This is a genomic window from Mesorhizobium sp. PUT5 (genome assembly GCF_052216645.1).
Taxonomy (GTDB): Bacteria; Pseudomonadota; Alphaproteobacteria; order Rhizobiales; family Rhizobiaceae; genus Mesorhizobium.
This window is the reverse complement of record NZ_JBQOSO010000003.1, coordinates 2,737,534-2,793,878: the sequence shown is the minus strand read 5'-3', so window position 1 is coordinate 2,793,878 and position 56,345 is coordinate 2,737,534. Positions and strand designations below refer to the sequence as shown.

The window sequence follows — 56,345 nt, the reverse complement described above, 5'->3', positions numbered from 1 at the left end:
GGGTGATCTGGGTGCGGCTCGGCATGGCGATGAGCTGGTCGCGAGTAAGCGAAAGCGGCTTTTCCACCAGGCCCGTCACCTCCAGCCGCCAGTTTGCGAAACCATCGGCCAGCAGGCTCTTGTAATGGTCGTCGTCCGGCGCGGTGACGCCGTTCGGCCGCATCGGCTGGCGAATGTCGGCCTCGGTGAATTCGGGCGCCAGCGCATTCGGTCCGGCAAGCAGGCGCTGAACGCGCCAGGTCAGGCCGTTGGCGTTTTCGAGGAAGGAGCGCAGGCCGTCGCCCATGCCAAGATGGCCGTCGAAGGCATCGCAGCCCGACAGCATGACGCCGGAGGCGCCGAGACCGGCGGCGGTCAGGAACTTTCTTCGGTCGATGCGGAATTTCTGTGCCATGTCAGGCATCTTCCCTGCCCGGCGGGTCGGTGCGGTACCAGCCGGTGATGATGGAACGCAATTCGTTGATGGGGCCGGCTGCCAGGATCATCACCATATGGACGATGAAGAACAGCACAAGCAGGGTCATGACCGTGAAGTGGATCGTGCGTGCCGTCTGGCGCCCGCCGAGCACCTCGTTGAGGAAGGGCAGCACCGCATCCATGCTGGGCGACATGGCGAGCCCGGTGATGATCATCAGCGGCAGAAGCACGAACAGCACGCCGGCATAGGCCAGCTTTTGCAGCGTGTTGTAGGCGCGGGCATGATGAAACCTCAGCCTGGCATGGTCGGCGACGTCGCGGGGCAACTGGCGGAAATCCCGCAGGCGCGGCCACAGATCGCGGCGGACGTGGCCGTTCAAAAGGCTGGCAGCCAGCCAGACCAGAAGGGTGGCACTCAAGATCCAGGCGAAAAAGAAATGCACCACCCGCGCCGTGCCGAGGTCGTAATAGGAGGGGATCGTTGCCCAGGAGGGGAAGGCACGTGCGGTTTCCCCGCCGGGCGGTCCTGACCAGCCGAGCACGCCGGTGGTGTCGAAGCGATGGCCGAGGATTTCCGTGAAGCCGCGCGGCCCGTTGTCGGTGTCTTCCGCGCCGATCTGAAAGACGGTGTTGTCGAAGCCGAAGCCGGATTGCTTGCCGATGTAGAGCTGCGGGCGGGCATTGAAGATCTGCAGGCCGGAAAGCAGCATGAAGAACAGGCATGCGGCCCAGAGCCAGTGCGTGGCCCGGGTCCACAGCGATTGGCGATAGACCAGCGGCCCCTTCGTGGGCGGGACGGTCGTGTCGGCGTCAGCAGCGACATCCATGGTTGCGGCCCCTCGTTCCGGCGGCCTCTCATCGGGCGCCAGCGCCCGCGATCATAGTCGATGTGAGCGCGGCAGAGGCGATTTTAGAGCATTCTCACGAAATATTGCGGGCGGCGTGTTCGCAGACCGATGCGGGTTCAGCCCGCGAGGTTCACTGCCACATTGACGGCCGCGGCCACGATGACGGTATTGAAGAAGAACGCGACAATCGAGTGCACCAGCACCACACGCCGCATCTCGGTGGTGGTCACCGACGTGTCCGAAGTCTGCGCGGTCATGCCGATGACGGCTGAGAAATACAGGAAATCCCACCCCTGCGGCTTTTCGGTATTCGGGAAGCCGAAGCCCCCGACGGGCAGCTTCTTCTTGCTGGCCGAGACGGGATCGTCCATCCAGTAGACATGGGCGTAGTGCAGCGCCGCCATCGAATGGATCGTGAACCAGCCCAGCGGGATCACGGCGAGCGCGAAGGCCAGGCTCCACGGGTCCAGATGCTGCTTGTCGTTGATGAGCTGGAACATCGATACCACGGCCGCGCCGACGACCAGCAGCGTGACGGCGAAGATGACGAAGACCGGCTGATCGGCAGCCCGCGCGTTGCGGCTGAGATAGCTCGCGGAGAGCTTGCGCATCAGCAGCAGGATCAGCACGTCGTAGGCCAGGAAGAATGCATTGGCGCCGATCAGATAAGAAAGGCGCGCATGCAGGAAAAGCGAGACGACGAGCGCGGCGATGCCGATGCCGGCCGACAACAGGAACTGGGTGTGGCGACGCGCGAGTGGCTTGGCGGACGCGGTGTTCATGGTCCTGTCGTGGCCGATTTCAGGGCCCGCCGCAAGATGCGGTCGAGCTCGCCCAGGAAGCGCGAGCGATCCTGCGGCGAGAAGCCGGCATTATAGCCCTTGCTCTCGCCGGTTTCGCGCAGATGCTGCTTCAAGTCGCGCATGGCGACCGCCATGCCGATGGTTTCGGGCGTGAACGGGCGCCCGGTGGGGCCGAGAACATGCACGCCCAGCGGCACGAGGCGCGCGGCCAGCGGAATGTCGGCCGTCACCGCCACGTCATTGGGGCGCACATGCTCGACGATCCAGTCGTCGGCCGCATCCGCGCCCTTGGAGACGACGACATTGCGTACCATGGGATCGCGCGAGGGTCGCAGGCCGCCATTGGCCACGAAGGTGACGCCAACGCCGTGGCGCTCCGCCACCTTCAGCACCTCCGCCTTCACCGGGCAGGCGTCGGCATCGACGTAGATGGCGGGAGCCGGCACGGGCGTCGGCTCAGTAGACGACGACGCTGCGGATCGACTTGCCCTGGTTCATCAGGTCGAAGCCCTTGTTGATGTCTTCCAGCGGCATGGTGTGGGTGATCATCGGGTCGATCTGGATCTTGCCCTCCATGTACCAGTCGACGATCTTCGGCACGTCGGTGCGGCCGCGCGCGCCGCCGAAGGCGGTGCCCATCCAGGTGCGGCCGGTGACGAGCTGGAACGGCCGCGTCGAGATTTCCTGGCCGGCGCCGGCAACGCCGATGATGACCGACTTGCCCCAGCCGCGATGGGAGGCTTCCAGCGCCTGGCGCATGACCCTGGTATTGCCGGTGCAGTCGAAGGTGTAGTCGGCGCCGCCGATCTGGTCGGCGCCGCGCTTGGTCATGTTGACCAGCCAGGGCACGATATCGCCGTCGACTTCCTTCGGGTTGACGAAATGCGTCATGCCGAAGCGCTCGCCCCATTCCTTCTTGTCGTTGTTCAAATCGACGCCGATGATCATGTCGGCGCCGGCCAGCTTCAGCCCCTGGATGACGTTGAGGCCGATGCCGCCCAGGCCGAAGACGATGGCGGTGGCGCCGATCTCGACCTTGGCCGTGTTGATGACGGCGCCGATGCCGGTGGTCACCCCGCAGCCGATGTAGCAGATCTTGTCGAAGGGGGCGTCCGGGTTGACCTTGGCCAGCGCGATCTCGGGCAGCACGGTGAAGTTGGAGAAGGTCGAGCAGCCCATGTAGTGGAACAGCTTTTCGCCGCCGATGGAAAAGCGCGAGGTGCCGTCGGGCATCAGCCCCTGGCCCTGGGTGGCGCGGATGGCCGTGCACAGATTGGTCTTGCGCGACAGGCAGGACGGGCACGAGCGGCATTCGGGCGTGTAGAGCGGGATGACGTGGTCGCCCTTCTTCAGGCTGCTCACGCCCTTGCCGACGTCGACGACGACGCCGGCGCCCTCATGGCCGAGGATGGCGGGAAAAATGCCTTCCGGGTCGGCGCCCGAAAGCGTGAACTCGTCGGTGTGGCAGATGCCGGTGGCCTTCACCTCGACCAGCACCTCGCCCTCGCGCGGCCCTTCCAGGTCGACTTCCATGATCTCCAAGGGCTTGCCGGCTCCAACGGCTACGGCGGCACGGGTCTTCATCGAGCGATCCTCCTGGGAATTGCGAACGGGGTCTGGTGATCCTGCTAGCCCAGGCTTTCAGGATTTGAAAGCCGTGTCGGTCGTTGCGGACGAAAGCGGGGCGAAATGTCGTCCTGCGCCATGATAGTGGCATCATCGGCATCGAAAGTCTGCCGATGGCGGCGAATCTTTTCCTGGCCACGGCCCTCAACGTGGCGACGTTCCTGGTCCATGCGGCGGGGCTCATGGTGCTGAGTTTCGTGATCGCCTACCTTCTGGACCATCCGCTCATAGACGGACGTCAGGGCGAGAAGGTGCTGGCCATGGTGGCGCTGGCGCTCGGCCTGTTCGCCCTGGTGTGCTCCGAGACGGCCATGTGGGCGATCGGCATGGTGGCGGTGGGCGCCTTCCACGATTTCGCCACGGCCTTCTATTTCTCGACCTCGGCCTTCGCCACGATCGGCTTTACGGATGCCGAGCCGGAAAAGACCTGGCGGCTGCTCGGCTCGATGGAAGGCATCACCGGCCTGCTCATCATGGGCTGGACGGCGGCCTATCTCGTCACCTCCAGTATCCGCTTCGGCCCCTTCGAGCGAGACAAGCATTTCTGACGCCCTTGAGGCTTTGCCGGATAGCCCATAAAAAGATGGGCCTGCCGGAGGGATCGCGTCCGCATGTTCAAGAAGATTCTGATCGCCAACCGTGGCGAGATCGCCTGCCGCGTCATCAGGACGGCGCGCAAGATGGGGATCGCCACCGTCGCGGTCTATTCGGATGCCGACCGCGACGCGGTGCATGTCGCAATGGCCGATGAGGCCGTGCATATCGGCCCGGCGCCGGCCGCACAGAGCTATCTCGTGGCCGACAAGATCATCGAGGCTTGCAAGGCCACGGGGGCGCAGGCCGTGCATCCCGGCTACGGCTTCCTGTCGGAGCGCGCCTCCTTCTGCGCGGCCCTGGAAAAGCAGGGCATCGTCTTCATCGGCCCGAAGCCGAAGGCGATCGAAGCTATGGGCGACAAGATCGAATCGAAGAAATTCGCCAATGCCGCCAGGGTCTCGACCGTGCCCGGCTATATTGGCGTGATCGGGGACGCCGACCATGCCGAAAAGATCGCCGGCGAGATCGGCTATCCGGTGATGATCAAGGCGTCGGCCGGTGGTGGCGGCAAAGGCATGCGCATAGCCTGGTCGCAGAAGGACGTGCGCGACGGCTTCGAACGTGCGCGTTCGGAGGCGAAAAGCTCCTTCGGCGACGACCGCGTGTTCATCGAGAAGTTCGTGGTCGAGCCCCGCCATATCGAGATCCAGGTGCTGGCCGACGCACATGGCAATGCCGTCTATCTCGGCGAGCGCGAATGCTCGATCCAGCGCCGCAACCAGAAGGTGGTGGAAGAGGCGCCATCGCCCTTCCTGGACGAGAAGACACGGGTGGCGATGGGCGAGCAGGCGGTGGCCCTGGCGAAGGCCGTGGACTACCAGAGCGCTGGAACGGTGGAGTTCATCGTCGACAAGGACAAGAACTTCTATTTCCTTGAAATGAATACGAGATTGCAGGTCGAGCATCCGGTGACGGAGCTTGTCACCGGTATCGACCTGGTCGAGCAGATGATCCGTGTGGCTGCGGGCGAGAAGCTTCCCTTCAGCCAATCGGACGTGAAACTGGACGGCTGGGCGGTGGAAAGCCGGCTCTACGCAGAGGACCCGTACCGCAATTTCCTGCCCTCGATCGGCCGGCTCACCCGCTACCGGCCGCCGCAGGAAGGGCGCTTCGGCGACATCGTCGTCCGCAACGACACCGGGGTGACGGAAGGGGCGGAAATCTCGATGTATTACGACCCGATGATCGCCAAGCTGTGCACCTGGGCGCCGACCCGGGCGGCAGCCATCGAGGCCATGTCGGAGGCGCTGGACGAGTTCGTGGTCGACGGCATCGAGCACAACATCCCCTTCCTCGCCGCGCTCATGCGGCATCCGCGCTGGCGCGAGGGCAGACTTTCGACCGGCTTCATCGCCGAGGAATATCCGGACGGTTTTTCGCCGGTGGCGCCGGACGGCGAGGAGAAAGCGGTACTGGCGGCCGTCGCGCTGGCCGTCGAACTGTTGCGCCGTGACCGGCTGGACCGCCTTGCGGGACGGCTCGCGCCCCATTCGGGCGCGGTCAAGCCCGGCTGGGTTGTGAAGATCGGCGAGGACTATATGCCCGTCTCGATCCTGGAAGGCATGATCTCCATTCCGATGGAGATCGACATGTCGGTCGATGGAGGCAAGCCGCTGACGGTCTCCTCCGACTGGCGGCCGGGCGAGGCGGTATGGCGCGGCAGGGTGGGAGCGCGTCAGGTCGCTGCGCAACTGCGGCCGCTGCCGAACGGCCTGCGCATTGCCTGGCAGGGCATGGCCGTGGAGGCCTACGCCATGCTGCCGCGCATCGCCGAACTGGAAAGGCTGATGCCGGTCAAGCAGGCGCCGGACACATCCAGGCTGCTTCTGTGCCCGATGCCGGGGCTGGTGGTGTCCATCGCCGTTTCCGAAGGGCAGGAGGTCAAGGCGGGCGAGACGCTTGCGGTCGTCGAGGCCATGAAGATGGAGAACGTGCTGCGCGCCGAGCGCGACCTGACCGTGGCGAAGCTGAACGCCAGGCCCGGCGACAGCCTGGCGGTGGACGCGGTGATCATGGAGTTCGCATAGCGGGCGTGGTTTCAGTCCGGCCATTCGCCGGGCGGCCAGTCTCTGGATGTATGGATCACGCGCAGGATGACGATGGCTTCTCCTGCGGCCGCAGAAACGATTGCATAGGCGATGATGTAGGGGAGGCCGAGCACCGGTTTTTCATACGTGCTGACGACTCGTCCCGGTCTGCCGGTGGCCATATCGCCCAGTGATTTGCCCGTATGACGGATCCGGTCGGCTATCCTGCGTGCGGCCGCCGGATTGTCCATGGCGATGAAAGCGACTTGGTCTTTCAGATCGTTCAGCGCATCGCGTGACCACTGAACGGCGCGTTTCATTTCTTGGCGTTCTCCGCAGCCTCGATCGCTGCGTAGACCTCGGCCATTGCCTGGTCATGGGGGATAACACGCCCAGCCTCGACATCCTTGAGCCCGCGCTTTATGCCCTCGATGATGTCAAGTTCCCGCTTCACATAAGCGGAGACCGCCTCTCCTGCGAGGAAAGATTTGCTGCGGCGTGTATCGCTGGCCAGACGTTCCAATTTTTCCTTGGTCACTGCGTCAACGCGTATCGTGAGGGTGCTGCTTGCCATGATGGGTGCCGTGTGTTCGGATGTGCACATATTAGCACAGGAGCGACCTTCCGCAAATTGTGGTCGTAAGCCGTTTGCGTTGGACTGTCGGCGTCGGTTCGCCGAAAATAGCGTTCCACTCTCGAGTCCTTTGGCAAAGTGAATTCATGTCGGATGAAAGACCCCCACGCGATCCGTTGAAGCGCGAAGCGCAGCAGCAGCGGCCTTCCGAGCCGGTTGCGCCCATGCGCGCCTTCATCCATCTGCGGGTGCACTCGGCCTATTCGCTGCTGGAAGGCGCGCTGCAACTGGGCGCGATCGTCGGCCACGCGGCGAAGGACGGCACGCCGGCCATCGCCGTCACCGACACCAACAATCTGTTCGGCGCGCTGGAATTCGCGCAGAAGTCGGCGAAGGACGGCATCCAGCCGATAGTGGGGTGCCAGCTCGATCTCGCCTTTTCGGGAGAAGCGGGCGACGGACAGCGCGACCGGCGCCGCCACGGCCCGGCAATGTGGCCCGTGGTGCTGATCGCCGCCACCGAGGCGGGCTATGCCAATCTGGTGCGGCTGGTCAGCCGCGCCTATCTGGACACGCCGTCCGGCGAGCCGGTGCATGTCACCACGGAAATGGCGGCTGCGTTGGCAGAAGGCATCATCTGCCTTACCGGCGGGCCGCGCGGACCGGTGGGAGCCGCCCTCAAGGAGGAGCGGCGCGACCTCGCCGAGGCGCGCCTGCTGCAACTGAGGGAGATTTTCGGCGACCGGCTCTATGTCGAACTGGAGCGCATGTCCGGCTACGACCGCATGGTCGAGCAGGCGACTGTCGAACTCGCCTACCGCCACGAATTGCCGCTGGTGGCCACCAACGAAGCGTTTTTCCTGAAGCGGGAGGACTATGAGGCGCATGATGCGCTGATCGCCATAGCCGAGGGATCGGTCGTCGCCTCCGATAACCGCCGCCGGCTCTCGCCCGACAACCATCTCAAGAGCCAGGCCGAGATGTCGGCGCTGTTTTCCGACCTGCCCGAGGCGCTGGACAACACGGTCGAGATCGCGCGGCGCTGTTCCTACTACCCGAAGAACCGCAAGCCGATCCTGCCGCGCTTCGCCGGCGCCGACGTGGCCGACGCCGAGGCCGCCGAGAAGGCCGAGGCCGAAGAACTGGCGCGCCAGGCGCGCGAGGGGCTTGAAATGCGCTTCCGCACCCGCGGGATGCATGAGGGCTTCAGCGAAGAGCAATATCGGCAAAGGCTGGAGTTCGAGATCGGCATCATCCAGCGCATGAAGTTTCCCGGCTACTTCCTGATCGTGGCGGACTTCATCAAATGGGCCAAGGCGCACGACATTCCGGTCGGGCCGGGGCGCGGCTCGGGCGCGGGCTCGCTGGTCGCCTATGCGCTGACCATCACCGATGTCGACCCGCTGCGCTTTTCGCTGCTGTTCGAGCGCTTCCTCAATCCCGACCGCGTCTCGATGCCCGACTTCGACATCGACTTCTGCCAGGATCGGCGCGAGGAGGTGATCCGCTACGTGCAGGCCAAGTACGGCCGCGACCAGGTCGGCCAGATCATCACCTTCGGAACGCTCCAGGCGCGCGCGGTGCTGCGCGACGTCGGCCGGGTGCTGCAGATGCCCTATGGCCAGGTGGACCGCCTGTGCAAGATGGTGCCGCAGAACCCGGCCAATCCGGTCAAGCTGGCCGAGGCCATCGCCAACGAGCCGCGCTTCGCCGAGGAGGTCGAGAAGGAGCCGATCGTCCAGACCCTGCTCGACATGGCGCAGAAGCTGGAGGGGCTCTATCGCCACGCCTCCACGCACGCCGCCGGCATCGTCATCGGCGACCGGCCGCTGTCGGAACTGGTGCCGATGTACCGCGATCCGCGCTCGGACATGCCGGTCACGCAGTTCAACATGAAGAAGGTCGAGGATGCCGGGCTGGTGAAGTTCGACTTCCTCGGCCTCAAGACGCTGACGGTGCTGGAAACGGCGGTGAAGCTCATTCGCCGGCGCGGCGTCGAGATCGATCTCGCCACGATCCCGCTGGACGACAGGCCGACCTACGAGATGCTGTCGCGCGGCGAGGTGGTGGGCGTGTTCCAGGTGGAATCGGCCGGCATGCGCAAGGCGCTGATCGGCATGAAGCCCGACCGCATCGAGGACATCATCGCGCTGGTGGCGCTCTACCGCCCCGGTCCGATGGAAAATATTCCCACCTACAATGCCCGCAAGCACGGCGAGGAGGAGATCGCCTCCATCCATCCAAAGATCGACCATCTGGTGAAGGAGACCCAAGGGGTCATCGTCTACCAGGAGCAGGTCATGCAGATCGCGCAGGAACTGGCGGGCTACACGCTCGGCGAAGCCGACCTCCTGCGCCGCGCCATGGGCAAGAAGATCCGCGCCGAGATGGACAAGCAGCGCGAGCGTTTCGTCACCGGCGCGGTGGAGCGCGGCGTGGCCAAGCCGCAGGCCGATTTCATCTTCGACCTGCTGGCCAAGTTCGCCGACTACGGCTTCAACAAGTCGCATGCCGCCGCCTATGCCATCGTCTCCTACCAGACCGCCTACCTGAAGGCGCATTATCCGGTTGAGTTCCTGGCCGCCTCCATGACGCTCGACATGGGCAACACCGACAAGCTCGCCGATTTCCGCCAGGATGCCATGCGGCTGGGCATCGAGGTGGTGCCGCCTTCGGTGACGAGTTCGTTCCGCGCCTTCGAGGTGGGCGAGAGCCGGATCTTCTATTCGCTGGCGGCATTGAAGGGCGTGGGCGATGCGGCCGTCGAGCACATCGTGGAGAAGCGCAGGGACGGCCCGTTCAAGAGCCTTGCCGACTTCTGCGAGCGCGTGGACCCCAAGGTCGTCGGCAAGCGTGTGCTCGAAAGCCTCATCATGGCGGGCGCGCTGGACTGTTTCGGGCACGACCGCGCCGCGATGATGGCGGGCGTGGAGCGCATGATGGGGCTGGCGGCCCTTGCCCAGCAGAACGCGGTGTCCGGCCAGGCCGACATTTTCGGCGCTTCGCTGGGCGCACAGTCGCAGGCGCTCAACCTGCCGGCGACCGAGCCATGGCTGCCGGCCGACCGGCTGCACCGGGAGTTCCAGGTGGTCGGCTTCTATCTGTCCGCCCATCCGCTGGATGAATACAAGGCGGCGCTGGAGAAGATGCGGGTGCAGAACTGGGCCGAATTCTCGGCTGCGGTGAAGCGCGGCGCCAGCGCCGGGCGCCTGGCGGGCACGATCACGTCCAAGCAGGAGCGCAAGACCCGCACCGGCAACAAGATGGGCGTGGTGATGTTTTCCGACACCACCGGCCAGTACGAGGCGGTGATGTTTTCCGAGACGCTGGCGCAATATCGCGACATGCTGGAGGCGGGAAAATCGGTGGTCATCACCGTTGCGGCCGAGGACCGGCCCGAAGGCGTCAACCTGCGCATCCAGACGGTGCAGTCGCTGGACGACGAGGCAAGCCGCATTCAGAAGGCGCTGCGCATCTTCGTGCGCGACAGCGCCCCGCTCGACACGCTGGCGCGCCAATTGGCCGTGAGAGGCGAGGGGCAGGTCAGCCTGGTGGTCATCAAGGAAGACGGGCAGGGCGAGGTTGAGATCGCGCTGTCGGACCGCTACCGCATCGGCCCGCGCGAGGCCTCCGCCATGCGCGCGGTGCCCGGGGTGGTCGAGGTCGAGCTGGTATAGACGGTCCCGCTGCCGTTCGCCGCGGAGGGCGGATCAGATTCGCTCCCAGGGATGGCGCACTTCGGGTTCTTCGTCCTCTCCGGGCCGTGCCGGCCGGCCGCGGTGGCCCTTGCCGAAAGTGTAGCCGGTTTCCACCGCCTTGCGTCCGAACTTGTCGCGCAGCGCGTCCACCGCGCCTTCGGCCAGCGCACGCTTGTGCGCCCGGGCGTCGACGAGGTCGGGCGGGTCGGCCTTGCCGTCGTCCGTAAGGTCGCTGATGCCGATGCCGAGCAGCCGATATTTCGTGCCGTCCGCTTCCTTGCGCAGCAAGTCGAGCCCGGTGGAGAAGATGCGGTCGGCCAGCCGGGTGGGGTCGGCGAGTTGACGGTTGCGGGTGCGGATCCTGAAATCCTGCGACTTCAGCTTCAGCACCACGGTGCGTCCCGCGATGTTGGCCTTCTTGAGCCGCGCCGAGACCTTTTCCGACAAGGCGCGCAACACCGGCACGAGATCGTCCATGCCGGCAAGATCCGTATCGAAGGTGGTTTCGGCCGAGACGCTCTTCGTGTCGCGCGCGGCGTCGACACGGCGGTCGTCCTGGCCGCGCGCCAGGCGATAGAGCCGGTCGCCCATGGTGCCGTAGCGGCGCATCAGGTCGGCCCGCTCCATTTTCTGCAATTGGGCGATCGCGCGGATGCCGTCATGCTCCAGCGTGGCGGCGAAGGATTTGCCGACGCCCCAGATCAGCGTCACCGGTTGTTCGGCCAGGAAGGAGACGGCCTCGGCCTCGCCGATAACCGCAAAGCCCCGCGGCTTGCGCAGGTCGGACGCCACCTTGGCCAGGAACTTGCAGTAGGACAGGCCGACGGAAACGGTGATGCCGATCTCCTTCTCCACAGCCAGGGCGAAACGCGCCAGCACCAGCGCCGGCGGCAGGCCGTGCAGCTTCTGCGTTCCGGCAAGGTCGAGGAACGCCTCGTCGATGGAAAGCGGCTCGACCAGCGGGGTGAGCGCCTGCATCATGGCGCGCACCTCCCGTCCGACGCGGACATATTTTTCCATGTCCGGCTTGATGACCACCGCCTCGGGGCAGGCCTCGAGCGCCTTGAACATCGGCATGGCCGAGTGCACGCCATGGATGCGGGCAATGTAGCAGGCGGTGGAAACCACGCCGCGCTTGCCGCCGCCGACGATGACCGGCCGGTCCTTCAGCGCGGGGTTGTCGCGCTTCTCGACCGCCGCATAGAAGGCATCGCAATCGATATGGGCCAGGGCGAGCCGGTAAAGTTCGGCATGACGCGTCAGGCGCGGGCTGCCGCAGCGCCTGCATCGCGACGTGGCGTCGCCCTGCAGGGTCAGGCAGTCGCGGCAGAAGCCATGTGCGGGATCGTTGACGGCGAGGCCCATTTGTGCGAACATAAAGAGAACAAATGTTATGGTACGTCAGGACGACGGTGGCGGCAAGGCGGGGGCCGGAGTGAGGCATGGATACGACCATCACGCCGGTTACGGCAGAGCTGTGGCCGGATTTCGAGGATTTGTTCGGCAAGCAGGGGGCCTGCTATGGCTGCTGGTGCACGCATTTCCGCCAGGCGCCGGCGGTGCGGCGGCAGAACGACCGCGAGCGTAACAAGGATCACATCCGCGCGCGTATCGAGGCGGGGCCACCGCCGGGGCTGCTGGCCTTCGAGGAGGGCAGGGCAGTCGGGTGGATGCAGGTCGGCCCCCGGGCCGACGTGCCGGAGTGGAACAACGCCGGCCGCGGCTCGGCACCCGTGGACCCGGCCGATGCCGCCGATCCGGGAGTATGGGCCATATCCTGCTTCTTCATCCGCACCAAGGCCCGCGGCAAGGGGCTGACCCACGGGCTGGTGGCTGCGGGAATCGATTTCGCGCGGCAGAGCGGCGCGCGCCTGCTGGAGGCATGTCCCATGGACCTGTCGCGCGATTCGCGTTCGATCGGCCTGTTCGTCGGTTCCTCGCGCGTGTTCGAGAAGGCGGGCTTCGAGCGGCTGGTGGAGCGCAAGGCGGGCCGTCCGTTGATGCGGCTGGTGCTGTGACCCGCACAGGCGGCAACGAAGCCGGCTTCGGGACTACTGGTGCCCGGAGAGGCGAGGGGCCGCCTATTCCAGGGTGAGCCGGTAGCCCACGCCCGTTTCGGTCAATATGTGCCGCGGCCGTTCGGGATCGGCCTCGATCTTCTGCCTGAGCTGGCGCACGTAGATGCGCAGGTACTGCACATCGGTTTCGCCGCCCCACACCTCGTTCATCAGCATGCGATGGGTCAGCACCTTGCCGGCATGGGCCACCAGCATGCGCAAGATGTCGTACTCCTTGGGCGACAGCTTCGCCTCGGCCCCGCGCACGCGCACGATGCGCCGCACCAGGTCCACGGAAAGGTCGCCCGAGACGAAGACCGGCTTCTCGCCCTGTTGCTGGAGGCCGTGCCGCAGGGCCGCGCGGATGCGGGCGAACAACTCGTCGGCGCCGAACGGCTTGGTGACGTAGTCGTCGGCGCCGAGATCGAGGGCGTTGACCTTGCCCTTCTCGTCCGTCCGGCTCGACAGGACCAGGATCGGCACGGGGGAGCCGCCGTCCCGCAATGCGCGGATCACCTCCAGCCCCTGCATGTCGGGCAGGCCGAGATCGAGGATGACGAGATCGGGTTGCGCCCGTTCCACTTCGGCAAGCGCCGCGCGCCCGTCGGCTGCCTCCAGCACGTGGAAGCCCTGCGAGGCGAGGCTCGTGCGCAGCAGGCGCCGGATCGGCGGCTCGTCGTCCACCACGAGGATGCTGGTGCTGCGCGCGTTCATACGGCCTTCTCCGATTGGCCCGCTGCTGGAACCGGCAACGTGACGGTGAAGACGGCACCGCCGTCCTCGCGGTTGCCGGCCTCGATCGTTCCGCCCATGGCCTCCACGAAGCCGCGGCAGATGGCGAGACCGAGCCCGGTGCCGGCGCGCTGGGTGTCGGACCGGCTGGCCCGGTAGAACTTGTCGAATATGCGCTGCAGATCCTCGCGCGGAATGCCGGCGCCTTCGTCCAGAACCTGCAGGTGCACCCAGGCGCCGTCGCGCCAGCTCCGCACCCCGATCGTCGAGCCGGCCGGCGCGTATTTGGCGGCATTGTCGAGGAGGTTGAACAGGACCTGCTCTGTGATTTTTCGTGGAATGAGGACCCTGTTTGAGGGGTAATTTTCGTCCAAACGGGACCCCTTAACGTGGGGTCATCAAAGTGCCTCCGGTTTGATCGGAGGCATTTGTGTTTTGGATGTTGGTTGTGGAGACGATTGCAAAGATACGCCGGCTGTCGCTGGTGCAGGGGAAGTCGATCAAGGCGATCTGCCGGGAGCTGAAGATCTCGCGGAAAGTGGTCCGCAAGGTGCTGCGCTCGGACGAGACGGAGTTCCGGTACGAGCGCAAGCATCAGTCCTATCCTCGCATGGGGGCCTGGCGCGAGAAGCTGGACGGGCTCCTGTCGGCGAATGCAGCGAAGCCGCAGCGGGAACGGCTGACGCTGATCCGGATCTTCGAGGAGCTTCGCGGCCTCGGCTATGACGGCAGCTACAGCTCAGTGTGGCGGCATGCGCAGGATTGGGAAGAGCAACGCGGCAGCGCCGCGGCCGAGGCCTATATCCCGCTGAGCTTTGCGCCCGGCGAAGCCTATCAGTTCGACTGGAGTCACGAGGTCGTCCTGCTGGACGGCGTGACGGTTACGGTGAAGGTGGCGCACATGCGGCTCTGTCATAGCCGCATGTTCTTTGTTCGGGCGTATCCGCGCGAGACGCAGGAGATGGTGTTCGACGCCCATGATCGGGCCTTCGCCTTCTTCCGCGGAACCTGCACGCGCGGCATCTACGACAACATGAAGACGGCGGTGGACGCGATCTTCATCGGCAAGGATCGCCGCTACAACCGCCGCTTCGCGCAGATGTGCGGACATTACCTTGTCGAACCGGAAGCTTGCACGCCGGCGTCGGGTTGGGAGAAGGGCCAGGTCGAGAACCAGGTCGGGCTGGTGCGCGAGCGCTTCTTCACGCCGCGGCTGCGCTTCAAGACGCTGGAGGACCTGAACGGCTGGCTGGCCGACAAATGCGTCTCCTACGCCAAGGCGCACCGGCACCCCGAACAGGACGGCCGCACGATCTGGGAGGTGTTCGAGGAGGAGCGCGGCAGCTTCATCCCCTATGCCGGGCGCTTCGACGGCTTCCACTGCATTCCCGCCTCGGTGTCGAAGACCTGCACGGTGCGCTTCGACAACAACAAATACTCGGTGCTGTCGAGCGCCGTCGGCCGGCCGGTCGAGATCCATGCCTATGCCGATCGGATCGTCATCCGCCAGGACGGCGTGGTCGTGGGCGAACATGCCCGCTGCTTCGGCCGCAACGAGGTGATCTACGACCCTTGGCATTACGTCCCGGTGCTGGCCCGCAAGCCCGGTGGACTGCGCAACGGCGCACCGTTCAAGAATTGGGTTCTGCCGTCGGCCATGGAGAAGGTGCGCCGCAAGCTCAAGGCCGCCGATGACGGCGACCGGCAGATGGTGTCGATCCTCACCTGTGTGCTGAGCGACGGATTGAACGCGGTCGAGGCGGCCTGTCAGGAGGCGCTCGATCACGGCGTCTCGTCGGCGGCGGTGATCCTCAACATCCTGGCCCGCCGCCGCGACCCGGCGCCGGGCACGATCCTTTCCATTCCCCAGGCGCTGAAGCTGGCTCACGAGCCGATCGCCGACTGCGCCCGCTATGACCGTCTAAGGAGAGCAGATAATCATGGAACGCACCGAGGTTCTGGAACTGATGGGCACGCTGAAGCTCTACGGGATGCGATCAGCCTATGACGAGATCATGGGCGTCGCCATCAAGCGGCAGCACGAACCTCCGAAGATCGTCGGCGATCTGCTGCAGGCCGAGATATCGGAGAAGCAGGCCCGCTCCATCAAATACCAGCTCACCGTCGCCAAGCTGCCATTGGCCAAGGACGTCGATGACTTCGACTTCACCGGCACGCCCGTCAACGAGAGCCTGATCCGCGATCTTGCCGGCGGAGCCTTTGTCGCCGATCAGCGTAACGTCGTCCTGGTCGGCGGCACCGGCACGGGCAAATCCCATCTAGCCATCGCCATTGCCCGGGCGCTTATCCGCAACGGCGCGCGCGGCCGCTTCTTCAATGTCGTCGACCTGGTCAACAGGCTGGAGACCGAGACCCGTGCCGGCCGCCAGGGGCGCATTGCCGATCACCTGACCCGGCTCGACTTCGTCGTGCTCGATGAACTGGGCTATCTGCCCTTCGCCCAGGCCGGCGGGCAGTTGCTCTTCCATCTCGTCTCGAAACTCTACGAGCGCACCAGCGTCATCATCACCACCAATCTGGCGTTCGGCGAATGGCCCACCGTCTTCGGCGACGCCAAGATGACCACTGCGCTGCTCGATCGCCTGACGCATCACTGCGAGATCGTCGAGACCGGAAACGAATCCTGGCGCTTCAAGAGCCGCTCTCAAAGCTAAAGCCAAAAACCAACGAACCGCACCCGATCAGGCTGTGCAACCCCGACCAGCTTCGCCTGATCGGGCGCTAACCGCCGTGCCCTTCATCAACCCCAAAACCGGGGTCCCTTTTGCACGAAAATACAGGGTCCCGATTCCACGGTCATTGACACGCCCGTCGCGGCTGGCACCCGACGCCTTTTCCGCGCGGATAATGGCGCAGCCTTCGCCCTTCAATCTAGCGATCTGCGTGTCAAGGTCCTGGTCGAGCGTACTGACGCGGGCGTAACCGATGCGGGCCATATGTCACCTCAGGTTTTTAGGCCCGAGGCTACCTTGTCACAAATAGTCGCTGTCAACCCAGAAGTTACATGGCGCCCGCGCTGCCCTGTGCCGTCGCAGCAGGGTATACCCTGACGTGACCAGCCGTCGGCACCAACCGCGATATGATATAAACGTATGAACTGGTTGGCTACGATTTTGCCAGACTGCTATCCAGCACTTCAATAAGTCGATCCACTTCCTCGATTGTGTTGTAGTGCACGAGCGAAGCGCGCATGACGTGAGCCGCTGGCAATTCCAATGCTTCCACCAACCGCCGCGAATGAAAGTCGCCGTGGCCTGACCCCATAAGGTGGTCCGGTTTCAGTCTTAGTGCATGATCGGCTTTTCGGCTATTGCCTGGGCAGATGGTGGTGCCGATCCGCGCGGCGGCGCAGGCCAGATAATAGCCTCCGGTGCCGGGGGTCTATATCCAAGCGATGAGTGCGGCCGCTCAGTGTTGTAGTAGCGTCTCCATGCCTCGATGATGACCTTTGCCTCAGCGAGGCTGTAGAATATCTCCCCGTTGAGCAGTTCGTCACGCAGCTTCGAGTTGAAGCTCTCGCAATAGCCGTTCTCCCATGGGCTACCCGGCTCGATGAACGCGGTCTTTGCGCCGACGGCCACGATCCACTCTCGCACCGCCTTGGCAATGAACTCCGGGCCGTTGTCAGAACGAACATAGCCGGGCACACCCCGCAGGATGAACAGGTCCGACAGGGCGTCGATGACGTCGGTCGAGTTGAGCTTGCGATCGATGCGGATCGCCAGGCACTCCCGGGTGAACTCGTCGATGATATTGAGCATGCGGAACTTCCTGCCATTGTGGATCCGGCCCTCGACGAAGTCATAGGACCAGACATGATTTGGGTGCTCGGGCCGAAGCCGGATGCACGATCCGTCAGTCAGCCAGAGCCTGCCTTTCTTCGGTTGTTTCTGGGGAACCTTCAGCCCCTCCCGTCGCCAGATGCGCTCGACGCGTTTGGCATTCACCGTCCAGCCCTCGGACCGCAGCATCGCCGTGATCCGGCGATAGCCATAGCGGCCGTAGCGCGAGGCCAGTCGGACGATGTCGGCGATCAACGCCTCTTCATCAGGCCGGCCATGTGGCTTTTTGCGATGGGTCGAACGGTGCTGGCCGAGAACCTTGCAGGCAAAGCGTTCCGAGACGGACAGCTTCGCCACGACATGATCGACACAGCGCCGACGGCGGGCGGGGCTCAGAAGTTTCCCGCTGCAGCCTCTTTCAGGATCAGCTTTTCCAGCGTCAGATCCGACACCGCCTTGCGCAGCCGGTCGTTCTCTTTCTCGAGCTCTTTCAGGCGCTTCACCTGGTCGCCCTTCAGGCCACCAAACTCCTTGCGCCAGCGGTAATACGTAAACTGCGTCACGCCGATTGTACGAACCGCTTCTCCGACCGAGCGGCCTTGTGACAACAGAATATCGACCTGGCGTAGCTTTGCGACGATCTCTTCGGGCTTGTGCTTCTGGCCTGACCCCATAAGGTGGTCCGGTTTCAGTCTTAGTGCATGATCGGCTTTTCGGCTATTGCCTGGGCAGATGGTGGTGCCGATCCGCGCGGCGGCGCAGGCCAGATAATAGCCTCCGGTGCCGGGGGTCTATATCCAAGCGATGAGTGCGGCCGCTCAGTGTTGTAGTAGCGTCTCCATGCCTCGATGATGACCTTTGCCTCAGCGAGGCTGTAGAATATCTCCCCGTTGAGCAGTTCGTCACGCAGCTTCGAGTTGAAGCTCTCGCAATAGCCGTTCTCCCATGGGCTACCCGGCTCGATGAACGCGGTCTTTGCGCCGACGGCCACGATCCACTCTCGCACCGCCTTGGCAATGAACTCCGGGCCGTTGTCAGAACGAACATAGCCGGGCACACCCCGCAGGATGAACAGGTCCGACAGGGCGTCGATGACGTCGGTCGAGTTGAGCTTGCGATCGATGCGGATCGCCAGGCACTCCCGGGTGAACTCGTCGATGATATTGAGCATGCGGAACTTCCTGCCATTGTGGATCCGGCCCTCGACGAAGTCATAGGACCAGACATGATTTGGGTGCTCGGGCCGAAGCCGGATGCACGATCCGTCAGTCAGCCAGAGCCTGCCTTTCTTCGGTTGTTTCTGGGGAACCTTCAGCCCCTCCCGTCGCCAGATGCGCTCGACGCGTTTGGCATTCACCGTCCAGCCCTCGGACCGCAGCATCGCCGTGATCCGGCGATAGCCATAGCGGCCGTAGCGCGAGGCCAGTCGGACGATGTCGGCGATCAACGCCTCTTCATCAGGCCGGCCATGTGGCTTTTTGCGATGGGTCGAACGGTGCTGGCCGAGAACCTTGCAGGCAAAGCGTTCCGAGACGGACAGCTTCGCCACGACATGATCGACACAGCGCCGACGGCGGGCGGGGCTCAGAAGTTTCCCGCTGCAGCCTCTTTCAGGATCAGCTTTTCCAGCGTCAGATCCGACACCGCCTTGCGCAGCCGGTCGTTCTCTTTCTCGAGCTCTTTCAGGCGCTTCACCTGGTCGCCCTTCAGGCCACCAAACTCCTTGCGCCAGCGGTAATACGTAAACTGCGTCACGCCGATTGTACGAACCGCTTCTCCGACCGAGCGGCCTTGTGACAACAGAATATCGACCTGGCGTAGCTTTGCGACGATCTCTTCGGGCTTGTGCTTCTTCTGGGGCATTCCAACGTCCTCTCTCAGGCTCAATAGCCTACTTCAAAGAGGACCACTTTTCAGGGGGCAGACCACTTCTTCTGGGGCATTCCAACGTCCTCTCTCAGGCTCAATAGCCTACTTCAAAGAGGACCACTTTTCAGGGGGCAGACCAGTGAGGCAATTCCTGGATGCCGATCATATTGCGCAGCTTTTCTAGGTCCTTCGTCGTGGGCGCGGCATTCATGGTGCGCTCCAGGAGCGTTGCGAATAGGACGTCCTCCGGATTTGGCGTGGTTGCCTCGGAAACGACGGTCGAAAAAATCTTCGTCATTGGATGTTCTCCTTCGAGTTGGGGTTGTTGCCGCGCCTGTTGTGGGCATGGCACTGACCTTTACAGGCGCCTCTTTTGGGTCTCGCAGATTGGATCAGGGTTCGCACCGATGCCGGTTCTGCTGGAGCCATCATCGCGCGTCTGAGGGCGGGTTTCGGAAGGGGCTGTTCCCGTCGACCGAAATGGGCCGCCATATGGAATTGGCATTGCGCCACAGGCCCTTTACCGGCGCTTCCGCCAAAAAAATCGGCGTCTTGAGATTGACCGGGAAACGGATCAATATTTTCGGGGAAACCGACAAAAATGGAGGAATTGATGCCCGGGAAACCGACAACATTGCTGGATCAGATGTCTGGAAAAGTGCCAGCTGGCCCGCAGCGCAAATCCATGGGTGCGCGTGTCGAGCGGCCCACTGCAGAAATGAAGGAAAGCGCGGCGACAATCGGCCTCAGAAAGCCAAAGCAGCCCCTTCGGATGACAAAGACGGAGGCGCAGACCAGCAAGCCGAGCCGGGCCGAATATCTTGGCCTCATCGCGGAGGCCTATGCGGGGGCAATCCTCCGCTGGGATGAGCTGGGAGCCGGGACAAAGGCCCCAAACAAGCGCGCTGGCGACGCGATCAATGCCGAATTGGAAAGCCGGATCAGCTACGGCGACAGACGGAACAAGAGCCGCGATAAGCAAGCCATCATGTATCTTTGGTCCGAAAAGATACTGCCGGGAGACGTGGAAGCGCTCAGCCGTAATGCTGGCCATGGTTTGGACACCTGGGCAAGAGCGGGAGCCGTCCAACGGCCTTTCATAAAGGATCTCGGCAAATCTCCCATACCCACCCCGAGCGTGACGGGACATATTATTGAAATTCGCCCTCAACTCGGGGGCAGAGGGCAGCAGTGGATTATTCGTCACGGGCCTTGGGTGGACGATTTGATCCGAGAACTGACACGACGGGCGAAAAACCATCCGACACTCGTTTCCAAGTGGGACGATCGGACAGCGTCAACAGGTTGGCGTTGAATTGGAGCCCAGAGCGGAAAACACCCGGCCGGATGACGTCCCAGGGGGTGGTGTAGCTGGCGGGGTGGCCATCAGTGTTTTTCCGGTAGGGTCGGGTTGTTCAAGACCAACCTGAGGGGAAGACCACCGATGACCGACGAGATGATGAACCTGCGCTCGCTTGTTGAGAAGAGTGCGGACACGGATTTGCTGCGGGAGATGATCGGCTTTGCCGCCGAGAAGCTGATGGAGTTGGAGGTCGGCGCGAAGACGGGCGCGGCCTATGGCGCGAAGGACACCCTTCGGCTTGCCCAGCGCAATGGCTACCGCGAACGCGACTGGGAGACGCGGGCCGGAACGGTGGAACTGCGTATTCCGAAGCTGCGCACCGGCAGCTATTTCCCGAGCTTTCTCGAACCGCGCCGCATGGCCGAGAAGGCCCTGACGGCCGTCATCCAGGAAGCCTACATCCAGGGCGTCTCGACCCGCTCGGTCGACGATCTGGTCAAGGCGATGGGCATGAGCGGCATTTCCAAGAGCCAGGTCAGCCGCCTGTGCGAGGAGATCGACGACAGGGTGAAGGCCTTCCTCGCCCGGCCCATCGAGGGCGACTGGCCGTATCTTTGGATCGACGCCACCTATCTGAAGGTTCGTCGCGGCGGCCGCATCGTCTCGGTCGCCGTCATCATCGCCGTCGGCGTCAACACAGACGGCCGCCGCGAGGTGCTGGGCATGGAGATCGGCACCTCCGAGGCCGAACCGATCTGGACGGAGTTCCTGCGCAAGCTGACGCGGCGCGGCCTGCGCGGCGTCAAGCTCGTCGTTTCCGATGCCCATGAAGGCATCAAGGCCGCGGTCGCCAAGGTTCTTTCCGCCACCTGGCAGAGGTGCCGGGTCCACTTCATGCGCAATGCGTTGGCCCATGCCGGCAAGAGTGGCAGGCGGGTCGTCTCCGCCTTCATCGCCACGGCGTTCGCCCAAGACACACCGGAGGCCGCAAGCACCCAGTGGCGCAACGTCGCCGACCAGATCAGGCCGAAGGTGCCGAAGCTCGCCCAACTCATGGACACCGCCGAAGAAGACGTGCTCGCCTACATGACCTTTCCCAGGCAGCACTGGACCAAGCTGCACTCGACCAATCCGATCGAGCGCCTGAACGGCGAGATCAAGCGGCGCACCGAGGTCGTCGGCATCTTCCCCAACGACGATGCCCTCGTCCGCCTCGTCGGCGCACTGCTGCTCGAACAGAACGACGAGTGGGCCGTCCAGCGCTCCCGCTACATGACCCTTGAGACCATCGCCGCAATGTGTGATTTTTCGTGGAATGAGGACCCTGTTTGAGGGGTAATTTTCGTCCAAACGGGACCCCTTAACGTGGGGTCATCAAAGTGCCTCCGGTTTGATCGGAGGCATTTGTGTTTTGGATGTTGGTTGTGGAGACGATTGCAAAGATACGCCGGCTGTCGCTGGTGCAGGGGAAGTCGATCAAGGCGATCTGCCGGGAGCTGAAGATCTCGCGGAAAGTGGTCCGCAAGGTGCTGCGCTCGGACGAGACGGAGTTCCGGTACGAGCGCAAGCATCAGTCCTATCCTCGCATGGGGGCCTGGCGCGAGAAGCTGGACGGGCTCCTGTCGGCGAATGCAGCGAAGCCGCAGCGGGAACGGCTGACGCTGATCCGGATCTTCGAGGAGCTTCGCGGCCTCGGCTATGACGGCAGCTACAGCTCAGTGTGGCGGCATGCGCAGGATTGGGAAGAGCAACGCGGCAGCGCCGCGGCCGAGGCCTATATCCCGCTGAGCTTTGCGCCCGGCGAAGCCTATCAGTTCGACTGGAGTCACGAGGTCGTCCTGCTGGACGGCGTGACGGTTACGGTGAAGGTGGCGCACATGCGGCTCTGTCATAGCCGCATGTTCTTTGTTCGGGCGTATCCGCGCGAGACGCAGGAGATGGTGTTCGACGCCCATGATCGGGCCTTCGCCTTCTTCCGCGGAACCTGCACGCGCGGCATCTACGACAACATGAAGACGGCGGTGGACGCGATCTTCATCGGCAAGGATCGCCGCTACAACCGCCGCTTCGCGCAGATGTGCGGACATTACCTTGTCGAACCGGAAGCTTGCACGCCGGCGTCGGGTTGGGAGAAGGGCCAGGTCGAGAACCAGGTCGGGCTGGTGCGCGAGCGCTTCTTCACGCCGCGGCTGCGCTTCAAGACGCTGGAGGACCTGAACGGCTGGCTGGCCGACAAATGCGTCTCCTACGCCAAGGCGCACCGGCACCCCGAACAGGACGGCCGCACGATCTGGGAGGTGTTCGAGGAGGAGCGCGGCAGCTTCATCCCCTATGCCGGGCGCTTCGACGGCTTCCACTGCATTCCCGCCTCGGTGTCGAAGACCTGCACGGTGCGCTTCGACAACAACAAATACTCGGTGCTGTCGAGCGCCGTCGGCCGGCCGGTCGAGATCCATGCCTATGCCGATCGGATCGTCATCCGCCAGGACGGCGTGGTCGTGGGCGAACATGCCCGCTGCTTCGGCCGCAACGAGGTGATCTACGACCCTTGGCATTACGTCCCGGTGCTGGCCCGCAAGCCCGGTGGACTGCGCAACGGCGCACCGTTCAAGAATTGGGTTCTGCCGTCGGCCATGGAGAAGGTGCGCCGCAAGCTCAAGGCCGCCGATGACGGCGACCGGCAGATGGTGTCGATCCTCACCTGTGTGCTGAGCGACGGATTGAACGCGGTCGAGGCGGCCTGTCAGGAGGCGCTCGATCACGGCGTCTCGTCGGCGGCGGTGATCCTCAACATCCTGGCCCGCCGCCGCGACCCGGCGCCGGGCACGATCCTTTCCATTCCCCAGGCGCTGAAGCTGGCTCACGAGCCGATCGCCGACTGCGCCCGCTATGACCGTCTAAGGAGAGCAGATAATCATGGAACGCACCGAGGTTCTGGAACTGATGGGCACGCTGAAGCTCTACGGGATGCGATCAGCCTATGACGAGATCATGGGCGTCGCCATCAAGCGGCAGCACGAACCTCCGAAGATCGTCGGCGATCTGCTGCAGGCCGAGATATCGGAGAAGCAGGCCCGCTCCATCAAATACCAGCTCACCGTCGCCAAGCTGCCATTGGCCAAGGACGTCGATGACTTCGACTTCACCGGCACGCCCGTCAACGAGAGCCTGATCCGCGATCTTGCCGGCGGAGCCTTTGTCGCCGATCAGCGTAACGTCGTCCTGGTCGGCGGCACCGGCACGGGCAAATCCCATCTAGCCATCGCCATTGCCCGGGCGCTTATCCGCAACGGCGCGCGCGGCCGCTTCTTCAATGTCGTCGACCTGGTCAACAGGCTGGAGACCGAGACCCGTGCCGGCCGCCAGGGGCGCATTGCCGATCACCTGACCCGGCTCGACTTCGTCGTGCTCGATGAACTGGGCTATCTGCCCTTCGCCCAGGCCGGCGGGCAGTTGCTCTTCCATCTCGTCTCGAAACTCTACGAGCGCACCAGCGTCATCATCACCACCAATCTGGCGTTCGGCGAATGGCCCACCGTCTTCGGCGACGCCAAGATGACCACTGCGCTGCTCGATCGCCTGACGCATCACTGCGAGATCGTCGAGACCGGAAACGAATCCTGGCGCTTCAAGAGCCGCTCTCAAAGCTAAAGCCAAAAACCAACGAACCGCACCCGATCAGGCTGTGCAACCCCGACCAGCTTCGCCTGATCGGGCGCTAACCGCCGTGCCCTTCATCAACCCCAAAACCGGGGTCCCTTTTGCACGAAAATACAGGGTCCCGATTCCACGGTCATTGACACCGCAATGAGTGATGATCCGCTCATCAGCCTGCCCGCTGCGGCACGCTGATCCGTTCCCGGCTCAGCCAGGAAGGCACGGCGATTGCCGAAGCTACACCACTCCCTGGGACGTCATCCCCGGCCGCTAGTCACGTTGGCAGAAGGGGGACGGCGGCTGGGCTGCTGCAAGTTGCACCATCGCAGCGGAGAAATCCTAACTACTTCATGGGGCGCGGGCAATCTTTCAAAGCCCATTGTACCCCGCCGCCAGCTAGAGGGGCGTGGGTGAAGGCGACCGGCGGCTTCGTCGATGCCCAGCCAGCGCAAGCGCTCACCACCGCCATTCGCAACACAGCGAAGGCCCGGTCACCGGTCTGGAATGATAGAGGGGGACGACCGGCGACCGGGCCGCTGCCTGCCTGAGATTGGCAGCAGCCGATCCTATCTGCGGCATTGAGCGGCGACAACTCAGACCGGAGCTACAAACGCCCAACCAGCCACGACAGTCGCGGCAATCAGGACGGCCGCAACCTTGAGCCCCGTCCGATAGCGCTCCCAAGGGTAGGGGGCTCGCTCCCAGTTGTATCGCATTGACCGACCTCGCTCTTGCTGGGCGCGAAAGCTAATCGCAGACACGCCGCCGCGTCAACGACGGGGCAGGGGCGACCAAATCATCCGACGTTGACGTGTTGGACGGGAGGCCCGCACTGTATCCCGAGAGTGGGTTGGTGGAGTGTTCGCGAGATGATATTTGGAGGATGAAGTCCGATAACGTCCGTATCAATCTGGTCTGCCCCCTGAAAAGTGGTCCTCTTTGAAGTAGGCTATTGAGCCTGAGAGAGGACGTTGGAATGCCCCAGAAGAAGCACAAGCCCGAAGAGATCGTCGCAAAGCTACGCCAGGTCGATATTCTGTTGTCACAAGGCCGCTCGGTCGGAGAAGCGGTTCGTACAATCGGCGTGACGCAGTTTACGTATTACCGCTGGCGCAAGGAGTTTGGTGGCCTGAAGGGCGACCAGGTGAAGCGCCTGAAAGAGCTCGAGAAAGAGAACGACCGGCTGCGCAAGGCGGTGTCGGATCTGACGCTGGAAAAGCTGATCCTGAAAGAGGCTGCAGCGGGAAACTTCTGAGCCCCGCCCGCCGTCGGCGCTGTGTCGATCATGTCGTGGCGAAGCTGTCCGTCTCGGAACGCTTTGCCTGCAAGGTTCTCGGCCAGCACCGTTCGACCCATCGCAAAAAGCCACATGGCCGGCCTGATGAAGAGGCGTTGATCGCCGACATCGTCCGACTGGCCTCGCGCTACGGCCGCTATGGCTATCGCCGGATCACGGCGATGCTGCGGTCCGAGGGCTGGACGGTGAATGCCAAACGCGTCGAGCGCATCTGGCGACGGGAGGGGCTGAAGGTTCCCCAGAAACAACCGAAGAAAGGCAGGCTCTGGCTGACTGACGGATCGTGCATCCGGCTTCGGCCCGAGCACCCAAATCATGTCTGGTCCTATGACTTCGTCGAGGGCCGGATCCACAATGGCAGGAAGTTCCGCATGCTCAATATCATCGACGAGTTCACCCGGGAGTGCCTGGCGATCCGCATCGATCGCAAGCTCAACTCGACCGACGTCATCGACGCCCTGTCGGACCTGTTCATCCTGCGGGGTGTGCCCGGCTATGTTCGTTCTGACAACGGCCCGGAGTTCATTGCCAAGGCGGTGCGAGAGTGGATCGTGGCCGTCGGCGCAAAGACCGCGTTCATCGAGCCGGGTAGCCCATGGGAGAACGGCTATTGCGAGAGCTTCAACTCGAAGCTGCGTGACGAACTGCTCAACGGGGAGATATTCTACAGCCTCGCTGAGGCAAAGGTCATCATCGAGGCATGGAGACGCTACTACAACACTGAGCGGCCGCACTCATCGCTTGGATATAGACCCCCGGCACCGGAGGCTATTATCTGGCCTGCGCCGCCGCGCGGATCGGCACCACCATCTGCCCAGGCAATAGCCGAAAAGCCGATCATGCACTAAGACTGAAACCGGACCACCTTATGGGGTCAGGCCAGGTTTTTATGAGGGTTTTCAACCAGTCAGTTTCGAAAAACAATGAAAAAACAATGCGTTGGATAATTATGTGGCGGGCTGCAGACGATGAAAATGAGAACTACGTCTACGCTATAGCACTCTAAACCACTCTATAGCCCTCCTTTGCGAGTATTGCTGAATCAGGGCTGGTTCATCACAGGTCATTGCGATCTGGGAGGCCAAGTGCGCCCATAGTGAATCGGCTGCCATTCTGCGTCGGGGCGCCCTTGGGTACATGGCTGTCGGCATACAGATTGACGCTTGACGTATAGCGTCAATTTCTCTAGGATTGAAGATACATGATCCTGAGCTATCGAGACAAAAAGACGGAGCAGTTTGCGAAGGGGGAGTTCGTCAAAGCTTTTCAGGGCTTTGAAGATCAGGCTGCTCGGCGGCTGTCGATCCTGAACGCGGCGCTCTCGCTTGACACGCTTCGCGCGCTGCCGGGAAACCGCCTGGAAGCGCTCAAGGGGGATCGTGCTGGACAATACTCCATTCGCATCAACCAGCAATGGCGCATCTGTTTCGAGTGGCCGGACGGTCAGACCGGGCCGGGCAATGTTGAAATCGTGGACTATCATTGAAGGAAGGAGATCAGGACCATGTTCATGAGAGCTGTTCATCCCGGCGAAGTTCTGAAGGACGAGTTGGACGAGTTGGACGTCACGCCGACCGAGTTCGCGCGGCAGATAGACGTGCCGCCGAACCGGGTCAGCCAGATCATCGCCGGTAAGCGCGCCGTCACGGGCGACACTGCCCTGCGCTTCGGGCACTGGTTCGGAACCGAGCCGCAGTTCTGGCTCAACCTGCAAAGCGCCTATGAAATCCGGATCGCCGAGGAAAAAGCGGGACGGGAAATCGCGCGGTTGCCGATACGGTCCGGCGCGGTCCGCCCGGACGCGCCCAGTATGGCATAGAGTCCAAACCAGTGCGCATTACCCGGATCCACATACAGAACTTTCGGTCGATCAAGGATCTCACCGTCGATCTCGGTGAGACTACGGTCTTCATCGGCCAGAACAATGCCGGGAAAACTGCCATCATAGACGCGGTGCGCATCGTGCTGACGAGACGATGGGGGCAACGCGGGACGGGTTTCACCGAAAACGACGTTCACCGGCCCAACCCTGATTGCGACCCGCGCACGCAGCCTCCCGTCACGATCACGCTGACGATGGAGGAAAGCAAGCCGAGCGAGTGGGATGGCGACATGGTCGCGGCTCTCACCGACATCATCACCATCCATCCCGATGGCGCCCGCAACATGCTGACGCTGCGGGTGACGTGCGCATGGAATCCCGACAAAGAGGTCTTCGATCCCGCCTGGCAGTTTCTGGACTCTGCCGGCGACCCGCTGCCGGAACGGCGGCGGTCCATCAATCTGACGGGCTTCTTCGGCTATATGCCGATCTTTTGGCTCGGGGCGCTCCGCGACGCCGCCGAGGAGTTCACTCCGCGCTCGGGCCATTGGGGCCGGCTGCTACGCAGTGTCCGCATTCCGGCGGAGCTGGAGGAAGAAGCGCTCAAGACCCTCGCCGACCTCGACGCCAAGATCATCGCCGCCGATCCGCGCTTGACCGACATCGCCACTATGATCGGCGAGGCCACGCGCGTGGCTGTGGGCGAAGGCCCTGGCTCGGCGCGCCTCAACACGCTGCCGCTCGCCATTGAAGAAATGCTCCAGCGCACCGGCATCGTCATGCGCAACGAGGACTTGCGGCCTTGGCTCCCGCTCGGCCATCACGGTCAGGGACTTCAAAGTCTGGCAGTCATCTTCCTGTTTCAGGCTGCTGTGCTGCAACAGCTTGCGGAAGCGGAACAGCCCGGCGTCGAGGCCGTGTTCGCAATTGAGGAACCCGAGGCTCACCTGCATCCCCAGGCCGCACGGACGCTGTGGACCCGGACGCAGGCGCTCACCGGCCAGAAGCTTATGACGACGCACTCGCCATATTTTGTGCAGCACGTCCCGCTTCGCGAACTTCGGCTCGTTTGCCTACGCGGCGGCCAAACCGAAGTCCGTGCTCTCCCCAGCACGGTGATTTCCGATCTGCCCTGGAACGCTTCTCTGGACGGATTTCTGAGAAGTGGGGGCGGTCGCATATTTGAACGCGACCCGACGACCGGCCGACTCGCCGCCCGATGCTGGTTCGATGAGCAGGTGGCCGACACTCTGGCTCACTGCTATCGCAATAATGCCGATCCAGCCGCGCGCCAGGCAGAGATCGCCGCTCTGCGGCACAGATGCCGCGTTCTTCCCACCGCTGAAGATGAGAATGAGCTGGGCTTCCACGGCCGGCGCGTTCGCGGTGAGATATTCTTCGCCCGCCGCTGGATACTGGTCGAGGGTGTAACCGAATATCTGCTGCTCCACGCGCTGGGCAACGCTCTGAATCTTCCGCTCGACATGCACGGCATTGCCGTCATCGACTTTCAGCAGAGCGGCAATGCCGGAATCTATCCGGCGCTCGCTGAAGCGTTCGGCATCGCCTGGCACATGATTACGGACGGGGATCAGGAAGCCGCCAAGTTCCGCCAGCAAATACTGGACCGAGGGTTCACGGAAGACGACCTCACCGGCAAGCTCACAACACTGCCGCAGGACCACGATCTTGAAGATCAATTGCTCGCCGACGGTCACGAGCAGTTCCTGCGCGAGATCATGAGTACGGTCGGCGGGCAGTCTGCTCTCACCTGTCCGTTCGATGAGTTCAAGAAGCGCCTGAAGAACAGGAAGACCGGATACATGGGTGCCTTGTCGCTGCGTATCGCGGCGGACAAAGACCTTGCACTCAAGATGCCGGCGCAGTTCGTTGAACTCGTCAAGTCATTGGGAGGCACGGCATGACGGAATCGCTTCAGGCCGCTCTCGATAGGCTGAGCCCGACACAGCGCACAGCGGCTGAATGGAAGGACGGTGCAGCGCTCGTCCTCGCAGGACCGGGCGTCGGCAAGACGACTGTGCTGACCACGCGCATTGCCCGGATTCTGGACGACAGCCGAAGCAGGAATTTCCGTATCCTCGCGCTAACCTTCACCACGAAGGCAGGCGACGAGATGCGCGAGCGCGTCGAAGCCCTCGTACCCGGTCTGACCGATCGGACGTTCATCGGCACTTTCCACAGCTTCTGCGCACAGATTCTGCGGCAACACGGATCGCACATCGGGATCAAACCGGACTTCGGTATCTACGATCAGGACGAAGATCGCCGGGAGTTGCTGCGCGAGGCTCTTGTGGCTGCGGCCGACAAGGGCGAGGACATGACGCCTGACGACGTGCGGTGGCTGCGCGCCATCGACCAGTTGCGCAGCAGTCTTATCAGCCCAGAGAAGACGGCACGGCATTTCCGCGATCCGGCGGCCGGCGCTCGCGCCGCTCGCGTCTACGCCATCTATGAGGCGGCCTTGCGGGCCAACAATTCTCTCGACTTCAACGGCATGATTCTGGACGCCTGTCGCCTCGCCCATCAGATACCAGCCGTCGCGGCCAGGACGAGGCAATCCTATCCCTATTGGCTCATTGATGAGTTTCAGGACACCACGCCTGCCCAATACCGGCTGGTCCGCTTCTTTGCCGGTGATGACTTCAAGAACGTCTTCGCCGTCGCCGATGACGACCAGATCATCTACCAATGGGCGGGGGCGAGCTATCGCCAGATTACCCAGTTCCGTGAGCATTTCTCGCCGGATCTGATCCAGTTGGTCGAGAATCGGCGCTGCCCTCCCGCCATCGTGCAGGCCGCGAATAACCTCATAGGTCACAACGCAGACAGAACGCCCGGCAAGGAACCTCTTGTCGCAACCGTTCCCGGCGAAGGTCCGGCGATCCAGTTGCGGACGTTTGGAACCGACGCGGAGGAAGCGGACGGCGTGGCCGAAGATATTGCCGCCGTCGCCGTCGGGGAGCGTGGCCAAGTCGCAGTTCTTGGCAGAACGCGCGCCGTCCTTCAGCCGGTTCTGGAGGCCATGAAGGCACGCGGCGTCAACGCCTCGATCGCGGTGCGACGCGACCGTTTCATTTCTCCTCAGTTTCTCTGGCTTCAGAGTTGCCTGGATTTGTCACTTCGCCCCGGCGATCGCCAAGTTTTCACCACGCTCACGGCGGCGGCAAACCGCATTACTAGCTTGCAGCTCGATACGGCGCTGTTGCTTGCCGAAGCGGCATCGACCGGCACCAGCTATCTGGAGCACTGGGCGCTGACCGCCGAAGCCAGCCAGAACGAGATCGCGAAAAACCTGTCCGCCATTGCCCTTCGGCTGGTTCAGTCCCGATCCTCGTGGCAGCAGATCGTCACGGAAGCAATCACCTTCCTGATGACGACCGCAGAGACGCCTGAAGGCATCGTCAGCGACGCAGCGGAAGACAAAGCTGCATGGGAAACCGCGCATAGGGCCATCCGGGCAGAGAAAGGCGCTCCGCCCGATCTTGATGAGCTTTTGCAAGGCATGAAGCTGCGACCGAAGGAGCCGCCGCCTGATCCGACCGCCGTCCGGCTTCTCACTATTCATGCCGCGAAGGGGCTGGAGTTCGATCGCGTCTGGCTGATCGGCATGGCCGAATCCGTGCTGCCCTCATGGCAGAGCCTCAAGTATGACGCGCCGCCGGCCGAGCTTGAGGAAGAGCGCCGCAACTGTTTTGTCGGCATCACGCGCACGAAGAAGCAACTCGTTTTGACACGAGCCGAGCAATACCAAGGTTATCGAAAGCCTTCCTCGCGCTTTCTGGCAGAAATGGGACTCAATGAACAGCAAGAGAGTGTCTGCCGATTCCGAGGAAGCCGCCCCTTCATTCCGATTTGATCTCGCCCCCGGATTCCGAGATGATCTCGCCCCTAGGGACCGGGCTATGCTGGCAGTGATTGTTGTCATTTCGTCGAGCGCTTGTGTCAAGTCTTTCGCTGCTGGTCTCGGCGCAGGCTTTCTCCGGTCAGATCGATACGATGGGCATTGTGGACGAGCCGGTCGAGAATGGCGTCGGCATAGGTCGGGTTGCCGATTACGTCGTGCCATGCCGACACGGGTAGCTGGCTGGTGATGATGGTGGAGCGCCGCCCGTAGCGATCTTCGAGGATTTCGAGGAGATCGTGACGGGCCTGATCGTCGAGGGGTTCAAGGCCCCAATCATCGAGGATCAGCAATTGTACGCTGCCGAGCTTGCGCAGCAGGCGTGGGTAGCGGCCATCACCGCGCGCCAGCGCCAGGGATGCGAACAGTCTGGGCACACGCTGGTAGAGAACGGAGCGGTCGTCGCGGCAAGCCTTGTGGCCAAGCGCGCAGGCGAGCCAACTCTTGCCGACGCCCGCCGGGCCGCAGATCGCCAGATTGTCGTGGGCATCGATCCAGTCGCCGGCGATGAGCTTGAGGAACAGGGCCCGATCAAGACCGCGCTCACTGCGATAGTCGACATCCTCGGGGGCGGCCTGGTGACGCAGCTTTGCAAAGCGCAGGCGGCCCGCGAGCTTGCGATCGTAGCGCCAGCTCCATTCCCGGTCGAGCAGCAGACCCAGCCACTCGATATGGCTGAGCTGTTCGGCCTCGGCATTGGCGGTGAGTTCGTCGAATGCCCGGGCCATGCCGGTGAAGCCCATGGCGTTCAGGCGATCGAGGGTGGGATGTGCAAGCATGCCTTTCTCCTTCAGTGGTAATAGCGGGAACCGCGGATATTGGGGTGGTCGATGGGCTTGGCCGACGCCGTCCGCGGGGCGGTCGTCCGGTCGAGATGGTTGTCCAGGATGGAGCGGACCGAGCCGTAGGTCCGCGCGCCGATCTCAAGCGCGCGGCCGCAGGCGGCGTTGACCCTTTCCCGGCCAAAGCCCCTGGCCAGGCGGATGATGCCCAGACAGGCGCGGAAGCCCTGCTCGGGATGCGGCCGGTCGGCCAGTATCTTCTCGCACAGGAGCGCCGCGTCAGAACCGATCGCCGAGGCCTCGCGGCTGATCCGCTCGATCGTCCAGTCGGCGAAGCGGCGGTGCGACGACGGCATATGCTCGGGGACGGTGGTATGCCGGCCATTGCCGCTGGAGCGCATATGGGCGGCGATCCGCTCGCCCTTGCGGAACAGCTCGACGGTGCTCGCCGTGATGCGGGCCTCGATCTGCTCGCGCGCGAAGCGCCAGGGAACGGAGTAATAATGCCGATCGATCTCGACATGGTAGTCGAGGCCGGCACGCCGGATCCGCCATTCGGCGAAGACATAGCGTTCCGCCGGCAGCGGCCGGAGTGCCGGGCGGTCGATCTGCTCGAACAATTGCCGCCGCGTGCGCCCGACACGGCGCAGCACCCGGCGATCATTCAGATCGACGAGCAGATCGCCGATCGCCGCATTGACCTCGGCCAGACTGTAAAAGACGCGATGGCGTAGCCGACCCAGAAGCCAGCGCTCGACAATGCGCACCGCCGCCTCGACCTTTGCCTTGTCTCGGGGACGGCGCGGTCGGGTCGGCAGCACCGAACTGCCGTAATGCGCCGCCATCCCGGCATAGGTGCGGTTGACCTGCGGATCGTAACGGCAGGCCTTGATCACCGCCACCTTGGCATTGTCGGGAATGAACAGAGCCGGCGCGCCGCCGAAGCTCTCCAGCGCATTGACGTGGCAGCCGATCCAGTCCGGCAGCGTCTCGCTCCAGCGCGCCTCGGCATAGGACAGGCTCGATGCGCCGAGCACCGCCACGAACAGATGCGCAGCACGCATTTTGCCCGTCAGCCGATCTATGACCACCATCACCGTGTCGCCGGCATAGTTGACGAACAGCTTCTCGCCGGCGGCATGGTTCTGCCGCATCGTTACCGGCAGGTTTGCCGCCCACCCCCTGTAGAGGTCACAAAAACGGCTATAGCGGTAGCCGTCGGGATGGAGCGCGATGTATTCGTCCCACAGGATCTGCAGCGTCACATGCTTGCGCTTCAGCTCGCGATGGATCTCGGCCCAGTCCGGCTCGACGCTACGGCGGTGTCCTGTCTTCTTTCCGGATGCCTTATAGAGCGCCGCCTCCAGAACCGTGTCCGTGACCTCCTCGCCAAGCGGCCAGGTCAATCCGGCAGTCGCAGCGCGCCGGAGCGTCTCGCGCACCGTCGAAGGTGCAGCGCCCACCCGGTACGAGATCGCCTTGTGGCCAAGGCCTTCCTCAAATCGGTATCGCAAAATCTCGCGGACACGCCGCATCGCCAATCTCTCCGCCGGCATCTCGTTCCTTCCCTCGGACAAGCCAAAGAAGGAACTTTCACCAGCAGAGCGCCCGGCCCAAACGCCGCATCCAAGGGGGCGGCTTCATCTCGGAATCAGGGGGCGACTATTTCTCGGAACGAGGGGGCGGCATCATTTCGGGATCGGGGGGCGACATCCCTCGGAATTTGCAGAGTGTCCCATGAACGCCGCTGAGATCGAAGCCAAAGGTATGTTAGCCCTTGTCAAGCCGCTGTGGGTGCAATGCGGCAATCGGCGGTGATTAGGTAGCTATCTCGCAGAATATCGCGCCATAGCGTAGAATCGGCGGGTTTGGCGGGCCGCAGACGACGAAAATGAGCACTACGTTTACGCCATAGCACTCTAAACCCCTCCATAGCCCTCCTTAGCTATTCTGCTGAACCCAGGCTGGTTCCGTTGCAAGATATTGCCATCTGGGGACGTTGTGTGTGCCTAGCGGTATGGATTCCATTGCGGGGTGCTATCGCTGTCGCCGACGGCTCTCTCCACAAAGGTATCGGCACATGCTCAAGGTCATCGCGCTCGATGCCCATTGCAGGACAGAGCATTTCACGCGGCTGGTCCTGCTCATCAATGCCATCAGCGGCAGGATGCGACCTTCATCCGATGGATGGTTTTCCGGCCTGACCCTCAATGGGCGGATCGCATCGCGCGGAGCTTGACGTATTTCCTGACTGTCGGATCGGCGTGCTTCCGGGTTTGTGACAAGACGTAGCTGCGGGGGAAGGTCCTCCCCCTGGCCGGCACTGGCGTTGCCGGCGCACCCCCTTCTCTCATGTCCATTTGTCAAGGCTTGAGGCACGACAAAGCGATTCACGACGGGGCGGACAATATAGATGTGGAGTCCTGCGTAGGGTTGGAGGCGGGGCTCGAAACGACGGTGGATCAGTCACTCATGCGCGGGTTGGCTACCGCAGGACCACGGTATTCGTCTCGGAGCTTCCTCTGTCAGCGGGCGGGCGTCGGTAAAAAAACCGGCCTCGAGAAGGGGGCCGAGGATTCTCCTGACCGGCCCCGCCCCCAATGCTACGCAGGAATCGGGATGGATAGGTGCATCACGCCGCTGCGGCCGGAGCAGGACCGACTTCTTGGCCGATCGCCCAAATGAAGCCGACCAACTCGCGCGCGACAGCGGTGATGACCACGTTCTTCGGCTTCCCCGACGCGGAAAGGCGACGATAGCGGTTGTGGAGCCGCAATTGCGCTTTCCAGGCGATCTTCACGATGGCGAGGTCGAGACCCTCCTGGCGCCGCTGCATCTCCTCACCGACACGAGGAGAACGGCAATAGGTCCATGCGCTTTCGACCAGTAGCCGACGAACGCGAGTGTTCCCGGCCTTCGTTATGCCTCGGCGCCGGATCTTGGGGCCGCTGGAATGTTCGGCAGGCACCAGGCCGAGATAGGCCATCAACCGTCGCGGTGTATCGAAGCGGCCGAGATCCCCGATCTCCGCCACGATGGTGGCCGCCGTGATCAGAGCAATGCCGCGCATCGCCTGCAGCGCCTTCACGAGAGGCGCCAAAGACCATCCTGGAACCACGGCCACGATCTGCTTCACTAGCCGATCGTGGCGGGCGTCGGCCTCCTGGATCGCGATAATGTATTCCTGCATAGCGACTTGATGAGCGGGATGTTCGAGCTGGATCGAAGCCAACCATCGCCAATAGGTCACAGTCCAAGCGCTCCTCCCACCATAGCGAAAGCCCTGGCGCAGCAAAAAGCTGGACAAGGCCTGGCGAGCCTTGTTGCGCCAGTACATGGCTGTCTCTCTCGCGCGAACCAGGTCGCGAACCGCTTCATGCTGAGCGTCCGGCATCCATACCGAGATCAACTCGCCGGCGCGGTGCATCTTCGCCAGTGTCGTCGCGTCGCGCTTGTCCGTCTTGATGTGATCACCAGGTCGAGTGGGAATGAGCGACGGTGCGATCACCAGGCACTCATGGCCCGCGTTCGTTAGTTCCCGCGCCAAGCCATAGCCGCATGCGCCTGCCTCGTAGCAGAACGAAAGCCGTGTGCCGGGATGCTTGTCCAGCAATCGACGAGCAAACTCTGTCATGGTTCCCGGTCGATGCGGCAACGAACCGTGGAACCTGACTTCGCGTGATCTTCCGCTCGGGGCAACGGCGACTGCAATTGTCGCCTTGTGGATGTCCAAACCGACAAAGATAGTATTGCCGTCCATTCTCCTTCTCCTTTCGGTCGTGTCGCCTCGAATGGCGACACGCGACTGTCGCACAAGCTGGCGATGGCCGCGGAGGAGGACATCAGGTCAGCGGGGAGACCCCGCAACGCCCCCTGAGAGTGAGAGTGCGGATGGGTTTTCCGTGACGGGTTGAGGATCGGGAGAGTGGCTCCCGAGGCCCGTCGCGGAGCAATCCCGATGGCCAGATTTGACCGCCATGCGCGCGCCGGCGCCGACCGCACAAACCTATACGACGACATCACCAACAGGATCATCGCCGAGCTGGAGCAAGGCAGGCTTCCCTGGGTGCAGCCCTGGGGTGCGTCGACCACCACCGCGCCGCTCGGCCTGCCGAAAAACGCCTCCACCGGCCGGACCTATTCTGGCATCAATATTCTCATCCTCTGGGGCGCCGTCATCCAGCACGGCTTCCCCGGTCAGGCTTGGCTGACGTTTCGCCAGGCCCTCTCGTTGGGCGGCAATGTCATGAAAGGCGAGCGCGGCACCACCGTCGTCTATGCCGACCGCTTCATCCCCGACGATGAAAAGAAGCGTGCCCGCGAAACCGGCGAGGACGCGCAGGCGATCCCGTTTCTGAAGCGGTTCACGGTCTTCAACGCGGCGCAATGCGAGGGCTTGCCCGATGACATAGCCATCGTGGCGCCTCCGCCTCCGCCGGGCCTGATCGAGCCGAAGGTCGAGGCGCTCATCAAAGCCACGGGCATCGACTTCCGCATCGGCGGCAACCGTGCCTTCTATCATCCGGCGCACGACTTCGTGGCCGTTCCACCGCCGCAAGCCTATTACGAGCCGATAAACTGGCACCGCACGGCGCTGCACGAAATCGGTCACGCCAGCGGCCATCACAGCCGGCTGAACCGCGATCTGACCGGCTCCTTCGGCTCGAAGAAATACGCCTTCGAGGAAATGATCGCCGAGCAAATCGCCGCGTTCAGTTGCGCCGCGCTCGGCATCGTCCCGACCGTGCGCCATGCCGATTATATCGGCTCCTGGCTGGAGGTGCTGCGCGAGGATTCCCGCGCCATCGTCCGCGCCGCCAGTCAGGCCAGCAAGGCCGTCGACTGGCTGCTCTCCTTCTTACCGGACGCGGGTAGCGACGTCGTAGCCGACGACCAGCGGGAGGCGGCGTGATGAACGCGCTCGCTTTCCTCGGCTTCGCGCCCGATCCCGAACTTTCGGCCGACATCGGCCTCCGCATCCTCAGCCTCGGCGCCGGCGTCCAGTCGACCACGCTCGCCCTGATGGCCGCGCATGGCGAGATAGGCCCCATGCCCGATTGCGCGATCTTCGCCGACACGGGCTGGGAGCCGAAGGCCGTTTATGAGCACCTCGCCTGGCTGAGATCTCCCAATGTCCTGCCGTTCCCGGTTTACATCGTCTCGGCCGGGGATCTGCGCGCCGACCTGCTCGCCGGCGCGCGCGGCGAGCGATGGGCCTCGATCCCGGCCTTCACCCGCAACGTGGTGCCCGCCGGAACCGAGCTTCCCGTCTATGACGAGGACGAGAACGGCGATCTCATCGTCATCGGCTCCCGTATCGTGCCAACCGATCGCATTGGGATCGGCATGATCCGGCGCCAATGCACCGGCGACTACAAGATCGTGCCGATCCGGCGAAAGGTGCGCGAACTGCTCGGGATCACCCGGCGGCGCTCACCCAAATCGCCGGTCGCCGAGCAATGGATTGGCATTTCGCTCGACGAGGCTCTGCGCATGAAGCCCTCGTTCGAGAGCTGGCAGGTCAATCGCTGGCCCCTGATCGAGCAGGGCATGACCCGCTATGATTGTCTGCGCTGGCTGGAGCGGCACGACTATCCCCTGCCGCCCAAGAGCGCCTGCGTCGGCTGCCCGTTCCATTCCGACGATCATTGGCGGCACATGCGCGACCATGATCCCGAGGCGTGGATCGACGCCGTATCGGTCGATGCCGCCATTCGCACCGGGTTCCGTGGCATTCGCGGCGAGGTCTATCTGCACCGCTCCGCCGTGCCGCTCGAACGGGCCGATCTTTCGACCGCGGCCGACCACGGCCAGCTCGATCTCTGGCCGAACGAATGCGAGGGCATGTGCGGGGTCTGACCCGCCTGAAACCCATAAAACCGTAAAGCCGGGTTTCCGGCTTTACGCCTCATCGGTTCTGCGGCGCTGCCTTCTTAGAGTAAGAGGGCGGCGCTTCGCTTCGTGACGGGTTTGAGGTCGAGAGAGAGGCTCTCGGCGCCCGTCGCGGAGACTACCACGATGTCTACTGCCGTTCAGAAGATCACCCTGTCGCTCTCGCGCGACATTCCCTTCAACAAGCTGATCCTCAGCCAGTCGAACGTGCGGCGCATCAAGGCCGGTGTGTCGATCGAGGAGCTGTCGCAGGACATCGCACGGCGCGGTCTGCTTCAGGGTCTCAATGTGCGTCCCGTTGTCGATGCCGATGGCAATGAGACCGGCATGTTCGAGATTCCCGCCGGTGGCCGCCGCTACCGTGCGCTCGAACTGCTGGTGAAGGCCAAGCGCCTCGCCAAAACCGCGCCCGTGCCCTGCGTCGTGCGCGAAGCCGGCAGCGACATTCTCGCCGAGGACGACAGCCTGGCCGAGAATATCCAGCGCGCGCCGCTGCACCCCCTCGACCAGTATCGCGCGTTTCAGGACATGCGCCTCAAGGGCATGTCCGAGGAAGACATCGCCGCGGCCTTCTTCGTCTCGGCCAATGTCGTGAAGCAGCGCCTGCGCCTGGCCTCCGTCGCGCCCTCGCTGCTCGACCTCTATGCCGAAGACGGCGTGACGCTCGAACAGCTCATGGCCTTCACCGTCAATCCCGATCATGCCCGTCAGGAACAGGTCTGGGACGCGATCAAGGATAGCTGGTCCAAGGAGCCGCATCAGATCCGGCGCATGCTGACCGAGACGACGGTGCGCGCAACCGACAAGCGGGCGCAGTTCGTCGGCGTCGATGCTTATGAGACCGCCGGCGGCATCATGCTGAACGACCTGTTCCAGTCGGACGATGGCGGCTGGTTGCAGGATGTCGCCCTGCTCGACCAGCTCACCGACGACAGGCTGAAGGCCGAGGCCGAGGTCATCGCCGCCGAGGGCTGGAAGTGGGTCGATGCGCGCGTCGAGACGCCCTATGGCTATGGTCATGGCCTGCGCCGGCTGATCGGCACGACCACGCCGCTGACCGATGCGGAACAGGCGAGTTTCGATGCCCTCACGGCGGAATATGAGGCGCTGGAAGCCGAATATGCCGAAGCCGAGGAGTATCCCGACGCGGTGGATGAACGGGTCGGTGAAATCGAAACCGCGCTGGCCGCTTTCGAGGACCGTCCCGTCAGCTACGATGCCGCCGAGATCACGCGCGCAGGCGTGTTCATCAGCATCGACCGCGAAGGCCGTCTGTCGGTCGATCGCGGCTATGTCCGTCCCGAAGACGAGGCACCTGTAGCCGTAGACGGCGAGGACGACCCCGAAGGTGCGGAATCCGATGGTGCGGCGTCCTCGAACCCGGCCGTGCAGCGCGCGGTCATCACCGTCGGCGGCCAGCCGGCCGAACCCGAGGAGGAAGAGGACGTCATCAAGCCGCTGCCGGAACGGCTGGTCACGGAGCTGACGGCCCACCGGACGCTGGCGCTGCACGATGCGCTGGCGAACAATCCCCATGTCGCCATGACGGCGCTGCTGCACCGGCTGGTGATGGAGCGCTACCACTATTCCGCACCAGGCGGATGCCTGGAAGTCGGCGTGCGCCATCACTTCTTCTCGGCGCAGGGCACGGACCTGAAGGACAGCCCATCGGCCAAGGCCATCGAGACGCGGTATGAGGATTGGAAGGCGGACCTGCCGACCGATGACGACGCGCTGTGGGACTGGATCGCCGCGCTCGATGACGCCAGCCGCATGGCCTTGCTCGCCCATTGCGTCGCCTATGGCGTCAATGCGCTCTACGAGAGGCCCAATCCGTTCAGCGGCAGCGGCATCTCGCAGCATGGGCTGGATCGGCGGCTGGCGCAGGCCGACCGGCTGGCGCGCGCCACGGGTCTCGACATGGCGGAGAACGCCGGATGGCGTCCGACGGTCGACAACTATCTCAGCCGTGTCACCAAGCCGCGCATCCTCGAAGCGGTACGCGAGGGGGCTGGCGAACGGGCGGCTTCCCTGATCGAGCACCTGAAGAAAGGCGATATGGCCAAGGAGGCCGAACGCCTGCTGGCCGAGACCGGCTGGTTGCCCGAGCCGCTGCGTCTGTTCGAGCCGGATCAGGCCCAGGACGATGTTGGCGCACTGGACGACATTGAGGCGCTGCCGGACTTCCTCGCCGGTGACGACGAGAATGAAGTCCATGCCGAGGATGATGCGGCGTATCTGATCGCTGCAGAATAATCCTCACCGATGGGGCGGCTCCGGTCGCCCCGTTCCTTTCCACACCCTCGATCCATCAGGCCCGGCATCCGCCGGGCCTTTCTCGTTTCACGGAGACTCTTTCATGTCCGCACATATCATCCACGACACCGCGCCGCTCGGGGCATTGATCCGCTACACTGACCACGCCCCGAAGCCGCCGGCCCGCTTTACGAAGAAGCTCGCGGCCTGGGAGCGCCGCAACGGCGTCGGCCGGCTGGTGAGGAAGGAACCGGCGCGCGAGCGCCCGACCTATTCCTCTCCGGCCTCCATCACCCTGCATGAAGGCAATTTCGCCAGCGGCAGCGTAATCCTCGTGACCGTCCTGCGCACCCACTCGGTCGACAGCGATCTGTCCTTCGAGATCGTCGAGCGCCCCGCCATCGGCATGGTGCGCGTACTTCAGGATTTCGGGGGCAACAGCGAGTTGCTGCACCTTGCCGAAAGCCGTGAGGCCGTCGAGCTGTGGCTGGCGAAGCACCGATCCAGTTCGGCCCGACTGGAGGACGTCACGGCCGATGAGGTCGGTGCCGATGTCGTTGAAGGCCGGGCGGCCGCCTGATCTCCACACCCCCGTCCACCAGGCCCGCCGTCGCAGGACGGCGGGCCGTTTTTGCTTCAGGAGACAACATGCTCATGTCCGACATCAATCCCACCCCAGCCCGCCCGCAGTCTGTTTATGTCGCCATCTATGAACATCCCCACGGCATGGATGTTCGTATCTTTCTCAACAAGGACCGCGCCCTGATCTGGCGCACTGGCATCGCACAGGAATGGTGGAGCCACGCCTTCGACGACGATCCACCGCCTGAAGAGGAGATCGGCGCAGAATATTTCGAACGAATGCTGGAGCGCGACGAGTTTTTCTCGATCGTGACCTGTGACCTCGAAACAGAATCGTGACCGATATCGACGCGATCTTCGCGCAGGACCGCGAAAACCATCCCACCGAGCGCAGTTTGCCGTGGGAGGAAAGCCGGAACGGGCTTGCCGTCGTTCTCGAACCGAAACCGCATTGGGCCAACGACACGCGGGTCTTCAAGCTGACCGCGCGGGAATATTGCTATTACCGAGACTGGTCGGAGAATGGACCGACAGCGCGGTTCTTTCCTCATGCCGACACCACCGGCGACGAGGTGATGATGAAAGCCAGAGCGATGATCGCCCGCGAGATCGCGGACGGCCTGTGGCGCTGACGGCTTCGGCCTAGACCACGCATTGATCCTGGCTCAAAGCCAGCGGTTCGATGCCGGTTCAACCCTGCAACAGCTTCATTCTCCCCGATGGCAGGCAGCGTGCCGTGCTGGCGCGGAACACCTGTCGTCCCGTGGATCGGCGTGGCGGCGAGGCTGGCGGGCATGACATCTCGCATAAGGGTTTCCGGCTCCAGTCAGATGCGAAACACCATCCCCCGCTTCCATTCGCAAACCTTGGTCCGATCCGGTTCTTGTTCAATCAACCCATGAAGGGTCGGCTTACGCGAGCGTGCCGCCCTCGCGGATTCGGGACTTGTCCGAACGCGCGAGGGTGATTGCAGCCCCGGTCGGACACTTCGGGCGCCTGTCGCGCGGGGGATGGTCCCCCGCCTCCAAAGACAGGAGCCGGAACCATGTCCTATGCAGATGCCATCGCCTTCGCCGCCAGCCTCGCCACCACGCTGATGGTCTCGATCGTCGTGTTCCAGGCCGGGGACGGCACCCACGGCGCCATGCCCGCCGGCGAATTCGACGGCGACGAGGATATGGTCGAACTCGAAATCAACCCCTGGCAATGAGGCGCAAGCGCCTCACATCGACGGCCCGGATGCGAGACGCTCCGGGCCTTTGCAGCCATTACGCGCCTCCGGCCCGCTCGGTCGCCACCCTTTTCTAGGTGACTTCACGCCGCCTTTGCGCGGCCGTGACCCGGGCGGCCGTTACGGTTCATGTTTCCAGCGCGGCGGACCCAATCACCACATTGAGAGGAAGAGGACGGCCGGGACGGGTTTGATCCGGTCGGGCCAAGAGAGCGCCACCGGTTCGACCCGTTCCTGCTCTCCGAAAGTCCCAGCCATGCCTGAGATCATCGAAACCGCCGTCTATCGCCTTTACGAGCTTTCCGACACGGCGAAGGACAACGCCCGCGCCTGGTATCGGGAGGGCGGCTTCGACTACGAATGGTATGATGCCGTCTATGAGGATTTCCAGCGTATCGCGGAGATCCTCGGCATCCACTTCAAGACCCGCACCGTCCGCCTCATGGGCGGCGGATCGCGGCAGGAACCCCGCATCTGGTTCAGGGGCTTCTGGTCGCAAGGCGATGGCGCATCGTTCGAGTGCCATTATGCCTACCGGAAGTCCGCCTCGGCCGAGATCACGGCCTATGCGCCGCAGGACGAGACGCTGCACGGCATCGCCGACACCTTGCATGCGATCCAGCGGCGAAATTTCTACCAGCTTCACGCCGAGGCCAGCCTTCGCGGTCACTATTGTCACGAATACTGCATGGTGATCTCCGTCGAGCGTGACAGCCCAACCTGGCAGGACATGACCGCCGACGCCGAGGACACCGTGATCGAGGCGCTGCGCGATCTCGCGCGCTGGCTCTATCGCCAGCTCGAACGCGAATACGACTGGCTCTCCTCAGACGAGGCCGTCGACGAGACCATCGCCGCCAACGACTACACCTTCACGGCGTCAGGCCGACGTTTCGGCTGAACCGGGCGGTTCGGCAGACACCAGGGTCATGAGAGGAAGAGGAAGGCCGGGACGGGTTTGAGCCTGCGCGGTCGAGAGAGAGCGCTGCGCGGCTTGATCCTGTCCCGCTCTCCGAGGTTCCCTCCCATGACATATGCTTCCGCCGCCGCGACCCATCCGGCTGCACCGATCACGCCTGCCATCGACACGGCCTTCGCCGTCCATAAGGCGGCACTTCTCCTTCTTCCCCATCTCGAACGCGGCCAGCGCGTCGATGCCGCGAGCCTGCGCGGTGCGATGGAAACCGCCTTCGGCGCGTCCGACGCCATCGGCGCCTGGGACTGGAAGACCGCGTATGAAGCCTGCGAGGCGGCGACCGTGCTGTTCCTGCGCAAATACGGAAAGGCGCTTTTCCGCAAAGCCGGGTCTCCGGCCGCCAGCCTGCCGCTTCTGACGAAGATCGCCGGGCTTCTGCCCACCCACACGCGCCGCTCCGAAGAGAGCCAGACCCTCCAGCAGTTCTCGACGCCGATCCCGCTCGGCCTGATCGCCGCGACCGCCGCCGCCATCACGCCAGCCGACCGGGTTCTGGAACCCTCTGCCGGGACGGGCCTGCTCGCCATCCTGGCCGAGATCGCCGGCGGATCGCTCGTGCTGAACGAACTGGCGGAAACCCGCGCCGATCTTTTGTCTCATCTCTTCCCGGCCAATCCCGCCACCCGCTTCGACGCGGCGCAGGTCCACGATCATCTCGATCCCGGCATCGTGCCGAGCGTCGTGCTGATGAATCCGCCGTTCTCGGCGATGGCGAGCGTCTCCGGCCGCATGGCGGACGCCGCCTGGCGCCATGTCGCCTCGGCCCTGGCGCGTCTGGCTGACGGCGGGCGCCTCGTGACCATCACCGGATCGAACTTCGCTCCCGATACGCCCGCGTGGCGCGACGCCTTCATCCGGCTTCAGGAACATGGCCGCGTGGTGTTCACCGCGTCCATCGACGGCTCGGTCTATGCCAAGCATGGCACGACATTTCCCACCCGCCTGACCGTCATCGACAAGCTGCCCGCCGACGATCCAGCCGCGTTTGTGGCCTCGCCAGGGATCGCGCCCGATGTCGCCACCCTGATCGGCTGGGTCGGCGCGCAACTCCCGGCGCGCTTGCCGGTCGATGCCTCGGTCGCCGTTCCCGTTGCCGCACCCGCAGCTCCGCGCACCGTTCGCGGTTATCTCGCCCGCGCCGCCGCATCCTCTCCCGTCCGCACCGTCGCCGAGCCCGAGGGCGTCGAACTCGCCTATGACACCGTGGACTGGACGCCTGCCGAAGACGGCCGCATCACCGACGCCATCTATGAAGAATACGGATTGCAGGCGATCCGTATTCCCGGCGCTGCGTCCCATCCGACCAGGCTGGTGCAGTCGGCGGCCATGTCCAGCGTCGCGCCGCCCAGGCCGAGCTACCAGCCGCGTTTTCCCGCCAGTATCGTCACCGATGGCCTGTTGTCCGACGCACAGCTTGAGACCGTCATCTATGCCGGCGAGGCCCATTCGGACTTCCTCGCCGGTTCGTGGACGCTGGACGAGACTTTCGATGTCGTCTCGGCAGCGCCCGAAGATGCGCCGAACGCCGTCCGTTTTCGTCGCGGCTTCATGCTCGGCGACGGCACCGGCGCGGGCAAGGGCCGCCAGTCGGCCGGGATTATCCTCGACAACTGGATGCAGGGCCGGCGCAAGGCCATCTGGATTTCCAAATCCGACAAGCTGCTCGAAGACGCGCAGCGCGACTGGTCGGCCCTTGGCATGGAACGCCTGCTGGTCACGCCACTGTCGCGTTTCCCGCAGGGCAAGGACATTCGGCTGCCCGAAGGCGTCCTGTTCACTACCTATGCCACGCTGCGCTCCGACGAACGCGGCGAGAAGGCGTCCCGCGTCCGCCAGATCGTCGATTGGCTGGGTTCCGACTTCGATGGCGTGATTATTTTCGACGAGAGCCACGCCATGCAGAACGCGGCGGGCGGCAAGGGCGAACGCGGCGATGTCTCCGCCTCGCAACAGGGGCGCGCGGGGCTTCGCCTCCAGCACGCCCTGCCGAATGCCCGCATCGTCTATGTCTCGGCGACCGGCGCGACCACGGTTCACAACCTGGCCTATGCGCAGCGGCTCGGCCTGTGGGGCGGTGAGGACTTCCCGTTCTCGACCCGTGCCGAGTTTGTCGAGGCCATCGAGGCCGGGGGCGTCGCGGCCATGGAGGTTCTGGCCCGCGATCTGCGCGCGCTCGGTCTCTATACCGCCCGTTCGCTCAGCTATGATGGCGTGGAATATGATCTGGTCGAGCACCAGCTTACCCCCGAACAGACCCGCATCTACGACGCCTATGCCGGGGCCTTCGCCGTCATCCATAACAATCTCGACGCCGCGATGCAGGCCGCCAACATCACCGGCGGCGACAGCGGCTCCGGCACGCTGAACCGGCAGGCCAAGTCCGCCGCGCGTTCCGCCTTCGAGTCGGCCAAGCAGCGTTTCTTCGGCCATCTGCTCACCAGCATGAAGACGCCGACGCTGATCCGGTCGGTCGAGCGCGATCTCGAAGACGGCCATGCCGCCGTGATCCAGATCGTCTCCACGGGCGAAGCCCTGATGGAACGCAGGCTGGCCGAGCTTCCCGCCGAGGAATGGAACGACGTCCGCGTTGACATAACGCCCAGGGAATATGTCCTGGACTACCTCGCCCATTCCTTCCCGGTGCAGCTCTACGAGCCATTCACCGACGACGAGGGCAATCTATCGTCGCGCCCCGTCTATCGTGACGGCCAGCCGGTCGAAAGCCGCGAGGCCGTCGCCCGCCGCGACCGGCTGATTGAGAAACTCGCCTCGCTCCCTCCCGTTCCGGGCGCGCTCGACCAGATCGTCCAGCGTTTCGGAACGGATGTGGTGGCCGAGGTGACGGGCCGTTCGCGGCGCATCGTGCGCAGAACCAGCCCCGGCGGCGTTGACCGTCTCGCCGTGGAGAACCGCGCCGGATCGGCCAATCTCACGGAAACCGCCGCTTTCATGGACGATCGGAAGCGCATCCTGATCTTCTCGGACGCGGGCGGAACCGGGCGTTCCTATCATGCCGACCTCAACGCCAGGAACCAGCGTCTGCGCATCCATTACCTGCTGGAGCCAGGCTGGAAGGCCGACGCCGCCATTCAAGGACTTGGCCGCACCAACCGGACCAATCAGGCGCAGCCGCCATTGTTCCGACCGATCTCGACCGATGTGAAGGCCGAAAAGCGCTTCCTCTCGACCATCGCCCGCCGTCTCGACACGCTGGGCGCGATCACGCGCGGCCAGCGCCAGACCGGCGGTCAAGGCCTGTTTCGGCCCGAGGACAATCTGGAATCGCACTATGCCCGCGACGCACTGCGCCAGCTCTACATGCTGATCGTGCGCGGCAAGGTGGAGGGCTGCCCGCTCCAGATATTCGAGGAGGCGACCGGCCTCAAGCTGATGGACGCCAACGGCATCAAGGACGACTTGCCGCCGATCACCACCTTCCTGAACCGGCTGCTGGCGCTCACCATCGACATGCAGGGCGTGCTGTTCACGGCCTTCGAGCAATTGCTGAACGCCAGGATCGAGGGCGCTATCGCATCCGGCGGCTATGATGTCGGGCTGGAAACGCTGCGGGCGGAAAGCTTCACCGTCACCGACCGGCAGACCATCCATGTCCATCCCGCCACCGGGGCCGAGGCCCGGCTGCTCACCATCACGCAGCGCCAGCGCAACCGCCCGGTGACGCTCGCCGAGGCCCTCGACCAGCTTGCCGATCCTCGGGCCAGGCTGCTCATCAATGAACGCTCTGGCCGCGCAGCCGTCCAGATTCCGACCGCCAGCGTCATGCTGGACGATGGCGAGATCGAACGGCGCATCCGCCTGATCCGGCCAATGGAGGCGCATAATGTTCCCATCAAGATGATGGGCGAAACCCATTGGATCGAGACGGACGAGGCCGCGTTTGCATCGACCTGGAACGCCGAGGTCGCCGAGGTGCCGGAGTTCGCAGACAGTATCATCCATGTCGTCAGCGGTTTGTTGCTGCCGATCTGGAAACGCCTGCCGAATGACTCGACACGGGTTTATCGGCTCCAGACCGACGAAGGCGAGCGCATCGTCGGCCGCCGCGTCTCGCCCGCCTGGGTCGCGGGTGCGATGGCCACCGGCACGTCCACGCTCACGCCGGACGACGCCTTCATGGCGCTCACGGACGGCAAGACCATCCTCGACCTCAGCGAAGGGCTTCAGCTTCGGCGCAGCCGCGTCATGGGCGCGAACCGGATCGAGCTGTCCGGCTTCACCGATGTCATGCGCGACCGCCTGCGGGCCTATGGCCTCTTCCACGAAATCATCTCGTGGAAACTGCGGATGTTCGTGCCGATCGACACCAGCGGCCCGGCCATCCTCGCCAAGGTGCTGGAGCGCTATCCCGTCCAGCGCATCGGCGACCGGGAGGCGGCATAAATGGCTCGCCGTGACGCCTCCGAACTCGCGCACCGTCTCGGCCGGGAGGCCGAGGCGGTATGCCGCCACTACCTGTCCAACGGGCGGCGCCAGGGCCGCTACTGGACGGTGGGCGACGTGCGCAATACGCCCGGCCGGTCGATGTTCGTCCGGCTCAGCGGGCCGGATTCCGGTCCCGGCGCAGCCGGGCACTGGACCGATGCCGCAACGGCCGAATATGGCGATCTGCTCGACGTGATCCGCGAGAGTTGCGGCCTCATCGTCTTCAAGGACGTTGCCGATGAAGCCCGATCCTTCCTCAGCCTGCCGAGGCCGGAACCTGATCCGATTCCCCGATCCCGGCCGGGAAAAGCACCAGCCGGATCACCGGAAGCGGCGCGGCGTCTGTTCGCCATGGCGCGACCGATTGGCCGGACCATCGTGGAAGCGCACTTGCGCAAACGTGCGATTACGGCTTTGCACGAAACCGGAAGCCTGCGGTTCCACCCGCGCTGCTACTATCGTCCCGAGGGGCATGGGCCGACCAAGACCTGGCCCGCGATGATCGCAGCCGTCACCGACCTTGGCGGCGTCCAGACCGGCGCACATCGCACCTGGCTTCTGCCCAATGGCAGCGGCAAAGCCCCTGTCGACACGCCGAGGCGGGCGATGGGCCATCTCCTGGGGCACGGCGTCCGCTTCGGTGTGGCGAATGATGTTCTGGCGGCCGGCGAAGGGATCGAGACCGTGCTGTCGGCCCGCTCGGGTCTTCCCCATATGCCGATGATGGCGGCGCTCTCGGCGGCTCACCTTGCAGCCATCCTGTTCCCTGCGTCGCTGCGACGGCTCTATGTCGTCCGCGATTCCGATCCGGCCGGGGATGGCGCGCGAGACAGCCTGGTCGCACGGGCCAGAGGCGTCGGAATCGAGGCGGTCGTGCTGTCGCCGCTGCTCGGGGACTTCAACGAGGATCTCCGGCAGTTCGGCATGGATGCACTCCGGGCGGCCTTGCGGGTTCAGATCGTTCCCGAAGACGTTAGCCGGTTTTTCGCAATGTGAGGCGGAATCGGTCAAGCGGGGGATGAGCACGGCAGCCCGAAACCTGCCGTATCCGGTCAAGGTGTTTCCCTGCCGTGTCGGAGAGGCCGCCGCCCACGGCCTTCTGAGAGGGCGATCGAGCCGTCAAACGGCCCCGACCGGCAATGGCTGCGCCCGGCTATTTTCCGCCGCGCCCTTTGGGCGCTTTGCATCGCGAGGCAAAATAGCCGGTCTTCGCCATCCAGCGCTTGAGGCTTGGCCCTCCGCTTCGCTGCGGGTGCAGGTCCGGGCCGCCCGACAGCTTTCGTCGCCTGCGAAGGCCGCGATGGGCGCGGTCGATCCGACAAGGGCGAACACCATGATGACCGAATACGACGATGCAGCTTTCGAGCCGCCGCACACCTCATCCCCCACCGATCACCTCCTCACCGAACTCCAGCTCTACGGCTACCGTCCGTTCGAGGATGAACCCGACCCAAGGCCGCTTCCCGAAGGCAATGCCGTCGCTGGCGCCGTCGCCGACATCTTCGACGCCCTGATCGCAACGCTCAGTGACACCCGTCTCGAACCCGACCTCGACGAACTGCTCTGGTCGACCGTCAATCTCTTCCACCGCGCCACCGCCCGAATCGAACGCGATCTGGACGATAACGAGCAGGCCCAGCGTCGCGGGCAGCAGGAGCAGGATGGCTCCGAGGTCAAGTCGGTCGAGCTGGAGCGCCTGACGGCAGAGGGGCAGACCTTCCTCGAGCGGCGCAACAGCATGGAACTCTTCCGAGATGTCGCCGCCGAGCAGTTCGAACGCCACACCGGATCGGCCTGGCGGCCGCGCTCCGGCTCGATGGTCAACCATCGCAATCTGACCTCGGCGATGATCGACAGCCGGGACTTCATCGCGGCCAAGCGTCGGGCGGAGAACGAGGTGATGCTGCCCGCTGGTCCCAAGGTCGCCTTCACCGGCGGTCTCGACTTCAACGACCATCGCCTGATCTGGACCAGGCTTGATCAGGTCCGCGCCAAGCACCCCGACATGGTGTTGCTGCACGGCGGGTCGCCCAAGGGCGCCGAGTTGATCGCGGCAAAATGGGCCGACAATCGCAAGGTTCCGCAAGTCGCTTTCAAACCCGACTGGACCAGGCACGCCAAGGCCGCGCCCTTCAAGCGCAACGACGCCATGCTCGATGTCCTGCCGGTCGGCGTCATCGTCTTTCCCGGCACCGGCATCCAGGAGAACCTTGCGGACAAGGCCCGCAAGCTCGGCATCCCGGTGATGAAGTTCGACGGCGGCGCTTAATGCGCCGCCGCCCGGCGGCTGGTTCAGCCGCCACTACTTGACGGAGAGCCGCATTCGGCTCAAATAAAACAACCTTGCAAAACCGGCTTAGAAGCACAGTCGCAGGCGGAGCGTATCTCCCGGCAGCCTGTCGCGATCCTCAACCGTTCATGCGGAGGCTTCCATGACGCTCATCCTGCTTGCCATTTCTTTTTCAATCGCGCTCTGCGTGATCGCCTATAACTTCGCCATATATGCCTTGCCCTTCATGGTCGGCCTGACGGCGTTCCAATTTGCCCATGGAGCCGGTGCCGGGTTCCTGATGTCGGGTTTCGCCGCCATCGGAGCGGCCCTGTTTTCGGTCGGACTCGTCATTGCCGTGCTCGGCTTTGCGAAGAACCCGGCTTTGCGGTTCATCGCGCTCGCCATCTTCGCCGTGCCAGCCGCCATCGCTGGATATGCGCTCGTTTACGGCGTCACGAAAAATGCCATTGACTCGACCATTGCCCTCAATTTGCTCGGTGGCGCAGGCGGCCTGTTCATCGGCATTGCCGCCATGCTCAATCTCAACGCTCTAGGGACGGAAGTTCTCTCGCGCTGACCTCAATAGCCCCCGCGTAGCCGCTTCCCTGAATGTTCGCGACGGCGGCAAACACGCGCGGGCATCCCGGCTCCCGTTCGGAAGCGGAGATCGCAGCGCCAGATCAATAGCGTTCGTCACTCGCGGTCTGCTTGGCCAGGAAGGGGAAGATCGCCCGTCGCGGACGACCTTCGGCCGCAGACAGGATCATTGCCCTGCTGGCGGGTTCCCTTGCGCCGTGATGGCCGGAGGGCGGGAACCACGCTCCTTCTCGCATGCCGGCGTCAGCAGCCGGCGATCGAAGGCAATGCGGCACCTTTCACCTTCTCCCTGACAGCTTCAGCCGCCTTGGACAACCCTGCCATCCATGAAGGCGAAGCGCAGGCCGCGCAAGGGTGAAGCAAATCCCGTTGCCGCAGGCGGCGCAGTTCCGGTGCCCTGTCTCGATGGTGTGTGCCGGCAAGGACGAAGGTTCCGCTGATCGCCACGATTGGCTCCGCCGAAGGACATATCCCTCCGACTGACTGATCCCCTAAGCCCGTTCGGTTTCCGCCAGCAACCCCCGTGGCTCCGGACCGAGTTGGCGCGAAGCGCCTGCCCGCACCACTCCGGGCCGTGGGGGTCAAGCCGCCGCTGAAGCGTCGATGCGGGCGTCTCCCGACGGGACTTGGCCGGGTCTCATCGGAGGGACGGTCCCTCGGACAGAAGCAACGGAGACATCAAATGCAGAACATCGTCATTCTCGCCGGCAACATCGGCCAGGACCCCGAAACCCGCACCACCCAGGGCGGCACCAGCATCACCCACTTCACGCTGGCCACCTCGCGACCCCGCTATTCGGACGGCAAGGTTGTCCGGGACGAGAACGGCTATCGGGTTCAGGATACCGAATGGCACCGCATCACCGCCTTCAACGGCCTCGGCAAGACGATCCAGCAGTATTGCGAGAAGGGCATGAAGGTTCTGGTCCGCGGCCGCATCCACTACACCAAATGGACCGACCAGCAGGGCAACGACCGCTACGGCTGCGAGATCATCGCCGAGACGGTTGATTTCCTCAGCCGGGCCAAGCAGACAGAGAGCCAAGACGGCAAGTTCATCGACGACGATGACATCCCGTTCTGAGCGGGAGCCAGAGAGCCCGGCGGCGCAAGCCGCCGGGCTTCTTTCATGTTCGCGGGAATCGCGGGCACTCCAAGTTCGCACGCATCCCTAAAGCCGGCGGCCATGGTCGCCCATCAGTCTCAGGACGCCGGGACGTAGCCAAGGTGGCGGTCATGTCCGCAGCGGGCATCCACCGGCATCCGCTCCGACACGATGAAGAGGGATCTCATCAGGAGGCATCGGCATCTCCGGCAGGCATCCACGAGACATTTCCAGCTCCGGCGAGCAGGCAACCACCCCGCTCTTTGAGTCGCTACCTTGGTTTCAATCACGGCCTTCCACGATCAACCCATAAAGGGTCCGCTACGCGAGCGTGCGGCCGCTCCGGCTTCGCCTGCACGGTGATCGCGGCCATGACCAAAACACTTCGGGCGCCTGTCGAGCGGGGAATGGTCTCCGCCACCAAGACAGGAGCCGGAAAATGTCCTTCGCAGATGCCCACGCCTTCGCCTTCAGCCTTGCCGCCACCCTGATGGTTTCCATCGTCATCTTCCGCGCCGGTGACGGCACGATCGGCGTTTATCTGAACAGTCAAGCTGTCTCACAGGCATTTCGCTGAGCTCGCCGGCTCTCGGAACAGCGTCTCGATCAGCGGACATTCCCGTCGATTGCCGTCAGCGCATTGGGCCACCACGTCCTTCAGCACTCGCTCCATGCGTTTCAGGTCGGCGATCTTTTCACGCACATCGTTGAGATGCGCGGCGGCAACGGCGCTTGCCTCGGCGCAGGGCTGGTCGCGCTCGTCGACGAGGCGCAGCAGTTCACGGACTTCATCGAGGGAGAAGCCGAGCTCACGCGCCCGCAAGACGAAGCGAAGCCGTCGTTCGTGGGTGCTATCGTAGCTGCGATAGCCGCTCGCCGTGCGCGGCGGCTCCGGCAGGAGGCCGACCTTCTCGTAATAGCGGACCGTCTCCAGATTGCACCCCGTGCGCTGTGCGAGTTCGGCGCGCTTGAGGCCTTTCACGCCAGCGTGATCGCGCATCCAAAAATACCCCTTGACCCTGTAGTTGCTACAGACCGCACATTAGCGCTTGGATAGGTCTTCGACAAGAAGCGCGAGGTCGAACATGAATGCATCGCGACACGGACCAGCAGACGTTGCACCGACGGCGGCAAACCTGACAACGCCAGAGCGAAGCGAGGCTGGGCGACAACGCTTGGTCGCCGCCGGCGGCATACTCGGCGCTATCGCCGCTTCGTCCTGCTGTATCATTCCGCTCGTCCTGTTCAGCCTCGGCATCGGCGGCGCCTGGATCGGCAATCTGACGGCGCTTGCGCCCTACAAGCCTGTGTTCGTCGCCGGAACGGCGGGCGTGCTCGGCTACGGCTTCTACCTTGTCTACTGGAAGCCGAGGCAGGCCTGCGCCGATGGCGCCGCCTGCACGCGCCCGGTCCCCAGCCGCCTCGTTCAGATCGCGCTCTGGTTCGCGACCGTACTCGTCGTCGCGGCTTTCGCCTTCGACTACGTCGCCCCGCTGCTGCTTCGCACTTGAGACCAAGAGGAGATCCGCCCCCATGAAGAAGAGTTTGAGCGCTTTCACTTTGATCGCGTCGGTGATGACTGCGCCTGCTGCCTTCGCCGCCGAACGCACTGTGACGTTTGCGATCGACAACATGACCTGCGCCTCGTGCCCCTACATCGTGAAGACCACGATGGCGGCAATCCCCGGTGTCGCAAAGGTGACCGTCTCCTTCGAGGCGAAGTCCGCGACCGTGACCTTCGACGACGCTAAGACGAGCACCGATGCCATTGCAGCCGCCAGCATGAATGCTGGTTATCCGGCCCACCCGACGCAGCAGGGCAGCTAGATGACTGATCGCGCCGTAATCCGCGCAGGTGCCGTTGGCGCCGTGCTTGCCGCGATCTGCTGCGCGGCGTCGCTCCTCGCCGTCGGCCTACCTCTGGCGGGTCTTGGCATATGGCTGACAGGTGTAGGTGCAGTGGTGCTGCCCCTGATGGTCGCGGGCTTCGGCTTCGTCGCGTGGGGCCTCCATCATCGCCGGGCAAGAGCCACGGCCGATAAGACGAAGATTCGCAAGGAAGGCGTGAAGCCATGAACGATTGCTGTGCATCCTCCTCCCGAGACAAACCGGCCGTTTCTCAGCTCGCGACACTGGCGAGTTTTGCCGTTCGACCGGGCGTAACGTTTCCCGATTGGTCGGTGGTCACGTCGCCTGTGGTCAAGAACGCTCTGCAGGCGATGGTCGGATCCGAGCACGTGCTCAATCGCTGGAGCGGTTACGATCCCGTCACCGACAGGGTGCGTGTTGCGTTGCTCCGACACTACGCCGACCACGGGCGTGCCCCGGCCATAGGCGCGCTTGCGGAGCATACAGAACTAAGTGAGATGGCCATCCGGCCACTGCTCGACGAGCTCCACCGGCGCGACCTCGTCGTTCTCGATCGCGAGCGGATCGTCGGCGCTTATCCCTTCAGCGATCATAACACCGGCCATCGGGTCACGCTGGGCGGACGCACGCTGAATGCAATGTGCGCGGTGGACGCCCTCGGCATCGGTGCCATGACCGATCATGACACCGCGATCACCTCGCAGTGCCGCCATTGCTGCGCGCCGATCCGGATCACCACGCGGGACCGAGGGCGGGCAATCACCGACGTCGAGCCGCAGTCGGCCGTCATGTGGCAAAGCGTCCGATATGAAGGCGGCTGCGCCGCGAGCTCGCTCTGCGCGACCACTACCTTTTTCTGCTCGGACGAGCATCTTTCAGCTTGGCGCGACGAACGCTCCGCCGACGAGCCGGGTTTCCGGCTGTCGATCGAGGAAGGGCTGGAAGCCGGCCGTGCCATGTTCGGGCCCAGCCTCGCTGGTCTCGATGTGGCATCGAAGAGCCCGGTGGTCGTCAACCGACCCCTCCGCGCCAATGGCCGCAATGGAGGTGCCTACGATCTCGTCGTGATCGGCGCTGGCTCGGCCGGCTTCTCGGCCTCGATCACGGCCGCCGATCAGGGCGCCCAGGTAGCGCTCATCGGCAGCGGCACAATCGGCGGCACCTGCGTTAATGTCGGCTGCGTGCCGTCGAAGACGCTGATCCGTGCCGCTGAGACGCTTCACAACGCTCGCGTGGCGGCCCGTTTTGCCGGCATCACGGCGACGGCCGAACTGACGGACTGGCGCGGAACCGTTCGTCAGAAGGATGCCCTCGTTTCCGAACTGCGCCAGGCCAAGTACGTCGATCTGCTCCCGGCCTATAACGGCATTGCTTATCGCGATGGAGCGGCGCGCCTCGTTGACGGCGGTGTCGCGGTGAGCGGCACACACCTTCTCGCCGGCAAGATCATCATTGCCAGCGGTGCGCGGCCGGCGGTGCCTTCCATTCCTGGCATTGGGACTGTGCCGTATCTCACCAGCACGACCGCGCTCGACCTTGAAGCACTGCCACGCTCGCTGCTCGTGATCGGCGGCGGCTACATCGGCGCGGAACTCGCTCAGATGTTCGCTCGTGCCGGCGTCAAGGTGACCCTGGTCTGCCGGTCTCGCCTGCTCCCCGAGGCCGAGCCCGAGATCGGCGCGGCGCTCACGGGGTATTTCGAGGACGAAGGCATCACCGTTATCTCCGGCATCGCTTACCGCGCGATCTGCAAAACCGATGGCGGAGCGTCACTGACCGTCACGCGTGACGGTCAGGATGTCCAGATCGACGCCGATCAGGTGCTGATCACCACGGGGCGTACACCCAACATCGAAGGTCTCGGGCTCGCCGAGCACGGCATTGCCGTCTCGCCCAAGGGCGGCATCGTCGTCGATGAACACATGCGCACGACCCGAGCCGACGTCTATGCCGCCGGCGACGTCACCGGCCGCGACCAGTTCGTCTACATGGCCGCCTATGGCGCCAAGCTCGCCGCCAAGAACGCCCTCAATGGCGACAGCCTACGCTACGACAACAGCGCCATGCCCGCTATCGTCTTCACCGATCCGCAGGTGGCAAGCGTAGGTCTCAGCGAGGCGGCGGCGCGTGCTGCCGGGCACGAGATCCGCGTTTCGACGATCGGTCTCGACCAGGTGCCCCGCGCACTCGCCGCCCGCGACACTCGTGGGCTTATCAAGCTCGTGGCCGATGCTGCTGGCGGTCGTTTGCTCGGCGCCCACATCCTTGCGCCGGAAGGCGCCGACAGCATTCAGACCGCAGCTCTGGCGATCCGCCAGGGTCTAAGCGTCGATGACCTCGCGGACACGATCTTTCCTTACCTCACCACGGTCGAGGGGCTGAAGCTCGCAGCACTTTCGTTCGGCAAGGACATCGCCAAACTTTCCTGCTGCGCCGGGTGAGTACAATCGGCGTCAACTGCGTTTCCTGTCGATGATCGGTATGACGTCGGCGGTGCGGTTATCACACCGCCGTTCCATAAGCTGGCACAGCGCGCGGACTTGACGATGCTGGGCAAGCACGGTTTCGGCGGCGCGCCGCTCCCGTTCGACCCGGGCCGTCCCAGCCAACTGATCCGTCGCGTTGCGCCGGGCTCTGGGCTTGGCAACTGCATGGCGGAAGGCCTCCAACACCTTGGAAGCGCGGTTCGCGGTCGCGCGACTGACACCTGCCTCGATGGCCAGATTGACAACCGTAAGCCTGCCATCAGCCACGCGGGGGCACCCATCAAGGAGGCGCCCCATCGCCTCACGAAGCGCCTGCTCCGTGGCTGTACTGACCGGCTTCATGATGTGCGTTCCTTCAACGGCGCGATAAGCCTGCGTTTTCGCTCGTTATCCGAGCGTAGGGCCTCACGTTGCAGCGGGGAGAGACGCTTGTCGGCGAGAAGATCCTCCGCCTGTGCGATCGAGGCTTCCCAGGGTGGAAGATGTCGCTCGACCAGGCAGGCATTGGGGCACCGGTCAGGAGCGCAGCGCGACAGAACTGGCGCCGAGGCTGAAGGTATTTCGGCTTCCCGTAGACAGAGCGCGGTCGAAGGGTCGAAGAAGCAATCGTTCAGATATCCGACATGCAGCGTGCGCGCCAAATGCGCCAACATCGCCTTTAGGCGCTTACGATCGGCCAGTTGGCCTGGAAGGGGGTCGAGTTCGCGACCGACCCGCTCCAGTTCGGCCCCGATACGTCTGCTGGCCGGATCGCCGGGCCGGCGTCCTCGTCGTTGATTTTCGAAGTAGTCGATGATGTCGT

Annotated in this window: 52 protein-coding genes and 2 pseudogenes (2 of these 54 only partly in view); 34 read left to right on the top strand and 20 right to left on the bottom strand. The window is 63.9% G+C overall.

The window, feature by feature from the left end; translation table 11 throughout:
* The 5 genes from ACTDI4_RS15165 to ACTDI4_RS15145 form a co-directional block, all read right to left on the bottom strand.
* Nucleotides 1-394, bottom strand: partial view of a molybdopterin-binding protein gene (locus tag ACTDI4_RS15165; RefSeq protein WP_442841929.1) — the beginning only. The gene continues 404 nt to the left of window position 1, outside the view; only the first 394 of its 798 coding nucleotides appear in the window; its start codon is at nt 392-394; the stop codon falls past the left edge of the window.
* A gap of 1 nt (nt 395) precedes the next feature.
* Nucleotides 396-1,244, bottom strand: coding sequence for a cytochrome b/b6 domain-containing protein (locus ACTDI4_RS15160; RefSeq protein ID WP_442841928.1), 849 nt, complete (start codon nt 1,242-1,244; stop codon nt 396-398).
* A gap of 137 nt (nt 1,245-1,381) precedes the next feature.
* On the bottom strand, nt 1,382-2,047 hold the full coding sequence (locus ACTDI4_RS15155) for a DUF1345 domain-containing protein (protein ID WP_442841927.1): 666 nt from the start codon (nt 2,045-2,047) through the stop codon (nt 1,382-1,384).
* Nucleotides 2,044-2,514: a YaiI/YqxD family protein gene (locus tag ACTDI4_RS15150; RefSeq protein ID WP_442841926.1), complete on the bottom strand. Its 471-nt coding sequence runs from the start codon at nt 2,512-2,514 to the stop codon at nt 2,044-2,046. The genes ACTDI4_RS15155 and ACTDI4_RS15150 overlap by 4 nt, the downstream gene beginning before the upstream one ends.
* Nucleotides 2,515-2,524: 10 nt before the next feature.
* Nucleotides 2,525-3,652, bottom strand: coding sequence for an S-(hydroxymethyl)glutathione dehydrogenase/class III alcohol dehydrogenase (locus ACTDI4_RS15145; RefSeq protein WP_442841925.1), 1,128 nt, complete (start codon nt 3,650-3,652; stop codon nt 2,525-2,527).
* A gap of 155 nt (nt 3,653-3,807) precedes the next feature.
* On the opposite strand from ACTDI4_RS15145, the gene ACTDI4_RS15140 reads away from it, so the two are divergent.
* Nucleotides 3,808-4,242: an ion channel gene (locus tag ACTDI4_RS15140; RefSeq protein ID WP_442841924.1), complete on the top strand. Its 435-nt coding sequence runs from the start codon at nt 3,808-3,810 to the stop codon at nt 4,240-4,242.
* Between the two features lie 63 nt (nt 4,243-4,305).
* Entirely contained in the window at nt 4,306-6,318 is a 2,013-nt protein-coding gene (locus ACTDI4_RS15135) for an acetyl-CoA carboxylase biotin carboxylase subunit (protein ID WP_442841923.1), read from the top strand.
* 11 nt (nt 6,319-6,329) lie between these two features.
* Here the strand turns inward: ACTDI4_RS15135 and ACTDI4_RS15130 are convergent, their stop codons facing one another.
* Together ACTDI4_RS15130 and ACTDI4_RS15125 are read right to left on the bottom strand one after the other, a co-directional pair.
* Nucleotides 6,330-6,638, bottom strand: coding sequence for a type II toxin-antitoxin system RelE/ParE family toxin (locus ACTDI4_RS15130; protein WP_442841922.1), 309 nt, complete (start codon nt 6,636-6,638; stop codon nt 6,330-6,332).
* Nucleotides 6,635-6,895 (bottom strand): CopG family ribbon-helix-helix protein, encoded by a 261-nt coding sequence (locus ACTDI4_RS15125; RefSeq protein WP_442843365.1) that lies wholly within the window; start codon nt 6,893-6,895, stop codon nt 6,635-6,637. The genes ACTDI4_RS15130 and ACTDI4_RS15125 overlap by 4 nt, the downstream gene beginning before the upstream one ends.
* 221 nt (nt 6,896-7,116) lie before the next feature.
* On the opposite strand from ACTDI4_RS15125, the gene dnaE reads away from it, so the two are divergent.
* Nucleotides 7,117-10,569: a DNA polymerase III subunit alpha gene (dnaE, locus tag ACTDI4_RS15120; RefSeq protein WP_442843364.1), complete on the top strand. Its 3,453-nt coding sequence runs from the start codon at nt 7,117-7,119 to the stop codon at nt 10,567-10,569.
* A 33-nt stretch (nt 10,570-10,602) separates the two neighbouring features.
* Here dnaE and ACTDI4_RS15115 read toward each other — a convergent pair whose 3' ends face one another.
* Entirely contained in the window at nt 10,603-11,967 is a 1,365-nt protein-coding gene (locus tag ACTDI4_RS15115; protein ID WP_442841921.1) for a DNA polymerase IV, read from the bottom strand.
* 65 nt (nt 11,968-12,032) lie between these two features.
* Between ACTDI4_RS15115 and ACTDI4_RS15110 the strand changes: the two genes are divergently transcribed.
* Nucleotides 12,033-12,608 (top strand): GNAT family N-acetyltransferase, encoded by a 576-nt coding sequence (locus ACTDI4_RS15110; protein ID WP_442841920.1) that lies wholly within the window; start codon nt 12,033-12,035, stop codon nt 12,606-12,608.
* 63 nt (nt 12,609-12,671) lie between these two features.
* Here the strand turns inward: ACTDI4_RS15110 and ACTDI4_RS15105 are convergent, their stop codons facing one another.
* Both ACTDI4_RS15105 and ACTDI4_RS15100 read right to left on the bottom strand, forming a co-directional pair.
* Nucleotides 12,672-13,361 carry a response regulator gene (locus ACTDI4_RS15105; protein ID WP_442841919.1) on the bottom strand — a complete coding sequence of 230 codons (690 nt, stop codon included), beginning with the start codon at nt 13,359-13,361 and terminating at the stop codon, nt 12,672-12,674.
* Nucleotides 13,358-13,702 (bottom strand): annotated as a pseudogene (locus ACTDI4_RS15100) (sensor histidine kinase); the annotation flags it as partial. The gene ACTDI4_RS15105 and the pseudogene ACTDI4_RS15100, both read right to left, overlap by 4 nt.
* A gap of 116 nt (nt 13,703-13,818) precedes the next feature.
* On the opposite strand from ACTDI4_RS15100, the gene istA (ACTDI4_RS15095) reads away from it, so the two are divergent.
* Both istA (ACTDI4_RS15095) and istB (ACTDI4_RS15090) read left to right on the top strand, forming a co-directional pair.
* On the top strand, nt 13,819-15,387 hold the full coding sequence (gene istA, locus ACTDI4_RS15095) for an IS21 family transposase (RefSeq protein WP_442839288.1): 1,569 nt from the start codon (nt 13,819-13,821) through the stop codon (nt 15,385-15,387).
* A complete protein-coding gene (istB, locus tag ACTDI4_RS15090) occupies nt 15,320-16,054 on the top strand; it encodes an IS21-like element helper ATPase IstB (RefSeq protein WP_442839287.1) in 735 nt (244 codons plus the stop codon). The genes istA (ACTDI4_RS15095) and istB (ACTDI4_RS15090) overlap by 68 nt, the downstream gene beginning before the upstream one ends.
* A 150-nt stretch (nt 16,055-16,204) precedes the next feature.
* Here istB (ACTDI4_RS15090) and ACTDI4_RS15085 read toward each other — a convergent pair.
* The 4 genes and pseudogenes from ACTDI4_RS15085 to ACTDI4_RS15070 form a co-directional block, all read right to left on the bottom strand.
* A pseudogene (locus ACTDI4_RS15085) lies at nt 16,205-16,336 on the bottom strand (recombinase family protein); the annotation flags it as partial.
* 348 nt (nt 16,337-16,684) lie between these two features.
* Nucleotides 16,685-17,856 (bottom strand): IS3 family transposase gene (locus tag ACTDI4_RS15080; protein WP_442841918.1). Its coding sequence is split into 2 segments (ribosomal slippage): nt 16,685-17,589 and nt 17,589-17,856, totalling 1,173 coding nucleotides; the frame shifts between segments, so codons are not numbered across the junction.
* A gap of 20 nt (nt 17,857-17,876) precedes the next feature.
* Nucleotides 17,877-19,045, bottom strand: a protein-coding gene (locus ACTDI4_RS15075) for an IS3 family transposase (RefSeq protein ID WP_442839846.1) whose coding sequence is annotated in 2 segments (ribosomal slippage) — nt 17,877-18,784 and nt 18,784-19,045 — 1,170 coding nt in all. Because the reading frame shifts where the segments join, the coding sequence is not laid out codon by codon here.
* A 130-nt stretch (nt 19,046-19,175) separates the two neighbouring features.
* A complete protein-coding gene (locus tag ACTDI4_RS15070; protein ID WP_442841917.1) occupies nt 19,176-19,349 on the bottom strand; it encodes a hypothetical protein in 174 nt (57 codons plus the stop codon).
* Between the two features lie 303 nt (nt 19,350-19,652).
* On the opposite strand from ACTDI4_RS15070, the gene ACTDI4_RS15065 reads away from it, so the two are divergent.
* The 9 genes from ACTDI4_RS15065 (at nt 19,653) to ACTDI4_RS15025 (ending at nt 31,007) form a co-directional block, all read left to right on the top strand.
* Nucleotides 19,653-20,366, top strand: a complete 714-nt coding sequence (locus ACTDI4_RS15065) for a hypothetical protein (protein WP_442841916.1) — start codon at nt 19,653-19,655, stop codon at nt 20,364-20,366.
* 129 nt (nt 20,367-20,495) lie between these two features.
* Nucleotides 20,496-21,686: an IS256 family transposase gene (locus tag ACTDI4_RS15060; protein WP_442841915.1), complete on the top strand. Its 1,191-nt coding sequence runs from the start codon at nt 20,496-20,498 to the stop codon at nt 21,684-21,686.
* 83 nt (nt 21,687-21,769) lie between these two features.
* Nucleotides 21,770-23,338 (top strand): IS21 family transposase, encoded by a 1,569-nt coding sequence (gene istA, locus ACTDI4_RS15055; protein ID WP_442839288.1) that lies wholly within the window; start codon nt 21,770-21,772, stop codon nt 23,336-23,338.
* On the top strand, nt 23,271-24,005 hold the full coding sequence (gene istB, locus ACTDI4_RS15050) for an IS21-like element helper ATPase IstB (protein ID WP_442839287.1): 735 nt from the start codon (nt 23,271-23,273) through the stop codon (nt 24,003-24,005). Before istA (ACTDI4_RS15055) ends, istB (ACTDI4_RS15050) begins: the two co-directional genes overlap by 68 nt.
* A 982-nt stretch (nt 24,006-24,987) precedes the next feature.
* A protein-coding gene (locus tag ACTDI4_RS15045; protein ID WP_442839846.1) for an IS3 family transposase occupies nt 24,988-26,156 on the top strand; the annotation gives its coding sequence in 2 pieces (ribosomal slippage) (nt 24,988-25,249 and nt 25,249-26,156; 1,170 coding nt in all).
* 353 nt (nt 26,157-26,509) lie between these two features.
* The gene (locus ACTDI4_RS15040) at nt 26,510-26,794 is read left to right on the top strand and encodes a type II toxin-antitoxin system RelE/ParE family toxin (protein ID WP_442841914.1); all 285 of its coding nucleotides are present in this window, start codon (nt 26,510-26,512) and stop codon (nt 26,792-26,794) included.
* Nucleotides 26,795-26,812: 18 nt separating this feature from the next.
* Nucleotides 26,813-27,127 (top strand): HigA family addiction module antitoxin, encoded by a 315-nt coding sequence (locus ACTDI4_RS15035; protein WP_442841913.1) that lies wholly within the window; start codon nt 26,813-26,815, stop codon nt 27,125-27,127.
* A gap of 11 nt (nt 27,128-27,138) precedes the next feature.
* Nucleotides 27,139-29,055, top strand: coding sequence for an ATP-dependent nuclease (locus tag ACTDI4_RS15030; RefSeq protein ID WP_442841912.1), 1,917 nt, complete (start codon nt 27,139-27,141; stop codon nt 29,053-29,055).
* Entirely contained in the window at nt 29,052-31,007 is a 1,956-nt protein-coding gene (locus tag ACTDI4_RS15025) for an ATP-dependent helicase (protein WP_442841911.1), read from the top strand. Before ACTDI4_RS15030 ends, ACTDI4_RS15025 begins: the two co-directional genes overlap by 4 nt.
* Nucleotides 31,008-31,093: 86 nt before the next feature.
* Here the strand turns inward: ACTDI4_RS15025 and istB (ACTDI4_RS15020) are convergent, their stop codons facing one another.
* Both istB (ACTDI4_RS15020) and istA (ACTDI4_RS15015) read right to left on the bottom strand, forming a co-directional pair.
* A complete protein-coding gene (gene istB, locus ACTDI4_RS15020) occupies nt 31,094-31,831 on the bottom strand; it encodes an IS21-like element helper ATPase IstB (protein WP_442841067.1) in 738 nt (245 codons plus the stop codon).
* Between the two features lie 11 nt (nt 31,832-31,842).
* Nucleotides 31,843-33,369: an IS21 family transposase gene (gene istA / locus ACTDI4_RS15015; RefSeq protein WP_442841910.1), complete on the bottom strand. Its 1,527-nt coding sequence runs from the start codon at nt 33,367-33,369 to the stop codon at nt 31,843-31,845.
* A 545-nt stretch (nt 33,370-33,914) separates the two neighbouring features.
* Between istA (ACTDI4_RS15015) and ACTDI4_RS15010 the strand changes: the two genes are divergently transcribed.
* Nucleotides 33,915-34,073: a hypothetical protein gene (locus ACTDI4_RS15010; protein ID WP_442841909.1), complete on the top strand. Its 159-nt coding sequence runs from the start codon at nt 33,915-33,917 to the stop codon at nt 34,071-34,073.
* A gap of 393 nt (nt 34,074-34,466) precedes the next feature.
* Here ACTDI4_RS15010 and ACTDI4_RS15005 read toward each other — a convergent pair whose 3' ends face one another.
* Complete coding sequence (locus tag ACTDI4_RS15005) at nt 34,467-35,594, bottom strand: IS110 family transposase (RefSeq protein WP_442841908.1); 1,128 nt, start codon at nt 35,592-35,594, stop codon at nt 34,467-34,469.
* Between the two features lie 198 nt (nt 35,595-35,792).
* On the opposite strand from ACTDI4_RS15005, the gene ACTDI4_RS15000 reads away from it, so the two are divergent.
* The 14 genes from ACTDI4_RS15000 to ACTDI4_RS14935 all read left to right on the top strand — a co-directional run bounded on the left by ACTDI4_RS15000 (nt 35,793) and on the right by ACTDI4_RS14935 (nt 51,765).
* Complete coding sequence (locus tag ACTDI4_RS15000) at nt 35,793-36,746, top strand: ArdC family protein (RefSeq protein WP_442841907.1); 954 nt, start codon at nt 35,793-35,795, stop codon at nt 36,744-36,746.
* Entirely contained in the window at nt 36,746-37,693 is a 948-nt protein-coding gene (locus ACTDI4_RS14995) for a hypothetical protein (RefSeq protein WP_442841906.1), read from the top strand. Before ACTDI4_RS15000 ends, ACTDI4_RS14995 begins: the two co-directional genes overlap by 1 nt.
* Before the next feature lie 159 nt (nt 37,694-37,852).
* The gene (locus tag ACTDI4_RS14990) at nt 37,853-39,982 is read left to right on the top strand and encodes a ParB/RepB/Spo0J family partition protein (protein ID WP_442841905.1); all 2,130 of its coding nucleotides are present in this window, start codon (nt 37,853-37,855) and stop codon (nt 39,980-39,982) included.
* Nucleotides 39,983-40,085: 103 nt separating this feature from the next.
* Nucleotides 40,086-40,562 (top strand): hypothetical protein, encoded by a 477-nt coding sequence (locus ACTDI4_RS14985; RefSeq protein WP_442841904.1) that lies wholly within the window; start codon nt 40,086-40,088, stop codon nt 40,560-40,562.
* A 74-nt stretch (nt 40,563-40,636) separates the two neighbouring features.
* Nucleotides 40,637-40,903: a hypothetical protein gene (locus ACTDI4_RS14980; protein ID WP_442841903.1), complete on the top strand. Its 267-nt coding sequence runs from the start codon at nt 40,637-40,639 to the stop codon at nt 40,901-40,903.
* Entirely contained in the window at nt 40,900-41,196 is a 297-nt protein-coding gene (locus ACTDI4_RS14975) for a hypothetical protein (protein ID WP_442841902.1), read from the top strand. Before ACTDI4_RS14980 ends, ACTDI4_RS14975 begins: the two co-directional genes overlap by 4 nt.
* Nucleotides 41,197-41,609: 413 nt before the next feature.
* Nucleotides 41,610-41,774: a hypothetical protein gene (locus ACTDI4_RS14970; protein WP_442841901.1), complete on the top strand. Its 165-nt coding sequence runs from the start codon at nt 41,610-41,612 to the stop codon at nt 41,772-41,774.
* A gap of 277 nt (nt 41,775-42,051) precedes the next feature.
* The gene (locus ACTDI4_RS14965; protein ID WP_442841900.1) at nt 42,052-42,696 is read left to right on the top strand and encodes an antitoxin of toxin-antitoxin stability system; all 645 of its coding nucleotides are present in this window, start codon (nt 42,052-42,054) and stop codon (nt 42,694-42,696) included.
* Between the two features lie 126 nt (nt 42,697-42,822).
* Nucleotides 42,823-47,172 (top strand): strawberry notch-like NTP hydrolase domain-containing protein, encoded by a 4,350-nt coding sequence (locus ACTDI4_RS14960; RefSeq protein ID WP_442841899.1) that lies wholly within the window; start codon nt 42,823-42,825, stop codon nt 47,170-47,172.
* Nucleotides 47,173-48,210, top strand: a complete 1,038-nt coding sequence (locus tag ACTDI4_RS14955) for a DUF7146 domain-containing protein (protein ID WP_442841898.1) — start codon at nt 47,173-47,175, stop codon at nt 48,208-48,210. It begins immediately after the preceding gene.
* 337 nt (nt 48,211-48,547) lie between these two features.
* Nucleotides 48,548-49,483 carry a DUF2493 domain-containing protein gene (locus ACTDI4_RS14950; RefSeq protein ID WP_442843363.1) on the top strand — a complete coding sequence of 312 codons (936 nt, stop codon included), beginning with the start codon at nt 48,548-48,550 and terminating at the stop codon, nt 49,481-49,483.
* 163 nt (nt 49,484-49,646) lie between these two features.
* Nucleotides 49,647-50,063 carry a hypothetical protein gene (locus ACTDI4_RS14945; protein ID WP_442841897.1) on the top strand — a complete coding sequence of 139 codons (417 nt, stop codon included), beginning with the start codon at nt 49,647-49,649 and terminating at the stop codon, nt 50,061-50,063.
* A gap of 702 nt (nt 50,064-50,765) precedes the next feature.
* Nucleotides 50,766-51,167, top strand: a complete 402-nt coding sequence (locus tag ACTDI4_RS14940; protein ID WP_442841896.1) for a single-stranded DNA-binding protein — start codon at nt 50,766-50,768, stop codon at nt 51,165-51,167.
* Nucleotides 51,168-51,627: 460 nt separating this feature from the next.
* Nucleotides 51,628-51,765, top strand: a complete 138-nt coding sequence (locus ACTDI4_RS14935; RefSeq protein WP_442841895.1) for a hypothetical protein — start codon at nt 51,628-51,630, stop codon at nt 51,763-51,765.
* Here the strand turns inward: ACTDI4_RS14935 and ACTDI4_RS14930 are convergent.
* A complete protein-coding gene (locus tag ACTDI4_RS14930; protein ID WP_442841894.1) occupies nt 51,748-52,188 on the bottom strand; it encodes a MerR family transcriptional regulator in 441 nt (146 codons plus the stop codon). The two genes, ACTDI4_RS14935 and ACTDI4_RS14930, sit on opposite strands and share 18 nt — an antisense overlap.
* A 175-nt stretch (nt 52,189-52,363) precedes the next feature.
* On the opposite strand from ACTDI4_RS14930, the gene ACTDI4_RS14925 reads away from it, so the two are divergent.
* Genes ACTDI4_RS14925 through merBA form a run of 4 tightly spaced genes read left to right on the top strand, consistent with a single transcriptional unit; the run spans nt 52,364 to nt 55,498 of the window.
* Nucleotides 52,364-52,699, top strand: a complete 336-nt coding sequence (locus ACTDI4_RS14925; protein ID WP_442841893.1) for a mercuric transporter MerT family protein — start codon at nt 52,364-52,366, stop codon at nt 52,697-52,699.
* A gap of 22 nt (nt 52,700-52,721) precedes the next feature.
* Entirely contained in the window at nt 52,722-53,015 is a 294-nt protein-coding gene (locus ACTDI4_RS14920; protein ID WP_442841892.1) for a heavy-metal-associated domain-containing protein, read from the top strand.
* The gene (locus tag ACTDI4_RS14915; protein WP_442841891.1) at nt 53,016-53,264 is read left to right on the top strand and encodes a mercury transport protein; all 249 of its coding nucleotides are present in this window, start codon (nt 53,016-53,018) and stop codon (nt 53,262-53,264) included.
* Nucleotides 53,261-55,498 carry a bifunctional organomercurial lyase/mercury(II) reductase MerBA gene (gene merBA / locus ACTDI4_RS14910; RefSeq protein ID WP_442841890.1) on the top strand — a complete coding sequence of 746 codons (2,238 nt, stop codon included), beginning with the start codon at nt 53,261-53,263 and terminating at the stop codon, nt 55,496-55,498. Before ACTDI4_RS14915 ends, merBA begins: the two co-directional genes overlap by 4 nt.
* A gap of 12 nt (nt 55,499-55,510) precedes the next feature.
* Here merBA and ACTDI4_RS14905 read toward each other — a convergent pair whose 3' ends face one another.
* On the bottom strand, nt 55,511-55,885 hold the full coding sequence (locus ACTDI4_RS14905; protein WP_442841889.1) for a hypothetical protein: 375 nt from the start codon (nt 55,883-55,885) through the stop codon (nt 55,511-55,513).
* Nucleotides 55,882-56,345 carry the 3' end of a hypothetical protein gene (locus tag ACTDI4_RS14900; protein WP_442841888.1) on the bottom strand. It continues 1,063 nt past the right edge of the window, so only the last 464 of its 1,527 coding nucleotides appear in the window; the start codon falls outside the window, past its right edge — the gene reads right to left on this strand; the stop codon is at nt 55,882-55,884. The genes ACTDI4_RS14905 and ACTDI4_RS14900 overlap by 4 nt, the downstream gene beginning before the upstream one ends.

Bases quoted from the DNA above. Each gene is read 5' to 3' on its own strand.
- ACTDI4_RS15160 (WP_442841928.1), bottom strand. From the start codon at position 1,244: ATGGATGTCGCTGCTGACGCCGACACGACCGTCCCGCCCACGAAGGGG.
- ACTDI4_RS15155 (WP_442841927.1), bottom strand. From the start codon at position 2,047: ATGAACACCGCGTCCGCCAAGCCACTCGCGCGTCGCCACACCCAGTTC.
- ACTDI4_RS15145 (WP_442841925.1), bottom strand. From the start codon at position 3,652: ATGAAGACCCGTGCCGCCGTAGCCGTTGGAGCCGGCAAGCCCTTGGAG.
- ACTDI4_RS15140 (WP_442841924.1), top strand. From the start codon at position 3,808: ATGGCGGCGAATCTTTTCCTGGCCACGGCCCTCAACGTGGCGACGTTC.
- ACTDI4_RS15135 (WP_442841923.1), top strand. From the start codon at position 4,306: ATGTTCAAGAAGATTCTGATCGCCAACCGTGGCGAGATCGCCTGCCGC.
- ACTDI4_RS15130 (WP_442841922.1), bottom strand. From the start codon at position 6,638: ATGAAACGCGCCGTTCAGTGGTCACGCGATGCGCTGAACGATCTGAAA.
- dnaE (WP_442843364.1), top strand. From the start codon at position 7,117: ATGCGCGCCTTCATCCATCTGCGGGTGCACTCGGCCTATTCGCTGCTG.
- ACTDI4_RS15115 (WP_442841921.1), bottom strand. From the start codon at position 11,967: ATGTTCGCACAAATGGGCCTCGCCGTCAACGATCCCGCACATGGCTTC.
- ACTDI4_RS15110 (WP_442841920.1), top strand. From the start codon at position 12,033: ATGGATACGACCATCACGCCGGTTACGGCAGAGCTGTGGCCGGATTTC.
- ACTDI4_RS15105 (WP_442841919.1), bottom strand. From the start codon at position 13,361: ATGAACGCGCGCAGCACCAGCATCCTCGTGGTGGACGACGAGCCGCCG.
- istA (WP_442839288.1), top strand. From the start codon at position 13,819: ATGTTGGTTGTGGAGACGATTGCAAAGATACGCCGGCTGTCGCTGGTG.
- istB (WP_442839287.1), top strand. From the start codon at position 15,320: ATGGAACGCACCGAGGTTCTGGAACTGATGGGCACGCTGAAGCTCTAC.
- ACTDI4_RS15070 (WP_442841917.1), bottom strand. From the start codon at position 19,349: ATGACGAAGATTTTTTCGACCGTCGTTTCCGAGGCAACCACGCCAAAT.
- ACTDI4_RS15065 (WP_442841916.1), top strand. From the start codon at position 19,653: ATGGAGGAATTGATGCCCGGGAAACCGACAACATTGCTGGATCAGATG.
- ACTDI4_RS15060 (WP_442841915.1), top strand. From the start codon at position 20,496: ATGACCGACGAGATGATGAACCTGCGCTCGCTTGTTGAGAAGAGTGCG.
- istA (WP_442839288.1), top strand. From the start codon at position 21,770: ATGTTGGTTGTGGAGACGATTGCAAAGATACGCCGGCTGTCGCTGGTG.
- istB (WP_442839287.1), top strand. From the start codon at position 23,271: ATGGAACGCACCGAGGTTCTGGAACTGATGGGCACGCTGAAGCTCTAC.
- ACTDI4_RS15040 (WP_442841914.1), top strand. From the start codon at position 26,510: ATGATCCTGAGCTATCGAGACAAAAAGACGGAGCAGTTTGCGAAGGGG.
- ACTDI4_RS15035 (WP_442841913.1), top strand. From the start codon at position 26,813: ATGTTCATGAGAGCTGTTCATCCCGGCGAAGTTCTGAAGGACGAGTTG.
- ACTDI4_RS15025 (WP_442841911.1), top strand. From the start codon at position 29,052: ATGACGGAATCGCTTCAGGCCGCTCTCGATAGGCTGAGCCCGACACAG.
- istB (WP_442841067.1), bottom strand. From the start codon at position 31,831: ATGCTTGCACATCCCACCCTCGATCGCCTGAACGCCATGGGCTTCACC.
- istA (WP_442841910.1), bottom strand. From the start codon at position 33,369: ATGCGGCGTGTCCGCGAGATTTTGCGATACCGATTTGAGGAAGGCCTT.
- ACTDI4_RS15010 (WP_442841909.1), top strand. From the start codon at position 33,915: ATGCTCAAGGTCATCGCGCTCGATGCCCATTGCAGGACAGAGCATTTC.
- ACTDI4_RS15005 (WP_442841908.1), bottom strand. From the start codon at position 35,594: ATGGACGGCAATACTATCTTTGTCGGTTTGGACATCCACAAGGCGACA.
- ACTDI4_RS15000 (WP_442841907.1), top strand. From the start codon at position 35,793: ATGGCCAGATTTGACCGCCATGCGCGCGCCGGCGCCGACCGCACAAAC.
- ACTDI4_RS14995 (WP_442841906.1), top strand. From the start codon at position 36,746: ATGAACGCGCTCGCTTTCCTCGGCTTCGCGCCCGATCCCGAACTTTCG.
- ACTDI4_RS14990 (WP_442841905.1), top strand. From the start codon at position 37,853: ATGTCTACTGCCGTTCAGAAGATCACCCTGTCGCTCTCGCGCGACATT.
- ACTDI4_RS14985 (WP_442841904.1), top strand. From the start codon at position 40,086: ATGTCCGCACATATCATCCACGACACCGCGCCGCTCGGGGCATTGATC.
- ACTDI4_RS14980 (WP_442841903.1), top strand. From the start codon at position 40,637: ATGTCCGACATCAATCCCACCCCAGCCCGCCCGCAGTCTGTTTATGTC.
- ACTDI4_RS14970 (WP_442841901.1), top strand. From the start codon at position 41,610: ATGTCCTATGCAGATGCCATCGCCTTCGCCGCCAGCCTCGCCACCACG.
- ACTDI4_RS14965 (WP_442841900.1), top strand. From the start codon at position 42,052: ATGCCTGAGATCATCGAAACCGCCGTCTATCGCCTTTACGAGCTTTCC.
- ACTDI4_RS14960 (WP_442841899.1), top strand. From the start codon at position 42,823: ATGACATATGCTTCCGCCGCCGCGACCCATCCGGCTGCACCGATCACG.
- ACTDI4_RS14955 (WP_442841898.1), top strand. From the start codon at position 47,173: ATGGCTCGCCGTGACGCCTCCGAACTCGCGCACCGTCTCGGCCGGGAG.
- ACTDI4_RS14950 (WP_442843363.1), top strand. From the start codon at position 48,548: ATGATGACCGAATACGACGATGCAGCTTTCGAGCCGCCGCACACCTCA.
- ACTDI4_RS14945 (WP_442841897.1), top strand. From the start codon at position 49,647: ATGACGCTCATCCTGCTTGCCATTTCTTTTTCAATCGCGCTCTGCGTG.
- ACTDI4_RS14940 (WP_442841896.1), top strand. From the start codon at position 50,766: ATGCAGAACATCGTCATTCTCGCCGGCAACATCGGCCAGGACCCCGAA.
- ACTDI4_RS14935 (WP_442841895.1), top strand. From the start codon at position 51,628: ATGTCCTTCGCAGATGCCCACGCCTTCGCCTTCAGCCTTGCCGCCACC.
- ACTDI4_RS14930 (WP_442841894.1), bottom strand. From the start codon at position 52,188: ATGCGCGATCACGCTGGCGTGAAAGGCCTCAAGCGCGCCGAACTCGCA.
- ACTDI4_RS14920 (WP_442841892.1), top strand. From the start codon at position 52,722: ATGAAGAAGAGTTTGAGCGCTTTCACTTTGATCGCGTCGGTGATGACT.
- ACTDI4_RS14915 (WP_442841891.1), top strand. From the start codon at position 53,016: ATGACTGATCGCGCCGTAATCCGCGCAGGTGCCGTTGGCGCCGTGCTT.
- merBA (WP_442841890.1), top strand. From the start codon at position 53,261: ATGAACGATTGCTGTGCATCCTCCTCCCGAGACAAACCGGCCGTTTCT.
- ACTDI4_RS14905 (WP_442841889.1), bottom strand. From the start codon at position 55,885: ATGAAGCCGGTCAGTACAGCCACGGAGCAGGCGCTTCGTGAGGCGATG.